Source organism: Streptomyces sp. ID05-39B (assembly GCF_033794725.1).
Classification (GTDB): Bacteria; Actinomycetota; Actinomycetes; order Streptomycetales; family Streptomycetaceae; genus Streptomyces; species Streptomyces bobili.
This window is the reverse complement of the sequence record NZ_JARGEF010000032.1, coordinates 1-49,126: the sequence shown is the minus strand read 5'-3', so window position 1 is coordinate 49,126 and position 49,126 is coordinate 1. Positions and strand designations below refer to the sequence as shown.

At 72.0% G+C, this 49,126-nt stretch carries 43 protein-coding genes and 1 pseudogene; 19 read left to right on the top strand and 25 right to left on the bottom strand.

The annotated features are described in order from the left end of the window. Positions 1 to 783: SpoIIE family protein phosphatase (locus tag P1P75_RS10630; protein WP_319253914.1), on the bottom strand; the 783-nt coding region annotated here is incomplete at its 3' end. 438 nt (positions 784 to 1,221) lie between these two features. On the opposite strand from P1P75_RS10630, the gene P1P75_RS10625 reads away from it, so the two are divergent. Beyond that, positions 1,222 to 1,425 carry a CsbD family protein gene (locus P1P75_RS10625; RefSeq protein ID WP_319253912.1) on the top strand — a complete coding sequence of 68 codons (204 nt, stop codon included), beginning with the start codon at positions 1,222 to 1,224 and terminating at the stop codon, positions 1,423 to 1,425. Between the two features lie 165 nt (positions 1,426 to 1,590). Here the strand turns inward: P1P75_RS10625 and P1P75_RS10620 are convergent, their stop codons facing one another. The 3 genes from P1P75_RS10620 to P1P75_RS10610 all read right to left on the bottom strand — a co-directional run bounded on the left by P1P75_RS10620 (position 1,591) and on the right by P1P75_RS10610 (position 4,466). Then, entirely contained in the window at positions 1,591 to 1,806 is a 216-nt protein-coding gene (locus P1P75_RS10620) for a hypothetical protein (RefSeq protein ID WP_319253910.1), read from the bottom strand. 80 nt (positions 1,807 to 1,886) lie between these two features. After that, positions 1,887 to 3,119: an aminotransferase class V-fold PLP-dependent enzyme gene (locus P1P75_RS10615; protein WP_319253908.1), complete on the bottom strand. Its 1,233-nt coding sequence runs from the start codon at positions 3,117 to 3,119 to the stop codon at positions 1,887 to 1,889. Between the two features lie 111 nt (positions 3,120 to 3,230). Next, positions 3,231 to 4,466 (bottom strand): serine hydrolase domain-containing protein, encoded by a 1,236-nt coding sequence (locus P1P75_RS10610; RefSeq protein WP_319253906.1) that lies wholly within the window; start codon positions 4,464 to 4,466, stop codon positions 3,231 to 3,233. A 381-nt stretch (positions 4,467 to 4,847) separates the two neighbouring features. Between P1P75_RS10610 and P1P75_RS10605 the strand changes: the two genes are divergently transcribed. Then, on the top strand, positions 4,848 to 5,330 hold the full coding sequence (locus P1P75_RS10605) for a hypothetical protein (RefSeq protein ID WP_319253904.1): 483 nt from the start codon (positions 4,848 to 4,850) through the stop codon (positions 5,328 to 5,330). Between the two features lie 95 nt (positions 5,331 to 5,425). On the opposite strand, the gene P1P75_RS10600 is transcribed toward P1P75_RS10605, so the two are convergent. From P1P75_RS10600 to P1P75_RS10585, 4 genes are all read right to left on the bottom strand, one after another. After that, positions 5,426 to 5,983: a pyridoxamine 5'-phosphate oxidase family protein gene (locus P1P75_RS10600; protein ID WP_319253902.1), complete on the bottom strand. Its 558-nt coding sequence runs from the start codon at positions 5,981 to 5,983 to the stop codon at positions 5,426 to 5,428. 294 nt (positions 5,984 to 6,277) lie between these two features. Beyond that, complete coding sequence (locus P1P75_RS10595) at positions 6,278 to 6,418, bottom strand: hypothetical protein (RefSeq protein WP_319253900.1); 141 nt, start codon at positions 6,416 to 6,418, stop codon at positions 6,278 to 6,280. A 137-nt stretch (positions 6,419 to 6,555) separates the two neighbouring features. Continuing rightward, positions 6,556 to 7,305, bottom strand: coding sequence for a ribonuclease BN (locus tag P1P75_RS10590; protein ID WP_319253916.1), 750 nt, complete (start codon positions 7,303 to 7,305; stop codon positions 6,556 to 6,558). Positions 7,306 to 7,579: 274 nt separating this feature from the next. After that, a complete protein-coding gene (locus P1P75_RS10585) occupies positions 7,580 to 9,274 on the bottom strand; it encodes a BCCT family transporter (RefSeq protein WP_319253898.1) in 1,695 nt (564 codons plus the stop codon). Positions 9,275 to 9,519: 245 nt separating this feature from the next. Here P1P75_RS10585 and P1P75_RS10580 point away from each other — a divergent pair, with 245 nt between their 5' ends. Then, positions 9,520 to 10,170 carry a CatB-related O-acetyltransferase gene (locus P1P75_RS10580; RefSeq protein ID WP_319253896.1) on the top strand — a complete coding sequence of 217 codons (651 nt, stop codon included), beginning with the start codon at positions 9,520 to 9,522 and terminating at the stop codon, positions 10,168 to 10,170. 23 nt (positions 10,171 to 10,193) lie between these two features. Here the strand turns inward: P1P75_RS10580 and P1P75_RS10575 are convergent, their stop codons facing one another. Next, positions 10,194 to 11,417 carry a cation:proton antiporter gene (locus P1P75_RS10575; protein WP_319253894.1) on the bottom strand — a complete coding sequence of 408 codons (1,224 nt, stop codon included), beginning with the start codon at positions 11,415 to 11,417 and terminating at the stop codon, positions 10,194 to 10,196. A 1,156-nt stretch (positions 11,418 to 12,573) separates the two neighbouring features. On the opposite strand from P1P75_RS10575, the gene P1P75_RS10570 reads away from it, so the two are divergent. Beyond that, positions 12,574 to 15,018, top strand: coding sequence for a glycoside hydrolase family 2 protein (locus P1P75_RS10570; protein ID WP_319253892.1), 2,445 nt, complete (start codon positions 12,574 to 12,576; stop codon positions 15,016 to 15,018). Beyond that, positions 15,015 to 16,052 carry a LacI family DNA-binding transcriptional regulator gene (locus P1P75_RS10565; protein ID WP_319253890.1) on the top strand — a complete coding sequence of 346 codons (1,038 nt, stop codon included), beginning with the start codon at positions 15,015 to 15,017 and terminating at the stop codon, positions 16,050 to 16,052. The genes P1P75_RS10570 and P1P75_RS10565 overlap by 4 nt, the downstream gene beginning before the upstream one ends. 187 nt (positions 16,053 to 16,239) lie before the next feature. On the opposite strand, the pseudogene P1P75_RS41995 reads toward P1P75_RS10565, so the two are convergent. Beyond that, positions 16,240 to 16,359 (bottom strand): annotated as a pseudogene (locus P1P75_RS41995) (cellulose binding domain-containing protein); the annotation flags it as partial. Between the two features lie 98 nt (positions 16,360 to 16,457). Here P1P75_RS41995 and P1P75_RS10560 point away from each other — a divergent pair. The 3 genes from P1P75_RS10560 to P1P75_RS10550 all read left to right on the top strand — a co-directional run bounded on the left by P1P75_RS10560 (position 16,458) and on the right by P1P75_RS10550 (position 19,575). Further along, positions 16,458 to 16,775: a hypothetical protein gene (locus P1P75_RS10560; protein ID WP_319253888.1), complete on the top strand. Its 318-nt coding sequence runs from the start codon at positions 16,458 to 16,460 to the stop codon at positions 16,773 to 16,775. Positions 16,776 to 17,012: 237 nt separating this feature from the next. Next, on the top strand, positions 17,013 to 18,095 hold the full coding sequence (locus P1P75_RS10555; RefSeq protein WP_319253886.1) for a class I SAM-dependent methyltransferase: 1,083 nt from the start codon (positions 17,013 to 17,015) through the stop codon (positions 18,093 to 18,095). A gap of 175 nt (positions 18,096 to 18,270) precedes the next feature. Next, positions 18,271 to 19,575, top strand: a complete 1,305-nt coding sequence (locus tag P1P75_RS10550) for a cation:proton antiporter (RefSeq protein ID WP_319253884.1) — start codon at positions 18,271 to 18,273, stop codon at positions 19,573 to 19,575. A 244-nt stretch (positions 19,576 to 19,819) separates the two neighbouring features. Here the strand turns inward: P1P75_RS10550 and P1P75_RS10545 are convergent, their stop codons facing one another. Further along, on the bottom strand, positions 19,820 to 22,546 hold the full coding sequence (locus tag P1P75_RS10545) for an AAA family ATPase (RefSeq protein ID WP_319253882.1): 2,727 nt from the start codon (positions 22,544 to 22,546) through the stop codon (positions 19,820 to 19,822). A 213-nt stretch (positions 22,547 to 22,759) separates the two neighbouring features. Between P1P75_RS10545 and P1P75_RS10540 the strand changes: the two genes are divergently transcribed. From P1P75_RS10540 to P1P75_RS10525, 4 genes are all read left to right on the top strand, one after another. Then, positions 22,760 to 23,236, top strand: coding sequence for a nuclear transport factor 2 family protein (locus tag P1P75_RS10540; RefSeq protein WP_319253880.1), 477 nt, complete (start codon positions 22,760 to 22,762; stop codon positions 23,234 to 23,236). Beyond that, positions 23,233 to 23,889 carry a CatB-related O-acetyltransferase gene (locus tag P1P75_RS10535; protein WP_319253878.1) on the top strand — a complete coding sequence of 219 codons (657 nt, stop codon included), beginning with the start codon at positions 23,233 to 23,235 and terminating at the stop codon, positions 23,887 to 23,889. The genes P1P75_RS10540 and P1P75_RS10535 overlap by 4 nt, the downstream gene beginning before the upstream one ends. Continuing rightward, on the top strand, positions 23,886 to 24,785 hold the full coding sequence (locus tag P1P75_RS10530; protein WP_319253876.1) for an SMP-30/gluconolactonase/LRE family protein: 900 nt from the start codon (positions 23,886 to 23,888) through the stop codon (positions 24,783 to 24,785). Before P1P75_RS10535 ends, P1P75_RS10530 begins: the two co-directional genes overlap by 4 nt. 181 nt (positions 24,786 to 24,966) lie before the next feature. Continuing rightward, entirely contained in the window at positions 24,967 to 25,638 is a 672-nt protein-coding gene (locus tag P1P75_RS10525) for a DUF5701 family protein (RefSeq protein WP_319253874.1), read from the top strand. 139 nt (positions 25,639 to 25,777) lie between these two features. Here P1P75_RS10525 and P1P75_RS10520 read toward each other — a convergent pair whose 3' ends face one another. Further along, a complete protein-coding gene (locus tag P1P75_RS10520) occupies positions 25,778 to 26,575 on the bottom strand; it encodes a GNAT family N-acetyltransferase (protein WP_319253872.1) in 798 nt (265 codons plus the stop codon). A 323-nt stretch (positions 26,576 to 26,898) separates the two neighbouring features. Here P1P75_RS10520 and P1P75_RS10515 point away from each other — a divergent pair, with 323 nt between their 5' ends. From P1P75_RS10515 to P1P75_RS10505, 3 genes are all read left to right on the top strand, one after another. Further along, positions 26,899 to 27,549, top strand: a complete 651-nt coding sequence (locus tag P1P75_RS10515; RefSeq protein WP_319253871.1) for a hypothetical protein — start codon at positions 26,899 to 26,901, stop codon at positions 27,547 to 27,549. 107 nt (positions 27,550 to 27,656) lie between these two features. Further along, the gene (locus tag P1P75_RS10510; RefSeq protein WP_319253869.1) at positions 27,657 to 28,196 is read left to right on the top strand and encodes a SigE family RNA polymerase sigma factor; all 540 of its coding nucleotides are present in this window, start codon (positions 27,657 to 27,659) and stop codon (positions 28,194 to 28,196) included. Further along, complete coding sequence (locus P1P75_RS10505; RefSeq protein WP_319253867.1) at positions 28,193 to 28,897, top strand: hypothetical protein; 705 nt, start codon at positions 28,193 to 28,195, stop codon at positions 28,895 to 28,897. The genes P1P75_RS10510 and P1P75_RS10505 overlap by 4 nt, the downstream gene beginning before the upstream one ends. A gap of 34 nt (positions 28,898 to 28,931) precedes the next feature. Here P1P75_RS10505 and P1P75_RS10500 read toward each other — a convergent pair whose 3' ends face one another. Both P1P75_RS10500 and P1P75_RS10495 read right to left on the bottom strand, forming a co-directional pair. Then, positions 28,932 to 29,426 (bottom strand): GNAT family N-acetyltransferase, encoded by a 495-nt coding sequence (locus P1P75_RS10500; protein WP_319253865.1) that lies wholly within the window; start codon positions 29,424 to 29,426, stop codon positions 28,932 to 28,934. A gap of 12 nt (positions 29,427 to 29,438) precedes the next feature. Then, complete coding sequence (locus P1P75_RS10495; RefSeq protein WP_319253863.1) at positions 29,439 to 30,341, bottom strand: LysR family transcriptional regulator; 903 nt, start codon at positions 30,339 to 30,341, stop codon at positions 29,439 to 29,441. Positions 30,342 to 30,437: 96 nt separating this feature from the next. On the opposite strand from P1P75_RS10495, the gene P1P75_RS10490 reads away from it, so the two are divergent. Beyond that, positions 30,438 to 31,601: a nuclear transport factor 2 family protein gene (locus P1P75_RS10490; protein ID WP_319253861.1), complete on the top strand. Its 1,164-nt coding sequence runs from the start codon at positions 30,438 to 30,440 to the stop codon at positions 31,599 to 31,601. Positions 31,602 to 31,705: 104 nt separating this feature from the next. Then, positions 31,706 to 32,482 (top strand): alpha/beta fold hydrolase, encoded by a 777-nt coding sequence (locus P1P75_RS10485; RefSeq protein ID WP_319253859.1) that lies wholly within the window; start codon positions 31,706 to 31,708, stop codon positions 32,480 to 32,482. Positions 32,483 to 32,722: 240 nt separating this feature from the next. On the opposite strand, the gene P1P75_RS10480 is transcribed toward P1P75_RS10485, so the two are convergent. The 6 genes from P1P75_RS10480 to P1P75_RS10455 all read right to left on the bottom strand — a co-directional run bounded on the left by P1P75_RS10480 (position 32,723) and on the right by P1P75_RS10455 (position 40,902). After that, positions 32,723 to 33,169, bottom strand: coding sequence for a hypothetical protein (locus P1P75_RS10480; RefSeq protein WP_319253857.1), 447 nt, complete (start codon positions 33,167 to 33,169; stop codon positions 32,723 to 32,725). Between the two features lie 81 nt (positions 33,170 to 33,250). Further along, positions 33,251 to 34,489, bottom strand: coding sequence for an extracellular solute-binding protein (locus P1P75_RS10475; RefSeq protein WP_319253855.1), 1,239 nt, complete (start codon positions 34,487 to 34,489; stop codon positions 33,251 to 33,253). Continuing rightward, positions 34,486 to 35,391: a hypothetical protein gene (locus P1P75_RS10470; protein WP_319253853.1), complete on the bottom strand. Its 906-nt coding sequence runs from the start codon at positions 35,389 to 35,391 to the stop codon at positions 34,486 to 34,488. The genes P1P75_RS10475 and P1P75_RS10470 overlap by 4 nt, the downstream gene beginning before the upstream one ends. Next, positions 35,388 to 36,893, bottom strand: coding sequence for a VWA domain-containing protein (locus P1P75_RS10465; RefSeq protein ID WP_319253851.1), 1,506 nt, complete (start codon positions 36,891 to 36,893; stop codon positions 35,388 to 35,390). Before P1P75_RS10465 ends, P1P75_RS10470 begins: the two co-directional genes overlap by 4 nt. Before the next feature lie 71 nt (positions 36,894 to 36,964). Beyond that, positions 36,965 to 39,250 carry a tetratricopeptide repeat protein gene (locus P1P75_RS10460; RefSeq protein WP_319253848.1) on the bottom strand — a complete coding sequence of 762 codons (2,286 nt, stop codon included), beginning with the start codon at positions 39,248 to 39,250 and terminating at the stop codon, positions 36,965 to 36,967. Continuing rightward, positions 39,250 to 40,902 (bottom strand): serine protease, encoded by a 1,653-nt coding sequence (locus tag P1P75_RS10455; RefSeq protein ID WP_319253846.1) that lies wholly within the window; start codon positions 40,900 to 40,902, stop codon positions 39,250 to 39,252. Before P1P75_RS10455 ends, P1P75_RS10460 begins: the two co-directional genes overlap by 1 nt. 154 nt (positions 40,903 to 41,056) lie before the next feature. Between P1P75_RS10455 and P1P75_RS10450 the strand changes: the two genes are divergently transcribed. Next, a complete protein-coding gene (locus P1P75_RS10450; protein ID WP_319253844.1) occupies positions 41,057 to 41,374 on the top strand; it encodes a trypco2 family protein in 318 nt (105 codons plus the stop codon). Between the two features lie 202 nt (positions 41,375 to 41,576). Here P1P75_RS10450 and P1P75_RS10445 read toward each other — a convergent pair whose 3' ends face one another. The 5 genes from P1P75_RS10445 to P1P75_RS10425 form a co-directional block, all read right to left on the bottom strand. Then, positions 41,577 to 43,253 carry a phospholipid carrier-dependent glycosyltransferase gene (locus P1P75_RS10445; RefSeq protein WP_319253842.1) on the bottom strand — a complete coding sequence of 559 codons (1,677 nt, stop codon included), beginning with the start codon at positions 43,251 to 43,253 and terminating at the stop codon, positions 41,577 to 41,579. An 87-nt stretch (positions 43,254 to 43,340) separates the two neighbouring features. After that, positions 43,341 to 43,739, bottom strand: coding sequence for a cellulase (locus P1P75_RS10440; RefSeq protein ID WP_319253840.1), 399 nt, complete (start codon positions 43,737 to 43,739; stop codon positions 43,341 to 43,343). A gap of 10 nt (positions 43,740 to 43,749) precedes the next feature. Then, positions 43,750 to 44,265, bottom strand: a complete 516-nt coding sequence (locus P1P75_RS10435) for a SigE family RNA polymerase sigma factor (protein ID WP_319253838.1) — start codon at positions 44,263 to 44,265, stop codon at positions 43,750 to 43,752. Positions 44,266 to 44,479: 214 nt separating this feature from the next. Beyond that, positions 44,480 to 45,019 carry an MOSC domain-containing protein gene (locus P1P75_RS10430; protein ID WP_319253836.1) on the bottom strand — a complete coding sequence of 180 codons (540 nt, stop codon included), beginning with the start codon at positions 45,017 to 45,019 and terminating at the stop codon, positions 44,480 to 44,482. A gap of 96 nt (positions 45,020 to 45,115) precedes the next feature. Further along, on the bottom strand, positions 45,116 to 46,513 hold the full coding sequence (locus P1P75_RS10425; RefSeq protein ID WP_319253834.1) for a M1 family metallopeptidase: 1,398 nt from the start codon (positions 46,511 to 46,513) through the stop codon (positions 45,116 to 45,118). 187 nt (positions 46,514 to 46,700) lie between these two features. On the opposite strand from P1P75_RS10425, the gene P1P75_RS10420 reads away from it, so the two are divergent. Continuing rightward, a complete protein-coding gene (locus tag P1P75_RS10420) occupies positions 46,701 to 48,872 on the top strand; it encodes a hypothetical protein (protein WP_319253832.1) in 2,172 nt (723 codons plus the stop codon). Positions 48,873 to 49,126: the final 254 nt, after the last annotated feature.

The following is a 49,126-nucleotide window of genomic DNA, read 5'->3' as shown; positions in this document are numbered from 1 at the left end:
GTCCTGGACGGCGTCGTCCCGGATGAGCAGGGGCGGGGGGTGGCCGCAGTTGATCCAGGTGAGCCAGCCGCTGGTGATGTCGAGGTTGGCGATGACTGCGGTCAGGAGGCGGCCCGGAATCCACAGGTCCAGGGTTCGGTCGATGGTGGTGGCGATGTCGGTCAGGGTGCCGCCGTCGCGGCGGGTGGCGCGGCAGGCGGCGAGAGCGGCCGCGCTGGAACCGCCCGAGGCCAGGTCGTGGCCCATGGCGTCCAGCAGGGCCAGGTGCAGGACGTTCTCGGTGAGGTTGTGATCGAAGGCGTCCCCGCCGATGTCGTAGGCCGGTTCCAGAGCGGTGCTCGAGGTGACCTGGTCAGTGCCGATGGCCCGCGGAGGCAGATACGACCACAGCAGTTCCGCCTGGATGGTCATGGCCCTGGAACGCTCGCGCGCGACCAACAGGTCGCTGTAGGTCGCTTTGGACGCCACCAACAAGGCGGTCAGCCCCGCCAGCGCCGTACAGGACTCCAGCAGGTGGGGATCGAGGTCGGGTGCTGCGACCATCATGACGCCCAGGCGCTCGATTCCGTCGATCAACGGTAGCCATGCTGTGCCGCCGTCACGCGTGCGCTGAATTCGCTGCGTACGGTAGGCCAGGCCGGCCACCGAGTCGTCGATGTCCAGTGCTGGTGTGTCCTGCCCGGCCGGATACGGCAAGGCGATCAGTTGGACCTGCTGAAGGTCGGGGACGTAGAGGCGTGCGCTGGACAGACCGAGGCGCCGCCCGGCATCGTCGATCAGCAACGGAAGGTCCCGAGGTGACACTCGGTGTGAGCGCGCCAGAAGATCCGACAACACGCCTTCGTCACCCGTCACAACGGCTCCGTTCCTGCTGACGGCACCTGGGCTGCCACCCTCGGGCACCCATACGCCCACTTCCCATACTCGCTAAGGATCCTCCTCTCAGCGAGTCCGCAACCGCGTCGGCTCTCGGGCCCTTGGGCCGGCTCGGCCGAAGCCTGTGCGCTTGTCCCGTGCGGAGTTTCGGGGCAGGAGGGAAGGTCTGTCCCGGGCGGCACAGTGGGCAGGGCGCTGCCGGTCCGGTCAGGTCCGATCCGTTGGATCCTGACGCGGCGACCGCAGTCCGGGCTGCCACCGCACCCCGCCGATGGGCGTGACCAAGCGCGATGACTCTCTCCAACCTAGCGTGGCATGTAAGAACGGTCCGATGGAGGGATCACCATGGTCAGAAGTGGCGCCAGGGATCAGGCCAAGGCCAGGTTCAAAGTGTTCGTCGGGAGGATCACCGGTAGCGAGCGCCTCGAGGCCGAGGGCAGGACGGACGAGGTGAAAGCCACGATCCGTCAGAAGGTGACCATCATCCGGCACCGAGCCCTGGGCATGAAGGACTCGTTGAAGCACTCGTTCAAACGAGGCCGCTCCTGACGTTTCCCTGGATGCACGACGGACCTCTTCCTGCCCGGACCCCGGCGGCGATCGGCGCTGCGTGGATGCGCAGGGACCGGAGTTCTGGCCCGCCCACCGCTCAAGGGCCGGCTGGTCACATGGGGACGGGTAGTGGCCCCGGTCCCGCCCGGAGCCGCACGGGACTCATCGCTGCCACACCTCCGGTCCGCCCCCACGCCACTCGATCTCCGCCATGCCCGCCACGTCGAGGTCGTCGATGCCTTCCAGGCCCGCCAGGCGTAAGAACTCGGCGACGTCGAGGAGGCCGTAGGCCATGCCGAGGAACTGGTTGCCCGCGCGGACGCGCCGGCCGCCGTCCTCGGCGGGCGGGTAGACGACGACGGGCATCGCGTTAGCCATGAGTCCAGAGTGGAACCTGAGCCGTCACCGCGCACGCGGGCCACGGCGCGCGAACCCGGCGCGACGTGCCCCGGGGAGTGTCAGCGTCCGCTGCGGGCTTCCCGAGCCCACCTCTCGACGACGGGTACGCAGGCGTCGGCGAAGTACTCGTAGTCGCCCGGTGTGTTGTAGACGTGGGCGGACAACCGCAGGTAACCGATTCCGCCGAAGCTGGTGAAGGCGGCCTCGACACCCAGTTCCTCGGTCGCCCGGTCGCGCAGGGCGTCGGCCTCGATCCGGGTGGCGCCCAGGCCCTCCGGGAGCCGGACCAGGCGCATTCCCGGCACGGGCATCCCGGCGTCGACCGGTTCCGCCGGGCCGCCCGAGGCCTCGAACGCCTCGGCCACCACGCGAGCGCCGTATGCGGCCAGTTCGTGCATGTAGACGCGGGCCGTGTCCCAGCCCCAGGTGCGGTCGACGAAGTCGAGTGCCGCGGGGGCGGCGAGGCATCCGGTCGCGTCGATCGTGCCCTGCTGGTCGAAGCGGTCCGGGAAGGGCTTTGCGGCGCTCCAGGAGTCGATCAGCGGATGGAGTTCCTCGCGCAGCGCGCCCCGGGCCACGAGCGCGGCGGTGCCACGGGGCGCGCATCCCCACTTGTGGAGGTTGCCGACCCAGGCGTCGCAGGCCAGCCCCTCCATGGGCGCAGGGAGGAGGCCGGGGGCGTGCGCGCCGTCCACGAGCAGCGGGATGCCGTGCCGGGCGGCCTCCGAGCCGACGAGGCCGACCGGCATCAGCCGGGCCGTGGCGGAGGTGATCTGGTCCAGGACGATGAGCGCGACCCGCTCGTCCACCTGCGACATCACCGCCGTACAGGCCTGCCGGGCATCGGCGTCGAGGGGGACGTGGGCGGTGCGTACGCGTGCGCCCCAGCGCCGGGCGAGCCGCTCGGCGCCCATCGTGACGGCGCCGTAGCCGTGGTCGGTGACCACGATGTCGCCGCCCGGACGCGCGCCGAGGGCGGTGTAGACGACGCTCGCGCCGGCGCTCGCGTTGGGGACGAGCGCCAAGTCCCGCGCCGGGACGCGGAGATGGCCGGCGATCTCCGAGCGGGCGGCGGCGATCCGGCCCGGCAGCCGCGGGAACCAGGCGACCGGCGCCCGTTCCATCTCGCCGCGCAGCGCGCTCTGCCGCTCCTGCGCCACCCGGGGCACCGCGCCGAACGAGCCGTGGTTGAGGTGCCGCATCGCGGGATCGAGGGTCCAGGCGGAGGCGGCGTCCCGGCCGTCGGTCAGCAGCAGAGGACGGGGCGCGGCGAGCGCTCGGGTCTCGGTCACGTGAATCCTGACGTGGGCGGCGGGACGGCCCTGCGGCCGGGATGCGCGATCACGATACCCACGCCACGATGCGCGCCGGCGGCCCCCTGGGTCCGCTGCTGCGCCGCCGTCCTAGCGGGGCGGGACGGGGCGGTCGTAGACGTTGTCCGGAGTCACGATCTCGGTGATGGCGCGGGCGACGAGGGAGGAGGGCTCCTTGCCTTCGTACATGCGGTCGGTGTTGAGCATGAGGACGAGCGTGGCCTTTTGCGAGGGAAGGTGGACGGTGACGCTCTCGTAGCCGGGGATGGAGCCGTTGTGCCCGATCCAGCCCCCGGACTCGAAGATGCCGAGGCCGTAGCTCGTTCCGGGGTAGCCGGTCGGCAGGGTCCTGAGCCGCTCCGCCTGGGTCCGCGGGCTCAGCAGCGTGCCGGTGGCGACGATCCTGGCCCAGCGGCGCAGGTCGTGCAGGTCGGAGATCATCGCCCCGGCCGCCCAGGCCCAGCTGGGGTTCCAGTCGGTGGCGTCGGCGACCTCGCCGTCCAGCGTCTGGTCGGTGTAGCCGCGCGGATGAGGCTCGGGGAACTCGGCGTCCTCGGGAAACAGCGTGTGGTGCAGGCCGGCCGGACGGAGCACGCGCCGGTCGATGAAGTCGGCGAGGCGCTGCCCGCTGACCTTCTCGATCACCAGGCCGAGGAGGATGAGGTTGCTGTTGGAGTACTGGAACTCCTGCCCCGGCTCGAAGGTGTTGGGGTGCTTGTAGCCGTAGGCGAGCACCTGCCGCGGGGTGAACGTACGGCTGGGGTCGCTCAGCAGATCGTGCACGAAGTCCGGGTCGGCACTGTAGGGGAACAGGCCGCTGCGCATCTCGGCGAGATGCCGCAGGGTGATGCGGTCACCGCCCGGCACGCCGCGCACGTAGGCGGAGATGGGGTCGTCCAGCCGGATCCGGTGGTCGTCGACGAGCTTGAGCAGCGCGGTGACCGTGAAGGTCTTGGTCTCGCTGCCGATCCGGATGAACTGGTCGGTGGTCATCGGCCGGCGGGTGGCGGTGTCGGCGACACCGGTGGCGCGGACGTAGTTTCCCTTCCCCGGCATCCACAGTCCGACCACGAGGCCGGGAATGCCGGCCTGCCGCCGGACGTCCTCGACGGCTTCGTCCAGCCGGGCGGTCAGTTCGGGGCCGAGGCCGTCCGGCGGACAGTCGTCCTTGTCATGGCGGTCGACGGCCCCGGCTCGGTCGACGGCCGCGGCGTCGACTGCGGATGTGGCGTGGACGGCGGTGGCGGGCATCGCCGTCATGGGGGCCAGAACGGACGCCACGAGCAGCGCTGCGGTGAACAGACGGCGGGACGGGATACGTCTCATACGGGACGCCTCTTCCGGATCGGGGGCTCGGGTGGCTACGTCACCACCCGCGTCCCGGGCCGGGGCCCCCGCCCGGCACGGCCCCCTGCGAGTCCACCCGTTCGGAGCCACGCGGGTCCCCGGGGCGGCGCCGGCCCGCGGCGGGGAGCCGTGGTCGGACCCTGGCCTCGGGCGGCCACGGATCCTTGTGGTGGGACGCGAGCGCTGTGACCGTGGGAGCCGTGCACTCGGCAGTGCGGCGAGCACCCCATCCCGCGCCCGGCTTCTCGGCGGCGGCCCACACGCCGATGCCGCACAGCGAGCACGGGCGACTTACCCCGGTTTGACATGGTTCGAGCGGATGCCATGGTGGTAGCCGGGGACGACGTTGGGAGGCTCGGCATGGCATCGCACTCGGCATGGGGCCGCGCGGCGCGGCAAGTACCGCTCAGGCTCACGGTCGGCGCGTTCTTCCTCAACTCGGGGCTGTCGAAACGTGACGCGGACGAGGCCACCGCTGAAAAGGTCCATCAGTTCGCCACCACCACATACCCCTTCCTGGGCACGCTCGACGCCCAGAAGTTCACCAGGCTGCTGTCGGCGGGCGAGATCGCCATTGCCGCCGCCCTGCTCCTGCCGGTCGTGCCCGCGGCTGTCGCGGGGGCCGCGCTCACCGGGTTCTCGTGCGGCACCCTGGGCCTGTACCTGCGGACGCCGGGCATGCGCCAGGAAGGCAGTCTGCGCCCCACGGAGCAGGGAATCCCGCTGGCCAAGGACGCGTGGATACTGGGCGTCGGCGTATCCCTCCTCGCCGATGGCCTGACCGGACACCGAGGGCCCGCGACCTCCGCCCTCGGTGCCTGCCGCCGCATGCTGCGTCACTGATCGGTTCGGGCGCGACGCCCGCGCGCCCGTGCCGTCCGCGGCGGGCACCACTGAGGTTGCCCTCGCTGCAGGCGGCCGCAGTGGTGCCCGGCAGCTCAGAACGTCCAGCGGGTATGGGTGTAGACCCCGTCGTCCCGGCCGAAGCCGTACGCCACGGTCGGGGCGACCGCGAACACCATGGCGTCCCCCGTCCGAAACGAGTCCCCGATCCCGTGGAAGGTGCCCTCGGCCGAGGTGATGTGGGGCCCGTACTTCGCCTCGTGCGCCGCGATCACCTCCTCCAGCACCGCGGGATCGGTGACCGGCTGCGCCTTTCCCTCGATCACGAGGTCGAGTCCCCGCGTGAGTGAGTTCCCGCCGGTGGTCAGCGCGCAGTGCGCGTCGTGCGCGAGGTTTCTCGCCTTCTGTTCTCCCGGGCCGGTGGAGAAGTACAGCACCCCGTCGTGCCAGGCGGCGATCACGGGGGTGACATGCAGCCGGCCGTCCGGCCGCACGGTGGACACCCAGAAGATCTCGGCTGCCTGGAGTTGCCGCTCGGCCTCGGCCCACTCGGTGGCCGTGACGTCGGCGGCACCCGGCCGCGGATTCAGCGCGGAACTGTAGCGGTCGTCCAGCTCAGCGGTGGGTCGCTCCGCGGATCCCTGTGTCGGCATGGCGGTCCTTCCTCTCTCCTTGTCCCCTTCATAACGACCGGCAGCGCATGTCGACATGACGCGGAGGGCGTACGGCTGTCCGGGACTCTCCGGCAAAAGCGGCCGCTCCCCAGCACGCCCCGGCCCGCAGACAGTTCGGCTCAGTCAGCATCCGGTGACGTCCGTCCAGGCCGAGGTCTGTGCTGCCCCTCGGCGGACGGCTTACTGCGGATTTTGGGCAAGCTGCCCGCAGACCGCCACGAGGCCGGGCGCACCCTCCGGTCCCGCCGTCACGTCCTGCACGCCGGTCTGCATTCAGTCGGCCTGGCTGTCGTCGGCCTCGGCGACCGCGAGCGCGAGGATCCTCACGGCGGCCCCCTTCCCCACCCGGGCCAGGGCCTCCGCCGCCCGTCGGGTCACCGCCGTGTCCGCGGCGTCGAGCAGCAGACCCACCAACGCCGCGCCGCGTTCCTGGGCCGGCCGGTGCCAGGGCAGCGGTGAGCGGGCCCCTCGCGGAGTACTGACCGCAAACCGGTGACAGAGAAAGGGCCCTGAGCCACTGGACGACACCGTGCCGTCGCCGGCACCCGTCCTCATCGTTCCTTGGGCCGCCGCCCGTGGTGATCCAGGAGCCAGCGGCCGACCAGCGCCCCGCCGTAGACGACGAACCCCACACCGATCAGCCAGGACTCGACCACGAGAACGACGCCGACGGTGCCGTAGCTGATCGCGTTGTTCACGATCAGCGGGGTGAAGACGAAGAAGGAGAAGCCCCGCAGGCCGATCAGGCCGAGCATGGTGGCGACCGCCCCGGGCAGCAGCTCCCGCCAGCGGACCTGACCGCCCAGCAGGAAACCCTGGCCCCACCAGAAGAACAGGATGCCGGTCACCGACGAGAGCACGATGCGCTCCGGCCCCTGCAGCGCACTGCGTGTCTGCGCCTCCTGGTAGAGGTACGCGGTCAGCAGGCACAGCCAGGTCGCCTGACGCCAGACCCGGTGCCACGGTCCGGGAGGCAGGTTCCACACCCGCTCGTAGCCGTTCTGGACGCTCGCTCCCAGGGCGACACCGAACACGGCGAGCGCCAGCCCGCCCCACACACTGGTGGTGCCGACCACCGCGCGGGGCGGGCTGATGATGTCCGTGAGCAGGCGCGAGGACCGCCCCGACAGGCCCATGCCGTCCGCCAGCCATGCCGCGAAGCCGCCGCGCCCGAGCGGATCGGCGGCGGCGACCACGATGAGCAGCGGAGCCAGCGTGACCAGGGCCAGAGTCGCGAACCCCATGGCCCGGTGCATCAGCTCCAGGTCACGGCCGCGCCGTAGCAGGGTGTGGGCGCCCATCCGTTCCCATCCGTGCCGGATCACCTGCGCGAATCCCCTCACGGCGCGCTCGTTCGGCGGCTCCCGCACCCGCGGCGGACCAGTCCGCGGCGGCCGGCCCGGAACCTGAGGAACGGCCGCGGCGGGCCGGGCTGCCCGTGCCGTGTCATCCGACGTGTCGTCCGACCACCGCGACGGAGGCGTGCCAGGTCGGCCGGCGGTCCCCCGCCCCCGCGTCGTCGACGCCTTCGGCAGGGCCGCCGATCCCGCCAGAAGCCGGTGTCATGAGGGCTCGTCATGCCTCGTCGTCGGACTCGGTGCGGGACTTGGCCGCCCGCCGGAGCCGGTAGTGACGGGACTGGCTCTGCTCGGTGACGGCGTCGCCGACCATCGTCCGCACGATGTTGCGCAGTCCGTGCATCGAGTGCTGTCGCGAAGGCCCCGCGCCCGGGTCCTCCCGCAGTTCCTTGAGCAACGCCCAGCACAGGAACAGCATGACGACGACGAAGGGCAGCGCCACCAGGATCGTCGCCGTCTGGAGCGAGTTGAGCCCGCCGACCACCAGCAGCACCGCCGCGACCGCGGCCATCAGCACACCCCAGGCCACGACGAGCCACGTCGGCGGGTGCAGTGCGCCACGGCTGGTCAGGGATCCCATCACCAGCGACGCGGAGTCGGCGCTGGTGATGAAGTAGGTCATGACGAGGACCATCGCGATGAACGACGTGACCGTGCCGATCGGCAGCGCGTCCAGCATCGCGAACAGCGACGCCTCGGCGCCGTCCTCCACCGCCCCCGCGAGGTCCGCCTTGCCGGTCGACTCGAGCCGGAGCGCCGTACCGCCCATCACGCAGAACCAGACGACGGTCGCACCGCTGGGTACCAGCAGGACGCCGATGAGGAACTCGCGGATGGTCCGGCCGTGCGAGATGCGGGCGATGAACGTGCCGACGAACGGTGCCCACGACAGCCACCAGGCCCAGTAGAAGATCGTCCAGGTGCCCAGCCAGTCCTGGTCGGAGAAGGCGCCGGTCCGTGTGGCCATCGGCAGCAGGTTCTGCAGGTAGCCGCCCACGGAGGCCGGAATCGTGTCCAGGATGTAGACGGTCGGGCCGAGCAGGAAGACGAACACCATCAGACCCGCCGCCAGCCCGATGTTCAGCGTCGACAGCCACTTGATGCCCCGGTGCAGACCGGAGAAGGCCGAGGCGACGAACGCGGCCGACAGCGCCACGATGATGACGAGTTCGGTGGTGCGGGAGGCGTTGAGCCCCGCGGTGATGTCGAGCCCTTCGGCGACCTGGAGCGCGCCCAGACCCAGGCTCGTCGCCGTACCGAAGACGGTGGCGAAGACGGCGAGCAGATCGATCAGCCGGCCGGGCCAGGATTCTGCCCGCCGCGCCCCGATGAGCGGCACGAACGCGGCGCTCAGCCGGTTGCCGCGGCCCTTGCGGAAGCCGGCGTAGGCCAGGGCGAGCCCCGCGATCCCGTAGATGGCCCATGGGGTCAGCGTCCAGTGGAAGAACGAGTACTCCAGGGCCGTGCGCCCCGCGTCGTCGGACCCGGGCTGCACATCGCTCGCCGGGGGTGGCGCGAGATAGTGCGTGAGCGGCTCACCGACGCCGTAGAACATCAGGCCGATGCCCATGCCCGCGCTGAACATCATCGCGATCCAGGCGAGGTTCCCGAACTCCGGAACGGAGTCGTCGCGGCCGAGCCTGATCCGGCCGAACCTGCTGAACGCGATCACCAGACACAGGACCAGGAACACGTCCGCGGCGACCACGAACAGCCACCCGAAGTTGTCCAGAACCCACGCCAGAGCGGTGGCCGTGGCACTGTCGAACGAATCGTCACCGAGCCAGGCCCACAGCACCACTGCGACGACAGCGGCCATTCCGATCCCCACGAGGGCCCGGTCGGCCGTGCCGGGGTCGGTGGCGGTCGTCGGGGGCCCGGGTTCGGGCAGCTCGATCGGTTCCGTGCTCATGGCGCCCCACTATGGAGCGCGCTCACGCGAGTTCCGTGGTGGCACGCCGCCCGATGGTCCTGATGGGGCCGCCTGCCGCCACAGGCTCGGGAGCGGACGTCCGCGGACCGTGCGCGGCGACGCCGCGGTGCCGGCCGGACGGCCGTGGCGGGGCCGGCGACCCCTGCCGGGACCCGCCACCGGCGTGGCACTGTGATCATGGGAAGGCACGACATCGACACCGAGTCTCCGAGGAAGCGCCCGCCATGCCTGTGCCCGCCGACCCGACCGCGCTCCACCCGATGCCCGCACAGCCCCGCGTGGTGCTGCTCAGGCCGCTGGTCACCTCCCCGCTGATCGAGGTCGGGGAGTACTCCTACTACGACGACCCGGCCGATGCGACCGGGTTCGAGACGCGCAACGTGCTCTACCACTACGGGCCGGAGAAACTGATCATCGGCAGGTTCTGCGCGCTCGGCACCGGGGTCCGGTTCCTCATGAACGGCGCCAACCACCGCATGGACGGCCCCTCGACCTTCCCCTTCCCCACCATGGGCGGCTCGTGGTCGGACCACTTCGACCTGCTCACCGGCCTGCCGAACCGGGGTGACACCGTCGTCGGCCACGACGTCTGGTTCGGCCACGGGGTGACGGTGATGCCCGGCGTACGGATCGGACACGGCGCGATCATCGGCGCCGGCGCCGTGGTCACCGGGGACGTGCCCGACTACGGGATCGTCGGCGGCAACCCGGCCCGCCTCCTGCGCACCCGCCACAGCGAGGAGGACGTCAGCCGGCTGCTGGCCGTGGCCTGGTGGGACTGGCCCGCCGAGCACATCACCGAGCATGTGCGGACGATCATGGCGGGGAGCATCGCGGACCTGGAGGCCGCCGCCAGGGGCCTGCCCGGCACCTGAGCGGCCGACTGCCCGAGCGCCGGTCACCACGTCTCCGCGTCCTTCGCGGTGCCGTGGGCGGCCTGTTCTCGGCTCGCGTCCCCGGCCGTCGACCGCAGCCGCATCGCCAGCAGGGGCAGCACGAGTACGGAGATCATCGCGGCGCCCACCAGCGACGCGGCCTCGTCCGAGGCGAGGAGGTCCTGGTCCATGCCGATGGTCGTGATCGCGACCACGAGCGGAAGACACGTCGAGGCGAACAGGGCCAGCGCGGTGCGGTCCGCACGACCGAGGTCCCTCGGGGCGAGCGCGTACACCGGCGCGCCACGCACCAGCAGGACCAGCAGCAGGAAGACCGGCACGAGCAGCAGGGCTCCCAGGTCGTGCAGCAGCGCGTGCAGATCGAACTCGATGCCGGTGACCACGTAGAACAGCGGCACGAGGAAACCGAATCCCATGGCCTCCACCTTGCCGAGGACCTGCTCGCTGCTCCCGGGCACGGCACGGCGCAGCACGAGGCGGGTGAGGACCCCGGCGGCGAAGGCGCCCAGCAGCACGTCGAGGCCGAACACCTCGGCCAGGCCCAGCATGCAGGCCAGCAGCAGCATCACGAACCGGACCGCGAACTGCCCGCTGCTGTGCAGGGTCCGTTCGGTCAGCCGGGCGAACCAGGGCGGTCTCGGACGCATGGCCCAGAAGACGGCACCGGCCGTCAGCACCCCGAACCCGGCCAGCAGGGCCGCCGACTCGCCCGGGCGACGTCCGCTGAGCAGCAGCGCCACGGCGACCACCGGGCCGAATTCGCCGACGGCGCCGAACGCCGACATCACGGTGCCGAAGCGGCCCCGCAGCTGACCGCTGTCGCGCAGCATCGGCAGGACCGTGCCCAGCGCCGTGCTGGTCAGCGCGGTGCCGATGACGAAGGCCTCGAACACGTCGCCACCGCTGATCAGGAAGGCCACCCCGATGCCGAGGCCCAGGGAGACCAGCCACGCCCACAGGGAGCGGCGCAGGGTGTCGCCGCGTACCGCCGCGAACTCGATCTCGTAACCCGCCAGGAAGATGAGCATCGACAGCCCGAGATCGGCGAGCGTGTCGACGACGTCGTCGGGACGGGCCCAGCCGAGGACGTCGGGACCGATGAGGATGCCGAGCGAGATCTCGAAGATGACCAGGGGAATCCGGATCCGGCGGCCGGTGGCGTACACGAGGAGCGGCGCGAGTACGGCCGCTGCCATGATCAGGATGAGAGTGCCCGGGTGGGTCATGAGCGGCTCGGGTCGGCCGGGTGACCACGGGTCACACGATGACGGGTCTCCGGATGACGACGGGTCTCCGGATGACGACGGGTCACTGGGTTTCGACGTTTCACCGCGTGACGACGGCGAGTTCGGGGTGCGGCACGGCGTGCTCGGCTTCGGCGAGCACCGGCACCGCGGGCTCGGACTCCGTGTTCTGCGGCATCGGCATCTCCCTCGCAGCGGCATGCTGAATCCGCTGACGCGACGACGTGACGGCCATGGCGGCGCGCGCGGCCCTGTGCCACTCTGACCCGCGCCACGGGAACGGACTACCGCATGTACGCCGTAGGAGGAGACCGCGCGGGCGAGGCGGGCCCTCTTCACCCGAGTGGTCTCGGGCGGCTCGCGGCGCGGCCCACGGCGACCGATGCTCGAAGTCTCCCGCCGCGGCGCCGGGGAACGGATGAGACCGGTGAGCTGACAGCAGGACACGTTCCCTCACCTTCGCTGAGACCGGCGATGTGGCCCGGTCCGCGAGCGGACCGCGCCCGACCGTTCCCCTCCGTACCTGACCGGCTCCGTACGGACGCGCCCCGCCCATCGCAGCCGGGGCACACATCGGGCCCGACGGAACCGCAGCCACGCCCTCGCCCTCGCCCTCTTCCTGGTGTCCGCGGGAGCGTTGTTCGGATGGACGCTGCCTCGCCGGGAGCGGCATCTGCCCGAGGCCGGGCTGACCTTCGACGCGTCCACGGCGCAGGCGACCCTCGCCGCGATCGCCGCAGGGATGATCACTCGCTTCTGCACGCCCTGCACGCCCTGCTCGACCGCCTGCTCGTGGCGACGGCCGACGACCGCAGGGCGCCGCTCGCCGAACGCCGCGATGCCCTCCACCGCTTGGCCGCCACCGCGCTTCCCCAGGATGTGCGGCTCAGCTCTGCGGGTGGGATGTGGGCACTGTGGCAGCCGGGGGTTAACCGGTAAAGCTACGGTTTCCAGCGGGCGATACTCAATCGTTACCGTGGCCGTCAGGGTGCTGGCGTTGACGTGCGAGAACTGGTGAAGTGAATCAACAGCGGTTACTAGACCGGTTTATGGACAGCGGCTGATCGGCGGGCTAGGTTGTCGGCCGTTGTGGCCGTTGTCCATCCACGGGCCTGAGTCAGGCGATTGGAGCCGCACCATGAAGGACGTCACCCAGCTCGACGAGGGCTGGAGCCTGCGCCATGGACAGGAACTGCTGGAGGCCACGGTGCCCGGCTGCGTGCACACCGACCTGTTGACCGCCGGCGTCATCCCCGACCCGTTCACCGGACTCCACGAGACCGAGGTCGCCTGGGTGGGCCGTCGCGCCTGGACCTACGTCCGCGAACTCGGGCACGACAGCGCGCACGAGCGCACCGACCTGGTCTTCGACGGACTCGACACGGCCGCGTACCTCACCCTGGACGGCCGCCCGGTCGGCACCACCCGCAACATGCACCGCCGCCACCGGTTCGACGTCACCGGCCGCACCGGCCGACTGGAGGTCCGCTTCGCCTCCGCCTACGACGAGGCCGCGGCCGTCCGTGCCGTCACGGGGGAGCGGCCCAACGTCTACCCGGAGCCGTCGCAGTACATCCGCAAGATGGCCTCCAGCTTCGGCTGGGACTGGGGGCCGACCCTGGTGACCGCCGGCATCTGGCGGCCCGTGCGCCTGGAGCACTGGTCCACCGCCCGCATCGCCCACGTACGCCCGCTGGTCACCGTGGACGAGGGCACCGGCCGGCTGGAGGTACGGCTGGAGGCCGAACGCACCGCGCAGGGGCGGGGCCGCACGCTGCGCGCCGAGGCCCGGGTGGCCGGCGCCCGCGCCGAGGCCGTCCTGACCGGCGACGAGGCGGTGCTCCGCCTGGAGGTGCCCGACCCGCGCCCGTGGTGGCCCCGCGGCTACGGCGAACAGCCCCTCTACGACCTCCACCTCACCCTGAGCGACGACGAGGGCCGCCCCCTGGACACCTGGCACCGCCGGATCGGCTTCCGCACGGTCGAGCTCGACCGCTCGGCCGACGAGCACGGCACCGGCTTCACCCTCGTCGTCAACGGCGTACGGATCTTCGCCCGCGGCGTCAACTGGATCCCCGACGACGCCTTCCCCTCCCGGATCACCCCCGAGCGCTACCGCACCCGGCTCACCCAGGCCGCCGAGGCGAACATCGACCTCGTACGCGTGTGGGGCGGCGGCATCTACGAGGACGACGCCTTCTACGACGCCTGCGACGAACTCGGCCTGATGGTCTGGCAGGACTTCCTCTTCGCCTGTTCCGCCTACCCGGAGGAACAGCCGTTGCGCGGCGAGGTGGAGGCCGAGGCGAGGGACAACGTCGTCCGGCTGATGCCCCATCCCTCCCTGGTCCTGTGGAACGGAAACAACGAGAACCTGTGGGGCTTCCGCGACTGGGGCTGGGAGCCCGCCCTCGCCGGCGACTCCTGGGGCGAGGGGTACTACCTCGGCCTGCTGCCCCGCATCGTCGCCGAACTCGACCCCACCCGCCCGTACACCGCCGGCAGCCCCTGGTCCGGCTCCTGGGACCACCATCCCAACGACCCCGCGCACGGCACCCACCACTCCTGGGAGGTGTGGAACCGCCAGGACTACGCCGAATACCGTGCCAGTGTCCCGCGGTTCGTCGCCGAGTTCGGCTGGCAGGCCCCGCCCGCCCTGGCCACCCTGCGCCGCGCCCTGCCCGGCGAGGAACTCGCCCCCGACTCCCCGGGCATGCTGCACCACCAGAAGGCCGAGGACGGCAACGGCAAGCTGAACCGCGGCGTCGGCCGCCACTTCCCGCTCCCCGAGGGCGACTTCGACCGCTGGCACTACCTGACCCAGCTCGTGCAGGCGCGGGCGGTCGCGGCCGGCATCGAGCACTGGCGCTCGCACTGGCCCGTCTGCGCCGGCACGATCGTCTGGCAGCTCAACGACTGCTGGCCCGTCACCTCCTGGGCCGCCATCGACAGCGACGGCCGCCCCAAGCCCCTCCACCACGAACTGCGCCGCGTCTACGCCGACCGGCTCCTGACCTTGCAGCCCGCCACCGACGGACTGGTCCTCGCCGCGGTCAACCAGGCCGCCGAACCCTGGCGGACCGCGGTGACGCTGCGCAGGTGGGGGGCGGACGCAACCCTGATCCACGAGAGCGTCCTGGACATCGCCGCCGAGCCCCGCTCGGTCGTCCGCCTCCCGGTGCCCCACGGCCTCCTGCCGGACGGGCGGTCCGGGAAGGAGTTCCTGGTCGCAGATGCAGATGCAGATGCAGACGTACGGGTGGGCACAGGCGCAGGCGCCGACGGACTGCGGGCCGTTCACTTCCCGGTCGCCGACAAGGACTTCGCCTACCCGCGGCCCGTCTACGACGTCGGCGTGGAGCCCGTGACCGGGCAGCGGGATAGGGTCGACGTCGTGGTGAGCGCCCGTACCCTTGTCCGAGACCTGCTGCTCCAGACCGACCGGCTCGGCCCGGCCGCCGTCGGCGACCGCGGTCTCCTGACCCTGCTGCCCGGCGAGCAGGTGCGCATCCGGGTCACCGGCTGCGCCACCGTCGACGTGGAGGACGTCAGGGCCGCCCTGTACTGCGTGGACACGGCGTGAGCAGCTCGACGGAACGCGTCACCATCAAGGACGTCGCCGCCCGGGCCGGGGTGTCCAAGGGCGCGGTGTCGCTGGCGTTCAACCACAAGCCCGGCGTCTCGGCGGCCACCCGCGAGCGGATCTTCGAGGCGGCCCGGGACCTCGGCTGGGCCCCCAGCGCCACCGCGCGCAGCCTGTCCAACCAGCGGGTGGACGTCGTCGGCCTCGCCCTCTGCCGGCCCGCCCGGCTGCTCGGTCTCGAACCGTTCTACATGGAGTTCATCTCCGGCATCGAGAGCGTCCTCGCGGAGCGGTCGTGCTCCCTGCTGCTGCGGCTGGTCCGTGACCTGGACGAGGAGATCGCCGTGCACAAGGCGTGGTGGGGCGGCCGGATGATCGCCGGGGCGATCCTGGTGGACTTCCGCGAGGACGATCCTCGGCTGCCGGCCCTGGAGGGCGTCGGGCTGCCCGCCGTGGCCGTCGGCCATCCCTCCCTCACCGGTTCCTTCCCGGCGGTGTGGACCGACGACGCCTGCGCGGTCGGCGAGGCCGTCCGCTACCTGGCCGCCCTGGGCCACCGCAGGATCGCCCGCGTCGGCGGCCCGGCCGACCTGGGCCACAGCGCGATCCGGACGCGCGCGTTCGCGACCACCATGCGCGAACTCGGGCTGGAGGAGGCCCGGCAGATCGCCACGGGCTTCGACGAGAAGGAGGGCGCCCGCGCCACCCGCTCGCTGCTGCTCGCCGCCGAACGGCCCACCGCCATCGTCTACGACAACGACATCATGGCGGTCGCGGGCGCGGGCGTCGCCGCCGAGATGGGCTTCACCGTCCCCGACGACCTGTCGCTGGTCGCCTGGGACGACTCGCAGCTGTGCCGCATCACCCATCCGACCCTGTCGGCGATGAGCCACGACGTGCACCACTTCGGCGCCGAGGTGACCCGTGTCCTGTTCGACGTGGTGAACGGGACGCACAGCGGTCCGCACCAGGCGCCGACGCCCACCCTGACGCCGCGGGGTTCCACGGCTCGGGCGCCCAGGACCGGTCCGTAGGCCGGTGCGTGGGCCGGTGCGTGGTTCGCGTTCGCCGGCGTGACGTGGTGAACGGGCGCAGGACCGCGCCACCGGGGACGCGACCCTGCGCCCGTGGCCGTTGAGGGCGAAGGAGGCGGGAACCCCGTTTGGTTCCCGTGGACGAACCGTTGAAGCCGAAGCTCACCGTGCCGCCGGCCGGGATCGTCTCCGTCCAGTATTCGCTGGCGGCCCGCACCTGGCTGCCCTGCTGGGTGGCCCGCGCGTTCCAGGCCTGGTTGAGCCTCCGGTCGCCGGGGAAGGCGAAGTCGAGCCGCCACCCCGGCACGGCCGTGGCGCCCGCCCGTCCCGTGAGCGGCGGCCCGCGACCGGTAGTGTCGGCCCACTGCCAGGGACTTGGGGGTTCGCATGTGGGCCGGTTGGGCGTTGCTGACACCCGTCGCCGCTCTCACCGTGGTCGTGCTCGGTGCGATCGGCGTGCTGAAGCTGCAGAAGCTCTCGATCGGGCGGAGCGAACGCGAGCCGGCGGCCGCTCCGACAGCCGTGGCTCCGACCGCCGCGGCTCCGACAGGATTCCACCAGTCGTCGCAGGAGAGCCGGGAGCAGTTCGTACGAAGGCACTGGCAGCGCCCTGGCGTGGTCGCCGACGGCGTGACCCTGGTCGATCTCTACGACCGCATCGCGGCCCTCGAGGAACGCCTCGCCAGAGCCGAGCGGCGGTCCGCCTCACCACCAGCCGACTGAGCAAGGCGCCTTTTGGTGACCGCCCTCCGTCTTTGGACGGCACCTCACGGGCGGCTGCCCGACGCCGCCAACTCCGCTTGGCCGACGCCGTCATCGACCTCGCCGGTCACCCGCCCCACGTGGCGCCTGACGCGGGCCTCCCGTCGCCGCCCCCGCGGCCGTCATCGGCTCGTAAGGTCTCCGTCCGCGGTCCCGGCGTAGCGTGGAGGAAGAGCCGTACTCCCTGAAGGAGGGGTCATGGCGAACCCCGCAACCGATCCCGTCGCACCGGACCCCGCGAAGCAGGAGGCGTTCGCCGGGCGCCTGCTCGAGGTCCTCAACGGAGCCTCGCTGGCTCTGCTCACCAGCGTCGGTCATCAGACCGGCCTGTTCGACACCCTGAGCACGCTCCCTCCCGCGACCAGCGAGGACATCGCGAAGGCCGCCGGCCTGGACGCGCGCTACGTACGGGAATGGCTCGGCGGCATGGTCGTGGGCGGATTCGTCGACTACGCCCCCGACACGGCCACGTACACCCTGCCGCCCGAGCACGCCGCCTCCCTCACCAGAGCGGCCGGCCCGGACAACCTGGCCCCGCTCACGGTGTCCCTGGGCCTCATGGCGAGTGTGGACGAGCCGGTCGTCGACGCGTTCCGGCACGGCGGCGGCGTCCCGTACTCGGCATATCCGCGGTTCCAGGAGCTCCAGGCCCAGGAGACCGCGGCCGTGTACGACGCCGCGCTCGTCGACGTCATCGTGCCGCTGGTGCCCGGCCTCACCGAACGGCTCCGCGAGGGCGCCGACGTCCTGGACGTGGGTACCGGGCAGGGACATGCGCCCGTCGTCCTCGCCCGGGCCTTCCCCCACAGCCGCTTCCACGGGCTCGACCGCTCCGAGGAGGGGATCGCCGCGGGACGCGCCGAGGCCGGCCGGCTCGGACTGGACAACGTCCGCTTCACCGTCGGCGACTCCAGCGAGATCACCGGGGCCTACGACGTGATCACCGCCTTCGACGTCATCCACGACCTGGCCCGTCCCGCCGAGACGCTGTCCGCGATCTCCGGCGCGCTCAAGGACGGCGGAACGTTCCTGATGGGTGACATCGCGGCGTCCAGCAACCTGGAGGAGAACATCGGGCACCCCTTCGGGCCCGCGCTCTACGCCTTCTCCGTCTTCTACTGCATGACCACCTCCCTCAGCACCAAAGGCGCCGGCCTCGGCACCGTCTGGGGTGAGCAGACCGCTCGCCGCATGCTGAGCGAGGCGGGCTTCGAGAAGGTCGAGACGCACACGGTCGAGGGAGACCCGGTCAACCTGTACTACGTCGCCTCACGTTCCTGAAGCGATCACGCGCTGCCCAAAACCGGATGGCCACGTCCTCAGTGGGTACGCGGGGCTCGGGCCAAGGTCGCGTCGGTCTTCTGCGGGCTCGTGATCTTCAGCGATAGTTGGCCGCGGTGTCGTGCGGCACGCGCGGGGCCGACCGGTGGCGCGGCGGAAGGACAGGCACAGCGCAGTGACGATCGCCGATGCGGTGTTCGCGGGCTTGGGAGCGGGGGCGCTGCTCGCGGCGGTGCTGCCCCGTGTGGTCGCCGGGCGACCGCTGTCACTTCCCCTGGTGTTCCTGGTCGGTGGCATCTGTGTGTATCTGCTGCCCCTGCCGCTCCCTGAGATCGATCCGGTGGACGATCGGCTGCTGACGGAGCACATCACCGAGATCGGTGTGATCATCGCGCTGATGGGGGCCGGACTGGCGCTCAACCGGCCCGTCGGCCGCCGTCGCTGGGGCACCACCTGGCGGCTGCTGGGCGTCACGATGCCGATGACCGTCGTGGCCACCGCCCTCCTCGCATGGTGGCTGCTGGACTGGCCGCCGGCTGCCGCGCTGCTGCTGGCCGCCGTCCTCTCGCCGACCGATCCGGTGCTCGCCTCGGAGGTGCGGGTGGGGGAGCCCACCGAGGACGAGCACGACGAGGACGAGGTGCGGTTCGCCCTCACCAGCGAGGCGGGCCTCAACGACGGGCTCGCCTTCCCCCTGACCTACGCGGCCCTGGCCCTGGCCGCCGCGGCGGGCAGCGGCTGGTCGGCGGACTGGGCCGGCTCCTGGGTGGCGGAGGACGTCGCGGTCAAGTGCGCGGTAGGAGTGCTGTGCGGGTTACTGGTCGGCCGGCTGCTGGGCTGGCTGTTCTTCATGGCCCGCTCGCCGGTGCTACGGCTGTCCGAGCACCGGGAGGGCTTCGTCGCACTGGGTGCCACCTTCCTGTCGTACGGGGTGACCGAGCTGGTGGGCGGCTACGGCTTCCTCGCCGTGTTCGCCACCGCGTGCACGATCCGGGCGGCCGAGCGCGCCCACGGGTTCCACAACGTCCTGCACGATTTCGTGGAACAGATCGAGCGTCTGTTCACCGCGACGGTGCTGTTTCTGCTGGGCGCGTTCATCGCCCTGGGCGGTCTCGCCCCGCTGACGTGGCAGGGCGCGGTCACCGCGCTGGCGCTCCTGGTCGTGATCCGGCCGCTGTCCGGTTGGGCGGGGCTGCTCGGCGGCCGCCCGGGTCGTCTGGAACGCTGGGTGATCGCGAGCTACGGCATTCGCGGCATCGGGTCGCTCTACTACCTCGCCTACGCCCTGGGACGGCACGACTTCCCGGTGCCGGAGCGGGAGCTGTGGGCCGTGGTGACCTTCACCGTCCTCGCCTCGGTGCTGCTGCACGGGGTCACCGCGGGTCCGGTGGTGACCCGCCTGGACCGGCTGCGTACTGCCATGTCCCCACGCCAGGAGGGCACGGAAGGAGACAACGGACCGGGTCGGCGGGCGCGGTGACGGCCTCAGCCGTCGTAGGAGTGCGACTTCTTCCTCCGCTGTTTCCACCGCCGTTTCCACCGCTGTTTCCACCGCTGCTTCCGCAGCCGTTTCCGCCGCCGTCTCGCCGAGCCGTGACCAGCCGGCCCGGAGCACGGTCGTCTTCGTCCCACGGGCCGTCTCGACCAGGTGGGGCGGCAGGGTCCGTCGTTCCGGCTGGAAGTACGCCGACCGCACGGGCTGGTCGGCCCGGACCCCGGCCCTGTCAGGGGCCCGAGCCGCCCTCGAGCCCTTCGAGGGTGGCGAGTTCGGTGCGCGCGCAGACGCCGAGTTTGGGAAACGCCTTGTAGAGGTGGTAGCCGACAGTGCGCGGGCTCAGGAAGAGCTGCGCGGCGATGTCCCGGTTGGACAGTCCGCGCGCGGCCAGCCGGATGATCTTCCGCTCCTGCGGGGTGAGGACGGCCAGCGCCCCCACGGTCTCCTTCCTCGGCAGGACCTCTCCGGTGGCGTCGAGTTCGGCACGGGCCCGTTCCGCCCACGGGACGGCCCCGTGCCGACGGAACGTCTCGAACGCGTCGCGGAGCTGCGCCCTGGCCTCGGACTTACGGCGCGTGCGGCGCAGCCACTCGCCGTAGAGAAGCGCGGTTCGCGCACGGTCGAACTGCCGGTCGCCGGGGTGCAGTCGGAGCGCCGCCCGGTACAGCTCGTCGGTGTCCGCCTCCGGGGCGAGCAGGGCGCGACAGCGTTGGACATGAGCGTCGATCCATGGCTGCCGGGCGTGTTGGGACCAGTCCGTGAGCCGTGCCAACGGCTCGCGCGCCAGGGCCGGCCTGCCCAGCCGTACCGACGCCTCCACCAGGTCGCAGACGCTGCGTGTTCCGGGCAGCTGATGTCGGACCGGGCCGGTGTGCAGGGCCGTCAGACGGGTGAGTGCGGACTCCCACCGGGCGTTTCCGAGGTCGAGAAGGGCCAGTGCCCACTGGGCCCAGGCCATGCCGGCCGGGGGTGCGCCGGCCTCCGTCGTGGCGAGCGTGTCGTCCCCGAAGGCGTGGCAGCGGGGCTCGTCGCCCGACAACGCCGCCAAATAGGCCAGGACGCCGCTGATGTCGGCGATCCACTGCCGGTGCCCGAGTTCCTGGGCGATGTGGAGTGCCTGCGTCGCCTCGTCCCAGGCGTCGCTGTGCCGGCCGAGGAAGGTCAGGGCGCGGGCGACGCACGCCAGCACCGGCGGAGTGCGGCCGATCCATCCCTGCTCGCGGCATCGGGCGAGGAGTTCGCCCGCCACCTGGTGCGCCTCGGTGTCCTGACCGGCGACCTGAAGGCTGGTGGCGCCGACCAGGATGGTGTCGTGCGGGCCGCCGAACCCGGTCCGCCGGGCGGCCGCGATCCGTCGCGCGAGGACCTCAGGATCGCGGTCACCCTGGCCGGTCGCGGACCGTGTGGCGCACGTCAGTAGCCGGGCGACGTGCGTGAGCGGGTCGTCCGGCTGCAGCGGCAGGGCGTCCAGCCGGTCGGCGCTGTCGGCGAGTTCCGGTTCTCCGAGGTACCAGCCGGTGTGCACCGCGTCGAGCAGCATGTGAGCGGCCAGTGGCGCGTCGTCGGCCCCGGTGAGCGCGGCTGCTTCGGTCAGCAACCCGGCGGCGGTGCGGAGCGAGCCGTGGTGGAAGGCCGCGGCGGCGCGCACCCGGACGGCGCGAACGGTCACCGCCGGGTTGTCGCTGTGCTTCTCGCCGAGGCCCGCGAGTTCCACCATGCGGTCGATGTCACCCTCCTCGGCGGCCGCTTCGGCGGCCAGCACGAGCCTGCGGGCGTGTTCCGGACCGGATGGGGTGAGCTGCGCGGCTCGTTCGTAGGCCGCCACGGCTGCGGCGTAGCCGCTGCGCGCGGCGGCCCGCCGGGCGCTCCGCTCCAGTTCCGCGGCCACCTGCTCGTCGGGGCCGGTCGTCACGACGGCGTGGTGCCAGGCCCGCCGGTCGGCGTCCTGAGGCTGGTCGAGGGCGTCGGCGAGCGCCGTGTGCACCACCAGGCGGAGACTGACCGGGGCCGCCTGGTAGACGGCCGACCGCACGAGGGGATGCCGGAAGCGCACGGTGTCGTGGTTCACCCGGACCAGCCCCGCGGTCTCCGCCGGCACCAGATCGGTGAGCCGGCAGCCGAGGGCGGAGGCCGCGCGCAGGACGACGTGACGGTCACCGGTGTCCTCGGCGGCCGCGACGAGCAGCAGGTGCCGGCTCGGCTCCGGCAGTCGCAGCACCTGGTCGAGGAAGGCCGCCTGGACCGTCTCCGTCATGGGCAGGGCCTGGCCCCCGCCGGCCGGCCGGCCCGCGTCGAGAGCGGTCGGAAGTTCCAGGAGGGCGAGCGGATTGCCCTGCGCTTCGGCGAGCACCCGGTACCGGTCGGCCGGCGACAGCGTGGCGGCGTGCTCGGCCAGCAACCCGGCGGCGGCGGACGCGTCGAGCCCGGTCAGCGGCAGGCGGGGGAGTCCCGGCACGGCGAAGCCGGTGTGGGCGCCGATGATCAACGCGACGCCCTCGGCGTCGAGCCGTCGTGCGGCGAACAGCAGGGCCTCGGCCGACGCCCGGTCCAGCCACTGCGCGTCGTCGACGAGACACAGGACCGGCCCGCCGTCGGCGAACTCGGCGAGCAGGGAAAGGACGGCGAGACCGACGAGCATGCGGTCGCCCGGTTCGGTCGGGGCGAGCCCGAAGGCGCCGCGCAGCGCACGCGCCTGCGGCGCGGGCAGGGCACCGGTCCGGTCGAGAGCGGGGCGCAGCAGCAAGTGCAGGCCGGCGAACGGGAGATGCGCCTCCGACTCGATCCCGGTGCTGCGTACGATCCGCAGTCCGTCGGCCGTCGACGCCGCGTACTCCAGCAGCGCCGTCTTGCCGATCCCCGGGTCCCCGGTGATGAGCAGACACCCGCTGCGACCGGCCCGGCAGCCCGCCAGCAACCGGTCGACGACCGAAATCTCCTCACCCCGTCCGTGCAACACGTGGCAACCCTACTTAAGGCGAGGGCAGTTGCCCGACCGGACTACCGGGCCATGACAGATGCCGGCCCCGCGACGCGACCGTACCTTGATCACCGCACCGCAACCCGCACGGCACCGCAACCCGCACCGCACGCCAACCCGCAGCGCCCCGGCACGACAGCGCATGCCGGCGCGTCGCAGCCGCCCGCTCAGCGAAGGCCGAGGAGAGCCGCCTTGCCCGACATCGACGAACTGGCCAGGAGATTCCTGGCCAGTTGGAACGAGAGCGACCCGGCCGTGCGACGAGCACTCGTCGACGCACTCTGGACCGACGACGCCCGCTACGCCGACCCGATCGTGTCGGCCGAGGGCCGCCACGCCATCGAGGACGTGATGGCCACCGCCCAACGGCGGTTCCCCGGCCTGGTGTACCGCCTGGCCGCAAAGGTCGACGCCCACCCCCACGCGGCTCGCCTCACCTGGGAACTGGCTCCGCCCGGCGGACCAGCGGTGATCATCGGACTCGCCGTCCTGATCACCGAGCGGGACCGCCTGCACCGCGTCTACGGCTTCCTCGACCCGGTTCCGGTTCCGGTTCCCGTTCCCGGTCCCTTTGCCGTAAGCGTTTCCACAGCCGTTTCCACAGCCGTTCCCGCAACGGCTCCCACAACTGATCCTCACCGAAACCCTTCACCAGGAGCTGAACGTTGACCCCTGACCCGTCGACCCTGCACCCCCTGCCGGCCCACGAGCGCGTGGTGTTCCTCAAACCGCTGGTCACCTCGTCCTCGGTCGTTGTGGGCGAGTACACCTACTACGACGACCCCGACGGCGCGACCGAGTTCGAGCACCGCAACGTCCTCTACGCCTACGGCCCCGAGCGGCTGGTCATCGGCAGGTACTGCGCCATCGCGGCGGGTACCCGATTCCTGATGGCCGGCGCCGAGCACCCCACGATGGGCGCGTCCACCTATCCGTTCACGATGTTCGGCGGCGAGTGGGCCGAGAAGACACTCGATGTCGTCACCTCGATGCCCAGCCGGGGCGACACGGTCGTCGGCAACGACGTCTGGTTCGGGCACCGGAGCACCGTCCTGCCCGGCGTGCGGATCGGGGACGGCGCCATCATCGCGGCCGGCGCGGTGGTCACCGCCGACGTGCCGCCCTACACGATCGTCGGCGGCAACCCCGCACGCCCGATCCGGCAACGCTTCGACGACGCCGACATCGCCCGGCTCCTGCGCGCCGCCTGGTGGGACTGGCCTGTCGGCCTGGTCACCGAACACGTCCGCACGATCATGGCCGGCACGCCGGCCGAGGTGGCACGCATCGCCGCCCGGCACGAACGGGGAGGGAACCCGTGACACAGGTGTCCATCGAGGAGTACGCGGTAGCGGGCGGCAGCCCGTACGCGCTGACCACCGGCCCCGACGACGCGCTGTGGTTCACCATGGTCGACACCGGCCGGATCGGCCGGCTGGTCCCCGGGGCCGAGCCCGCCCACCACCAGCTGGAACCGACGTGCGGTCCGACCGTCATCACCACCGGGCCGGACGGCGCGCTCTGGTTCACCGAGTACCGGGCACACCGCATCGGCCGGATCACCTTGGACGGTGCCGTCACGGAATGCACGGTGCCCACGCCGGACTGCGGACCGTTCGGCATCGCCGCCGGACCCGACGGAGCCCTGTGGTTCACCGAGACCGCCGCCGACCGCATCGGCCGGATCACCGTCGACGGCCGGATCACCGAGTTCCCGCTCCCGGTCACCGGCGCCTTCCCTTCCGCGATCACCGCGGGACCCGACGGCGGGATGTGGTTCACCATGAACCAGGCCGACGCGGTGGGCCGCATCGGCATGGACGGCGTGGTTACGGTTCACCCCCTGCCCAGCCCCGCCGCCGCACCCGTCGGGATCACCGCGGGGCCCGACGGCGCCCTGTGGTACGTCGCGATCGCCGCCGGTCAGATCGGGAGGATCACCGTCGACGGGCAGGTCACGGAGTTCCCCCTGCCCGACCGCGCCGGACGCCCTCACGCCATCACCGCGGACTCCGACGGTGCCCTGTGGTTCACCGAGTGGGCCGGCAACCGCGTCGGCTCCATCACCCCCCAGGGAGTGATCGAGGCGTACGACCTGCCCACTCGCGGCGCCGAGCCGCACGGCATCAACCTCGGCCCCGACGGCGCGCTGTGGACGGCACTGGAGATCGGCGCCCTGGCCCGCATAGCCCGCGACCCGCTCGCCCCCTCGAACTGATCACCGACCCTGCCTGTAAGGGGAAACAACCGAAGCAACGGAAACAACCGAAGCCGAAGCAATCCAATCCCGTACGACCGAAGGGCCGAAGCAACCGAAGGGCCGAAGCAACCGAAGCACCGAAGCACCCAAGCACCGAAGCACCCAAGAACCGAAGAGCCGCAACCTCCGAGAGGACCACATGACCCACCAGCCGACGGCCGACGCGGGTAGCGAGTTCGACCGACAGGTCGGCAATCTCGTCGAACGGGACTACCCGACGACAGCAGGCCTGACCCCGCAGGAGTTCGACGCCCTGGTAACGCCGCTGCGGGACCTTGTCACCGACATCGGGCTCGGCGGACACGAGGCCGGTACCGGCCGGGTGCCGTTCCTGCTCGTCGTCACCCGGGATGTCGTGCCCGTCGAGGAGACCATGCCCCGGACCACCCTGCACGGCAAGCCGAAGCCCGGCTTCGTCGACCGCACCTTCGAGCCCGGCGCCCTGGAGCGCTTCGTCGCCGTCCAGGAGACCGGTGTCGCCGGTCGGCGTGCCTATCTGCTGCTGGACGTCGAGCGGGGCGAGGAGTTCTGCGGTGTCGTTCCCAACGATGCCATGGCCACCGTCCACAGCCGGGGCAGAACCCTGCTGACCATCGAGGAAGGGATCGCGTTGATCACCCACTTCCCCGAGATCCTGGTCAAGAACAAGTGTTTCTCCCTCGGAGGTTCCCGCTCCGGCGACCGTCGCGTCCCGGCCATCTGGATCAGCCAGACGGCTCCCAAGCTCGGCTGGTGCTGGGAGGGCAATCCCCATACCTGGCTCGGCATGGCCTCCGCCGGGAGCCGCCGCCCGACACCTGACGCCGCCTGACCCCCTCGCTCGCCGCCTGATTCCCTGAGGCGGCGCGACAACCTGACGTGGCGCGACGCCCCCGACACGGGCCGGGTGACCTCCCGACGTCACCGGGAGGACGCCCGGCCTCAGGCCGGCAGGCGTCGGCGAAGGCCGGCTACCGCAGAGCGTAGAAGTGCAGGGGTGAGTTCGGTTCGAAGCCGATACGCGGGTACACGGGTGCGCCCGCGACGGTCGCGTGCAGGGTGGCGCGCGTCAGGCCGGTGGCACGGGCGCCTTCGTGGAGGGCCTTGCGCGTCACGGCTTCGCCGTAGCCCCTGCGCTCCCAGTGGGGGTCTGTCGCGACGAGTACGACGAACAGGCGGCCGTCGGCTTCCACTGCACCGGCGCACGTCACCGGGACACCGTCCCGCAAACCGAGGTAAGCGTGTACGTCCCGTTTCCACAGCGCGGAACCGGCGAGTCCGTCGCGACCGTGTTCCAGGGGGAAGCCGTAGGCGCGCGAGTTGAGGTCGGCGTAGGCACGCAGGTGTTCGTCGGTGCTGACACGGACGAAGGCGAGGTCCGGATGGGTCGGCTCGGGGACGGGCAGCAGGTCCCCGGCCATGCCGGTGCCGGGGAAGGCGAAGGTGAGACCCGCTCGCTCGGCAGCCGTGGTGAGGCCCGCGCGAGCCTCGGCGTCGACGAGATCCTCGAAGACCCACAGAAACCCCGGGTACTTCTTCGAGCGCATGATGTCCGCCGCCTCGGCCAGGCGCCGCTCCAGCAGCGCCGCGTCCGCTCCGACATCGGTGAGCGTGACGCAGTTCCAGAACGCGAAGCGGCCGTCGGCCCAGCGGACGGAGATCCCCGGAAGGTCGCGCACATCGGCATCCTCGTTCCGGTCCAGCACCATGTGCCGCCAGACCGTCGCGAGTTGCTCCATCGATTCGACAGAGGCCGCAAGAGACGTCACCTCGACTCCTTCGTTCGTCGGTTGTTCCGCACGCAGTGGCAGTGACCACGATCGCAGCCCGGCCGCCCAGATCTTCGACCCTTGCGGCCGGTTCACGCCTGCGAGCACGGTCCGCGACGGCAGGGCCCGCGGCCTCCTCCGGGGTCGGGATCCGGCCCCGTGGGCGTCCAGGGCGCCGCGCCACACGCCGGCCGGGACTTCTCGGCCCCCGACGTGGCCCGCGAGTCGGCAAGAAATTCGGCACGCTGTGACATAGATGCCCGGGTCGCCTGCCGTCTGAGACGTGTAACCGATCACCGATCGGACGGATCACCGGAGGAACCATGAAGACGAAGAGACTTGTCATAGCGGGAGTTGTGGCGATGGCCCTGGCAGGCGGGGCGGGCACGGCTCTCGCCGTGGACGGCTCGACGCCCCAGGCCAAGACCGACGCCAAGGACACCGGAAACAGGCGGGAAGCGGTTGCCGGCGAGAGGGCAGGAAAGAAGGCGGCAGGCGTCCGCCGGCCGGGACGAGTCGCTGCCGCTGCCCCCGGGCCGCGCGTCGTGCGGCCGTACGCGCCGGTGGACATCGGCCAGGGCGCGAAGATGGGGCTCCTGCCCGAGGGCAGGCAGAACTACGTGGTGGCCTGGGACGACTACGAAGAGGCCGTGGAGCAGGCCAAGAGCCTCGCAGGCGACAGCATCCGCCCCAACAGCATCAGCGGTGGGATGGGCGTCGACGGCGATGACGTGCTGTTCACCGGTGCCTTCCGCACGGACACCGTGCCGGCGCGTATCACCCTGCGCATCGGCGCGGGCTCCGAGGTGGAGGCAGGCATGCTGAGGCTGCCCGGCACGCCGGGCTGGGGGACGTACTTCTACGACGCCGCCGGAGCGGGCCGCCCGCAGGAGACGGTCCAGGTCACCGCGTACGACGCGGACGGCTCGGTGCTCGCCGACCTGGCGTACGAGCCCTCGCCCGCAAGCCGCTGACGACCGTTGCGCCCACCCGGTGATGATGTCCCGCTGTCGTGCTCCTCACCCGCGAGCGGCACGACAGCGGGACACGAGCCGTGGGGCGGCAGAACACGAGGACTCGATTGAAGACGAGCACGGAGGCGGACTTCCGGGCGTTCATGGTCAGCCGGTGGCCCCGCATGCTCCGCACCGCCCATTTTCTGACGGGGCATCACCAGGACGCGGAGGACCTGGTCCAGGCCGCCCTGGCCAAGGCCTACGTGAAGTGGGAACGCGTACGGCGCACGGACGACCCGGACGCCTACGTATGGCGGATCATGATCAACACCAATGCGGACCGGCTACGGCGGATGAAGGTCCGGGAATGGCTGACCACCCGGTTCCCGGAGCCCGCGGCTCCGGACCACAACGAGACGTTCGCCGACCGGAGTGCGCTGCTCGACGCGCTGGCCCGGCTGCCGGCCAAGCAACGAGCGGTCGTCGTGCTGCGATACCTGGAGGACCGCAGCGAGAGCGAGGTGGCACGCCTGCTCGGCACCGGCGTCGGAACGGTACGCAGCCATACCGCCCGCGCACTGAAGAAACTCCGCGAACAAGCGGTTACGTCCGAAGCGGCCACCCTCGGGGCGGGCCGCGGCACACAAGGGGGGCAGCGGCCGTGACCGACGACCTGCGACTCGGCGAACTGCTGCGCCATGAGGCGGACATGTTCCCCACCGGTCCGGCTCCCGTTGAGGAGGTGCTGCGCAGAGGCCGCCTCGCGCGCCGCTGCCGTACAGCCGTCACGGCGGGTGGGATCACCGCGGCGATCGGCCTGGTGGCGGCCCTCGGTCTGACGGACCTGGCCCGGACCGGGACCACGTCCCCACCGGCCACGTCACGTCCGTCCACGGCTCTGCCCAGCCCCGCGCCGTCCGAGGAACACCAAGACCCCCGGACCGTGTCGCCCTACGAAGCCGTGGGCATCGGCCACGGCCACAGCATGGCCCTGCTCCCGGACGGCCGCCAGAACTACGTGGTGGGCACCGGCGACATCACCGCGGCGGTGGAGCGGGCGAAGCAGTCCCTGGGGGACAACATCCGTCCCGATTCCTTCAGTTCGGGCAGGAGCGTCGACGGACCGGACATCCTGTACTTCGGAGCGTTCCGCGCGAAAACGCTTCCCGCCAGGATCCAGGTCCGCTTCGACTCCGGACGCACGGAGACCGCCGCGGTGTTGACGCTGCCCGGCCATCCGCCATGGGGGACGTACTACGTCTTCTGTGACGCCTCCACGGCGGACACCGACTACACGGTCACCGCGTACGCGCGCGACGGTGAGGTGCTGTTCCAGCAGCGTTTCGACGATGTCGCCGCTCCCTAGCCTGCCGACAGGCTGCGGTGGCGCCCACCGAACGTCAGGCCTTGATGAGTTCCACGTACGCCGCGAGCCCTTCCCCGTCCCGCACGAGATCCACACCGATACCGGTCATGAGGGCCCGCACCGCGAGGTTGTGCGGCGTCGTGCTCACGTACACGGAGGTGACCCCCGCCGCGCGAGCACGGTCCAGAAGCAACTCCAGCACAGCCCCGCCCACGCCGGCGCCTCGGTGGGACCGCCCGATCCACACCCCGGCCTCCGCCGTCCCGGCCCGCTTCTCCACGGGGCAGAGCCGCGCCGCTCCGACGACCCGCCCCGCAGCGGCGATGGCGAACGTGGTCTCCACCGGATCCGCCGCCAACGAGCGCGACTCGTGAAACCTCAGGAACGCCGACCGGCGCTCCGGCGTCCATCCCTGCGGTCCGTCCACGGGCGGCATCACCTCCAGCGGGTCGGCATCCTCGACCGCGGCGAGCAGCAGATCCGTGAGGAGGGTCCGGTCGAGGGGGTGGAGTGTGACGTCGGATCGCATGGCCGCATGCTGTCACGGCGTCGGCGGGCGCACTGGCGTGAATGCTGTGGCGAGCCGGTCGAGAAGGTGCGCCGTGGCGGGGTGCGGGTCGCGGCGAGGTGTGAGCGTGTAGATGCCGCGGGTCGGGGGATCGACGAGCGGCACGGCGGTGACGTCGTTGCGCAGCGCGCGCGTGAGCACCCCGGGGATCAGCGCGACGGCATGGCCGGTGGCGACCAGAGCCAGCTTGCCGGGAAGGTCGGCCGCAGTGAGGTCGATCCGTGCGCTGACGCCGGCGCGGGCGGCATGCTGACGCAGGAGCGCGGCCGAGCCGTCGTTGTCCTCGACCCAGGTCTGGTCGGCCAGTGCCCGTATGTGGAGCGGGCCGAGTCCGCCCTGCGGATGGCCCACCGGCAGGACGACGACCATGTCGTCGAGGCCGAGGAACCTTCGGTCGACCCGAGGGTCGTGGGGCAGTCCCGGCGGTGCGTCGGTGACGACGGCGATGTCGAGGTCGCCGGCGACCACGCGGTGGTGCAACTGCGTACTGAGACCGGGCAGCAGGCTCCACCGGAGGGGTTCGGTTCGCTCCAGCAGGCCGCGGACGGCCTCCGGGACGATCCCCGCCGCCAAGGACGGTGTCGCACCGATGGCCAGCGGCCGGCCCGCCACGCCGTCATGAGCCTCTCGTACGGCGCGCACGGCGCGGTCGGCCTCGTGGAGCGTGGCCAGCGCGTGGCGCCGGAACACCTCACCGGCGGGTGTGGGACGTACGCCGCGCGCATGGCGCTCCACCAACGGCACACCGAGCTGCCGCTCGAGACCGGCGATCTGCCGGGAGACGGCCGACTGCGTGTGATGCAGCTCGGTGGCCGCCGCCGACAGCGACCCGAGCCGGCACACCGTCACAAAGGTCAGCCACACAGTCAGTTCCATGGGGAGCAGTATGACCGGCTGATATGCGGATCCCGCAGGGCTGACCCGCGACCTTTGCGCTTGTCGCAGGTATGGCGGTGCACCACCGTGGCAGCCATGACCACACCGCACACGATCGCCGTCCTCGGCCTGGGCCGTATGGGCACAGCCGTCGCGACCCGACTCACCGCCCAGAACCGGGACGTCCTTGGCTGGACACGCTCCGGGAGAACTCCAGGGTCCGTGGAGACGACTGGGGATCCGAGGGAGGCCGTGGCGAGGGCCGGCCTCGTGGTCCTGGCCCTGTTCGACGGCCCGGCCTGCCGGCAGGTCCTCGACGCGGTCCAGCACGCGCTTCCAAGGGACACGACGGTGCTCAACATCAGCACCGTCGCCCCCGCCGAAGCGGCGGAGTTCGCCCGGCGGTTCGGCCCGAGCTACGTCCATGCGCCCGTACTCGGTTCCGTTCCGGCCGCCACCGAGGGCACCCTGCACATTCTCGCCGCCGCCGGCCAGGAGGCGCTGGATCGAGCCCGACCGGTCTTGGAAGTCCTGGGAACCGTGCACCGGGTGGACGACGCCCGGACCGCGGCCGCGCTCAAACTGATCGCCAACAACAGCCTCGCCGGCGCTGTCCTCGCGCTGCGTGACGCACTGCGCCAAGCCGACGCCCTCGGCCTGCCCCGCGCCCGGGCACTGGACGTCCTCGAACTCGGCCAGCTCGGCGGGCTGGTGGCCCGCAAACGCGCCCATCTCGAAGGCGAGTCAGCGGCCGGCACAGCCGACTTCACGATCCGTGCCCTGGCCAAGGACATGACGCTTTTGGCCACGGCGTCGGACACGCCGCTGCGCAGCGCCGCCGGACTGGCCGACACCGACACCCCCGCCGATCCCGAGGCCGACATAGCGACCGCCGCGACGGTCCCGGCGGTGGCGGAAGCCGTCCTCCGACCCATCCGCGCCTACGTCCGCGGACACGCCACCGGAGATCCCGTCCACTTCCGCGACGCCTTCCTGCCGACCGCCCACATCGAGGGCATCCGGCGCGGCGCCTTCGTCTCCTGGTCCCTGGCCGAGTACTGCGCTCTCTTCCACGGCGGGCCGGCACCGGACGAGGCGAGCCGTACCCGTCTCATCGACACCGTCGACGTCCACGCCACCGTCGCGACCGCGACCATGAGCCTCCGGCACGGCACGGACACCTTCACCGACGTCTTCCTGCTGATCCGCGTGGACGGCAGCTGGCGCATCGCCAACAAGGCCTACCACCGGCACTCGTGAAGGCGGCGGAGAGGAGCCGCTCGTGGACGGCTTGGACCCTGTTCGCCGACTCGATACCGTTTCGCGCAGTGGGGGAGACCGGTGCAGAGCGAGGGGGAGCGTCGATGACGGGTCAGGACCGTTGGATTCGGGAGCTGCGGCGAGTCGGACGGCCCGCCGCTCATGTGGTGTTCTGTCCGCACGCCGGTGGTGCCGCCAGCTTCTTCGCGCCGTTCACCCGGCACTTCCCTGCCGGATTCGACCTTTCCGGCGTCCAGTACCCGGGGCGCCAGGAGCGTCTGGACGAGCCTCTCGTGCCCACCGTCGAGGGCCTCGCCGACCATCTCGTACCGATTCTGCGGCGGTTCGCCAACCCCGCGGTGCCCCTGGTGCTGTTCGGCCACAGCATGGGAGCGAGCGTGGCCTTCGAGGCGGCACTGCGGCTGACCGCCGAGGAACCCGGGACACCCTGCCTTGTCGTCGTCTCCGGGCGGGCCGCTCCCTCGGTTCCCCGCACCCACCGGTACGCGGGGACGGACCGGGAAATCCTCGACGATCTGGCGCAACTCGGCGGTACCCAGGCCGAGTTCCTGCGCGACCCGGAACTGCGGGACCTGTTCCTGCCAGCGCTGCGCAACGACTACGGCGCGGTCGCCCGGTACCGTCCGACGGGCGAAGCGGTGCTGGACACGCCCCTGTTGTGCCTCACCGGCGAGCGGGACCCACGGGTGTCCGCGGAGGCGGCCGCCGCCTGGAAGAACCACACGTCGGCGGAGTTCCGGCTGGAGTCCTTCCCCGGCGGCCACTTCTACCTGGCCGCCCACCGGGAGGCTGTCGCGCGAGCGGTCGCGGACTGGGCCGAATCCTCGCGCGGCGGCCCGCCTTCCGCCGCCGGCACGTGACGCCGGCCGGGCGTTCCCTCCGTCAAGCCGCAAGCCGCAAGCCCGCTGGCACGTGACGCCGTCCGGGCGTTCCCGTCCGCAAGCCGCAAGCCGCAAGCCGCAAGCCGCAAGCCGCCGGCCCGCGCGCCCGCAAGCCGCGGCCTCCGCGCCCGCAAGCCGCGGTCTCCGCGCCCGCCGGTCGTAAGCCGGCGCGCTCGCCGGCCGGCCGGCTCGCCACCGCGAACCCGTCAGCGCCAGGAGTCAGCAGGCGTCGTACTTCCACCCCCCGTCCTCCAGTGCCCACGGCTGTGACCGCTGGTCGAACTCGGGGAGGCCCTGGACCTTGTAGCTGACGCGGCCGAGCTTGCCTGACACCTCTGCCCGCACGTCGGTCGCCGGGTGGTCCGGACCGTGCTCGGCCTTCGCCTTCTCGACGAGGGCGGCGTAGGCGTCCGCGCCGATCTCCTCCCGGCAGCGTGCGGAGAGCATGCCGTACGCGGTGTCGTGGTCGGCCGCGAAGTAGGCCGAGGTGTAGACCGCCGCGGCCGCCTCCAGGTCGTCGCCCTCGTGCGCCTTCGGGACGGCGACGGTCGGCTCGGCCTCCGCCGGTCCGGAGTCGCTGGCGGACCCGCCGTCGTCCCCGCCGGAGGAGCAGGCGGTGAGTGCGAGCAGTGCAGCGGCGACGATGATCGAGGCGCGAGTGCGCATGATGTCCCCCCACGGTGTGGCTGAGGGGAAATCGTGCCATACGAGGCAAGGGCTCGAGCCGGTCAGCCGTCCGGCCGGTCCTCAGGTCGTCGACCGGCCGGTGCCGCAGACCGGCAGTGTCGGGCGCGGTTCGTCGTTCACGGCTTCGAGGGCCCGCAGTTGGCCGTCCAGTCGGCCGGGTGCCACGAGGAAGTGCAGGACCGCCTGGTGGAAGGCGTTGCGCAGGGCGGGGGGCATGATGTCCGAGGCGTCCCAGCACAGGTGGCGTTCGGAGCCGCGCAGGATCGCGTTGATCTTCCGTTTCAGCGGGTCCTGGTCCTCGGACTCGTCCGGTGCCGCGGCCTTCCTGTTGGCCGAGAAGTCCGGCAGCCCGGCATCGGGGTCGGCCAGGAAGCGGATCAACTGCCGGGCCTCGTCGGTCGCGTTCAGCATGGCCGCGAGGTCGCCGGAGACCTCCCAGTGCCCGGAGTCCGCCAGAGCGCCGGGGATCACGTCGGCGGAGTGCACGAAGTCGCCTGCGACAGGCTCCCATTGGGTGTCCCGGAACGACCCCTGGTGCTCCAGACGCTGCCGGGGGCACCCCTGGGCGAAGTTGTCCCTGAGCAGGTGGTCGACGCGGGTCCTGTCGCCCACGCCCACCATGTCGCCCCAGGTCTGCCAGGCCTTGCGGACCCGGGCGTCCGTCCATGGGATGGCGCCGGTCGCCCACTGCTCGTACACCGCCGGGCCGGCCTGCTGGAGCAGTACGTCCTCCACCCAGTCGGTGCCCGGCCAGCCGGAGGTGGCGCCGGACTCCATGGCCAGGCACCAGCCGTCGGGCCGACCGGCGACCCGGTCGATCTCGTCGCCCGCCAGGCCGCCCGCATGCCAGACCATGCTTTTCAGGCCTGTCTTGACCGGCAGCCAGTAGGTGCGCTCCCGGCCGTCCTCGCCCGCCACCTTCGGCATCCACACCCGGTCGTAGGCGCCCGCCTGGAACAGGCCGTCCAACGGCTCCAGCCGCCCCTGCGCGGCGTAGGCCATCAGCTCCCCCGGGCCCGGCAGCACGGCCACGTCGGGTTGTGTGCCGGCCGCCAGATCGGCGGCGAGTACCTGGCTCAGGGCGGAGCTGCCCTGATAGACGACGTCGATGCCGTACTCGTCCTCGAACCGCCCCATGGCCCGCTCGAACTGCTCCTTCTCCGCGCCGCTCCAGTTGGCGAGCACGGTCACCGATCCCGTCCAGCCCCGCGCCCAGCGCACCCCCGCGGTCACGCCCGCCACGAGCAGGAGCAGACAGACGCAGACGATGCCGAGCGTACGAGGGCGCGGCCGCGTCATCGTGGCGCCTTGAACCGGTACTCCGCGATGCGCGGCCACAGCCCCAGCCAGGTCAGCGCCATCAGCAACGCCCCTCCCACGAGGATCCATTCGGACAGCGACGCCCAGAGCCCGGCGTCCGCCATGTACCGCTGCACGTCCGCACCGGCCCCGGGGATCTCGTCCGCGGACCGCGTGACACGCAGCTCGGCGAGCGAGTCCCGCATCGCCGAACGCGCCCGTACGGTGAACCAGCCGAGGACCGCCACGCCGCCGGCGCACAGCACGGTGGCGGCGAGCAGCGGCGGATGCACGGGGGTACGGAAGCGGTGCCGCGAGAAGCGCTGTGCCTCCACCAGCCCCGCGCACAGCACCGGGCACAGCACCAGGACCGCCCCCCAGCCCAGCCACAGCGGCCAGGGGAACGACGCCTGCTCCCGGGCGACCCGCACCTGTTCGTCGCGCAGGTCGTCGAGCCGGTCGACGATGTCGTCCCGGCCCTGTTGCGCGTAGTGCAGATAGGCCCCGCGCAGAGACGCGTCGCTCTCCTGGCCGGCTCGCTCCACCCAGGCCGAGTAGACGGTGATCAGCCCGGTGACGGTCTGCAGGGTGTGCCGGTCCGCCGGGCCGGTCACGTTCTCCGAGGCCGCGACGGCGATGCTCTGGTGGGCGACCGACAGCTGCGTGTGGAACTCACCGGTCGCGTCGCCCGCCGGGCCGCTCCCGTCGACGGCCGCGTGCGCCCGCAGCAGCGCGCTCCTGGCGGTGTCCACGGCCAGGATGCCCGGAGTGCTCGACGAGGCCAGCGGCACCGTGTCGTCGTGCACGCCCCGGTAGGCGGCGAACAGCGCGAGGGTGGTGACGGCCCCGAGGGCCAGGAGCAGCCGGAGTCTGCGGGTCAGGTCCCGCCCTGTGGTACTCACGGCCGCCCCGCGAGTCCGTGTCCGCACAGCGGGCAGAAGCGGGCCGCCGCGGGCACCCTCCCGTCGCAGGCGGCGCACCGCACGGTGGCCGCGCCAGGACCGCCGGCGACCAGGGAGCCGGGCGTCAGGGCGTCGGCGGCGTCCGAGGCGGGGCCGTACGTGCTGTGGCTGCTGGCGGTGATGAGATGTTCGAAGTCGACGGCCGCCACGCCGGGACGGAGCCGGACCCGCCCCGCGGCGGGGTCGTCGATCTCCACGAGCCGTTCCAGCCGGCCGAGCGACTGGTCGGCGCCGATGGCGTGGGCGAGCCGCACGGCCGTGCCGAGATGCTGCTGCGCCAGGTCACGCTCGCCGTCGCGGTGGGCGTCGGTGGCGGCGGCGACGGCCTCGCCGAGCCGCTGATGCTGCTCGAAGTGTTCGACGTGGATGTCGCTGTACGCGGACAGCGCCTCGTCGTCGGTCCAGTGCACCAGGCACGGCAGGGGCGGTGCCACCTCCACCTCGCCGCCTGGCACGTCGAGGGAGACGACCGCGAGTTGGAGATCCTCACCGCGGGGCCGCCCGGCGGGGTCGGCGGACAGGCACAGCTGGTAGCGGCGGGTCTCGTCGCCCCACGCACGCGTGACGAACCGCCGCGTCGCGTCGCCGCCCGGGTCGAGGGCGTCGAGTTCCACCTCGGTCGGGAAGACCTGCTTGAGGTAGCGCACCCCGGCCCCGGCCATGGGGGTCACCGAGATCACCAGCTCGGGAATGCTCTTGGCGAGCAGCCGGTGCATCAGCTGTTCGTACTCGCGCGCGAGCGCCGCCTCCTCCTGCACGGAGGAGGCCCGGCCGTGCAGACGGCTGGTGACGCGCAGCAGCTCCCGGCCGTCCCAGCCGTCGCCGATGCCCCAGGCGTCGCACACGAAACGCCCCGCGCAGGCCTCCAGGACGTCCGACAACGGCATCAGCTGGTCGTGCTCGTTCCTGCCGTCGGTCAGCAGCAGGACGTGCCCGATGGGCGCGTCCGCCTCCGCCAGCAGCCGGCGCGACAGGTCGAGCCAGCTGCCGATGCACGTACCGCCTCCCGCGATCAGGCGGTGCACGGCCCGTTCCGCCTCGGCGCGATGCCGGGCGTCCGCCCGGACCAGGGTCTCCGTCTCCGGATAGACCACGCTCGCCGAATGGGCGCCCCGGACCACGGCGAAGGGGGTGCCGTCGGGGAGCAGCCGCAGCGCCGCCACGGCGGCCTGGTGGGCCGCACGCAGCTTCTCCTGCGGATAGGCCATCGAACTGGAGCAGTCCACCGCCAGCACCTGCGCCAGCACCGGGCCGGCCGCGCCGCCGTTCGCGGTGCCGTCCGCCCGGACGGTCACGATGGCGTGCATCTGCGGTTCACGCGCCTCGCCGGACAGGTACTTCCACTGGCTGAGGTCGAGGCCTGCCGAGGCGCGCCTCGCCGGCCCGCCGCCCGTGGCGGGCATGCCCTGTGCGTCTGTGTTCGCGGATGCGCCTGTGTTCACGGTCTCCGTGCTCCTCGCCGTCGTCGGGCCGTCGGCCCGTTCCCGGCCCGTCGCCCGCGGGCCCTTCCCCTTCACGCCGTCCGCCGCCATCCGTGGAGCAGCTCCCGCAGACCGACGGCCCGCGGGAGAGCCGCGTACGCCCGGTCGAGCAGGTCACCGCGCTCGGCGGCGTCACCCGCCTGGTCCGCGAGCCGCTTCAGCGAGCGGGACAGCAGCGCGCTCGCGTCCCGCGGTGTGTCCGCCCGCCCGAATCGCTCACCGGCGGGGAAGCGCGGCCCCCACCCGCCGGGCGGCCGGCAGGCGACGGCGTTCTCGCGGACCTCGGCGAGCAGCCGGTCCCATGTCCCGCCGCCGGACAGGTGCCCTTCGAGCAGGGTCAGCCGCCGGTCCGCGTCGGCCAGTTGGTCCACGGCGGGCCCGGATTTGTCCAGCAGGCCGGCCAGCACGCGGATCGCCGCGACGCGTGCGGCGTCGTAGTGCCGTGAGGTCGTCGGTACCTCGTCGAGGACCGCGACGGCCGCCGCCCGGTCCCCGCGGCGCAGATGGACCCGGGCGAGCCCGAAGGCCGCGCTGCCCTGCGTCCGGTCCCGCCGCCATACGGCCTCGTAGTAGGCCTCGGTCTGGCGGTCCGCGGCGGAGAGGTTCTCCGCGCAGAAGCCGAGGGCCAGTTTCGGCGCCGACTCGCCGGGCAGCGAGCCGTAGACGGCGGCGAACTCGCCCTCGGCGGCCTGTACCTGGCCGTCCGTCAGCCACCGCAGGCCCCGGTGCCAGTAGATCCGCCAGTCGTAGGCGCCGCTCTGCCGGCCGGCCCTGTCCAGCCACCGCCCGGCCCGGTCCGTGTCCCCCGTGTCGAGATAGGCACGGCACAGCCACAACGAGGTCTCGACCGTGTCGAGCCGCGGGTCGCTCTCGGCGCGTTCCGCGATGCGTTCGGGGCTGCCGGACACCAGACCGCCGAGCAGTACGGCGGCCGCGTCGTGCGGGTCGGGGATCGGCACGGGCAGGGCCCGCGCGGTGTCCCCGGGATCCGGCGCCCCGACCGGCAGCTCGGGCACCCCGGGGCCCGGACGTCCGGTCCAGTGCTCCAGCGACGGCACCGTGCCGAGCGCCGCGCCGAAGAGGGCCGCCGTCGGCTCGAACCGGGTGGAGCGCTCCGGGTACGGCTCGTGCCCGCTGAGCGCCTGGTGCTCGCGCAGTACCTCCCACAGCTGGCGGGACATCTCGGCCGCGGAGGTGAACCGGGCCTCCCATTCGGCATGGGTGGCGCGTCTGATCAGTGCGTCGAACGAGCGGGCGGCGAGCCCGGCGGCCGGCTCGGCGCGGGCGGCGAGGGTTTCCAGGGTCTTGCCGACGGTGTGGAGGTCGGTGTCGAGGTGGAAGCCGCGCTCGTCGCGTTCCGGCTTCGGCGGCGCGTAACCCGAGGTGTAGACGAGGCTGGACGTGCGGTCGTCGGTGCGCCGTATGGCTCCGAGGTCGATGACCTTGATGTCGCGCCCGTAGTGGATGACGTTGTCGGGCTTCATGTCGCAGTACAGCAGCCCCTGGGCGTGCAGGTACTCCAGGGCGCCGAGGATCTTGCAGCCGTAGGTGATCACATGGCCGATGCCGAAGGAGCCGCCGAACAGGTGGGCCAGCTCCTCCTCGGAGGCGCGCCGGATCCAGTCGAGCGAGCGGCCGCCCACGTACTCCATCACGATGTACCCGGTGGGTTCGGCCTCGCCGGGCTCCTGGTGCTGGACGTACGTCACGATGCGCACGATGTCCCGGTGGTGGAGCGTGGTGAGCGAGCGGCGCTCCTCGACGGCCGACCGCCGGGCGACGGCGTCACCGGTGTTGATCAGCCCTTTGAGGACGACGTGCAGGTCCGGCACCCTGGTGTCCTCCGCCAGGTAGACCCAGCCGAGGCCGCCCACCGCGAGGTAGCCGAGCACCCGGTAGTGACCGCCGACGCGGTCGCCGGGGTTCAGCCGCGGTTCGAAGGAGTACTCCCGGCCGCACTGGGGGCAGTAGCCGTGGGTGAGGGCGGGCCCGCCGGCGTAGGTGACGCCGATGGTGCCGGCGCAGTTGTCGACGCCGCAGCGTCGGCCGCCGGTGGGCGGGCTGGCGGTGAGGGGCGCGGCCTCGGACGGTTCGGGGGAGGGGATGTGCGGCAGGATCAGCAGGCCGTCGTTGTCGAGCGCGTCGGCGGCCGGCTCGGCGGGCCGGCGCGCGGGAGCCTCGGGTGCGGCGGCGGGCCGCGCCGGGGACGTGCGGCCCTTCTCGGGCGGCCGGCGGTGGCAGGTGTCGCAGAAGCCGGTCACCATGACGGCGCCGCCCGCGCAGTCGGCTCTCGGGCACGGCGCCGGTGGGGACGTCATCACGCGGAGGCACCTCCCTGTCCCTGTCGCGGAGGGGCCCCGCGGTCGACATGGCGGGTGTAGGCCTCCACGGCGGCCTCGGCGGCTTTCACGTCGCACGGCCGGGCCTGCAACAGCTCGTGCGCGCGGAGCCGGAGTGCGTCCAGGGCCAGGTCCGCCTCCTTGCCCTGGACGGAGTCGAGGTGCAGGACGTGGTAGCCGCGCAGCCTGCCGTCCAGTTCCTCCCGCCGCTCGCGGAGCCGGTCGAGTGTGCCGATGGCCGTGGTCATGCGGGCGGCCACCCGTTCGGCGAGCCGCTCGTAACGGACCAGGTCCCGGACCGGGACGCCGTCGCCGTCCCCCACGCGCGTGAGCGTCGCCAGTGCGACATGGGCCCTCACCAGGTCCGCGTCGGCGGGCCGGACGCCCTCGGCCCGTACGGCGGCCAGGCGCCGGTGCAGTGTCTGGGCGAGGGGCCCGGTGATCCGTTCCAGCCGCTCGACGAGGCGTGCGCGGCGTTCCCGTTCCGGCTCGACGACCAGTTCGCGGCGGGCTCGCCGGTACGTGGCGTCGGCGTTGCGGAAGACCAGCAGCAGGCGGTTGCCCCTGGCGCGCAGGGTGTCGAGGAGGTCCAGCAGGGCGGGCGGGTCGGCGGCCTCGTCGACGCCGACGACGATCAGCGTGAGGGTGACGTCCGCGGCCCCGATGCGTTCGGCCACCGGGTCGGCCGGATGCTGCCACAGCCCCATGCGTTCGGCGATCCGCTCCCCGATCAGGGTGGAGGTGAGCCCCGCCGCGTCCACGGCCAGGTCATGGCCGCCGGCCGACGGGACGGTGCCGGGCGGATCGAGGGAGGCCCGGTCGACGGAGGCCGCGGTGCGTAACTCCCGGTCGGCCAGGGTGATGGCGCGGCGCAGGGTGGCGGCCCGCACCGCGTCGCCCGCGGGCACGAGGCTGATCTTCACCTGCTGTCCGTCGTCCTGGAGCCAGTGGGTGAGTCGCTGGGCGAACGGCTCGTCGAGCAGGGCCTCGGCCGCGTCCTCGCGCGTGGATCTGAGCCGGTCGTCGACGGCCGTCCTTCCCCGCGTCCACCGGCCGACCTCGGGGAGGTGCCGGACGATGGTCTCGGCGGGGCTCATGAAGGAGAACAGGTTCCCGTGCCGGTCCCCGATCCCGCTGAGGACCATCCCGATGACCTTGCCGGTCACCGTGTCCATCACGCCCGAACCGCTGCATCCCGCGCTGGCGAGTTCGCCGGGGCTGGTCGGGCTCAGCTGGACCTGCCCGTCGCGACCGCAGCCGCCGACGATGACTGCCCGGAACCAGATGCCGCCGTTGTGGTCGTAGGGGAAGCCGTACATCTGCACAGCGCGGTCGGGTGCGGAGAGCCGGTGCAGCAGTGTCGTTTCACCGGCAGGCCTGGCACGGTCGAGCCGCAGCAGTGCCACATCACCGCTGGGATCGCCGTCGGCGTCGCGCGTGTTCGGCACGTACGCGTCCCCGTCGACCCGTGCCGTCACCGAGGGCACCGCGAGACCGGGCGCCGCGCCGACGAACTCGGCGGTGAACTCCGCGTCCCTGTCCTCGACCACGTGCGCACAGGTGAGCACCCGGTCCGGGCTCAGCAGAATGCCGGCGCCCGCGATCTTCCCGTCCGCCCGCCGGATACGCACCGCCCAGCAAGGTGTTCCCAGTGACGAACCATCATCGACACCCCCGTCGGCCCCCATACCAGAACTATACGAGCGCCTGGTCCTGCCGCATACTGTGGCGACACGGGATCAACGAGCTTGTGGGGGATGCGAGTTGACGGATGGACCGGGGTTCGTGGGATTGACCGAGGTGATCCGCCAGATCCGGGGCGAACTGGAGCGGGCCCGCGACGAGGCGCAGGGCCGCGCCCTGGGGTTCACCGTGGAGAAGGTGAGCCTGACGTTCACGGTGCAGGTCCACCAGTCCGGAACGGCCCGCGGCGGAGTACGCATCGGTGTGGTCACGGCCGAACTCGGTGGATCGGTCGACCGCCAGACGACCCATCAGGTGCAGGTCGAACTGAAGCCGGAGACCAGCACGGGAGGCCGGGTCTCGGTCAGCCGTGACGAGGACCGTGTGCTTCCGGAACCGGACGACGGGAACAGCCGGTAGGACGGTGTCCTGTGTGGGGTGACGTCGTTGCCGGTGCGTGAGTGCGTGAGTGCGTGAGTGCGTGAGTGCGTGAGTGCGTGAGTGCGTGAGTGCGTGAGTGCGTGAGTGCGTGAGTGCGTGAGTCGCGGGAGCGGACGGCACCCGCGTGGAGCGACGACGGCCAGGTCTGCGACGGCCTTCGGCCCGCGCACCCGCGGCCGTCTCAGATCCAGGTGTCCAGCCACATCCTGGCGCGCCAGTCACCCTGCGGGATCGTGTACCCCGAGTAGACCGGGAAGAAATAGATGAAGTTCCACGCGATGAGCAGGACAAGTACGCCCGCTGCCACCACACCTCGTGTGCGGCGCTTGTCGGCCGCCCCCGGCGGACCCGCCAGCGCGCCCAGCGTCATGGCCACGGCCAGGCTCAGGTACGGCACGAAGACGACCGCGTAGAAGGAGAAGACCGTCCGGTCCTGGTACAGGAACCAGGGCAGATAACCGGCCCCCACCGCGCACAGGATGGCGCCGGCACGCCAGTCGCGGCGCAGCGCCCACCGGTGGAGCAAATACACGAGTGCACAGCACGCCGACCACCACAGCAGGGGCGTGCCGAGGGCGAGGATGGCCTGTGAGCAGTCGGCGGTCGCGTGGCAGCCGTCCCTCCCCGGTCTCGGCGACTCGTAGTGGAACAGCACAGGGCGGCCGAGGATCAGCCAACTCCACGGATTCGACTCGTATTTGTGTGGCGAGTGCAGCCCCACATTGAACGCGTACACCCCGTGCTCGTAGTGCCACAGGCTGCGGAGCGGGGCCGGTATCCACGACCAGGTGCCGCCGCGGCCGTCGGCCCAGTGGCGTCCGTAGCCGTTGTCCGACAGGAACCAGCCGCTCCAGGTCGCCAGATAGGTCACGGTGGCGACCGGCAGGAGGGACAGCGCCGACCAGCCGAGGTCCTTGCGCAGCACCGCGCGGTAGGGGCGGTACGCCCCCGCCACCCTGCGCGAGCCGACGTCCCACAGCAGGGTGAGGATCGCGAAGAAGGCGAGGAAGTACAGGCCGTTCCACTTGGTCGAGGCCGCCAGTCCCAGGAACAGGCCCGCCGCGAGCCGCCAGGGACGCAGGCCCGTCCCGGCACGGTCACCTGTGGGTCCGTCCGGGCGTACCCGGCCGTCGCCGTCGACCGGCAGGGCTGCCGCGAGCCGGGCCCGCGCACCGTCCCGGTCGATGAGCAGGCAGCCGAACGCCGCCAGGACGAAGAACATGACGACGAGGTCGAGCAGCGCGGTCCGGCTCATCACGTAGTGCAGGCCGTCCACGGCCATCAGCGCTCCGGCCAGGCAGCCCAGGAACGTCGAACGGAACAGGCGGCGTCCCGCGCGGCACAGCATCAGCACCGACAGCGTGCCGAGGGCCGCCGTCATGAAGCGCCACCCGAACGGCGTGAGGCCGAACATCCACTCACCGAGCCCGATCACCCACTTGCCCGTCGGCGGGTGAGCGACGAAGACTCCGGCGTCGGAGAGCTGGATCACCGGCGGATCGGCCAGGATCCGCGGGTCGGCGATCTTGCGGTCGGGCCAGGTGCCCTCGTAGCCGAACCGCAGCAGGGACCAGGCGTCCTTGGCGTAGTACGTCTCGTCGAACACGACCGCCCGCGGGCTCCCGAGACGCCAGAAGCGCAGCACCCCGGCGAGGAGGGCCACCAGCAGCGGCCCGCCCCACGCCGACCGGCCCGCGAGCCGGTGCGCCGCCGCCGGGGACAGCCCGAGCGCGGACCACAGGCGTGTCCCGTGTTCGGGAAACGGCGGAACCAGGCGGTCCCGCACGGACGTACGCGGGATCTCCCCGTATCCGAAGCGGCGCAGCCGCCGCTCCCAGCGCGCGTTCTCGTCGCTCACGTGATGACTTGTCTCTCCGCGGAGTCCAGGACGGCGGACGTCCGCCGTCGGGCGGTGGGTGGCGGGCCCTCGGTTCGGTCCCGGACGTCACTCATCGGCATCGCCGGCAGCCGGCCGCGGGGCGGCTCGAGTCGCCGAGGTCCGCGTCGGCACCGGCTCGGGCGTCGAGGTGCGGTACGGCACCAGCACCCCCGTGGCGGCGGGCGCGGTGCGGGGCGTCGACGGCAGCGAGGCCGACGCGGCAGAAGTGGCGGGGCGTGGCCGTGGACCGGTGGGCCCGCCCGGGAAGAGCACGCCCGGCAGGACCGTCAGCGCGAGGCCGACTCCGGCGAGGGTCAGTACGGACGCGGTGGCCAGCCAGGCCGTCCGCACCCGTTGCCGGGCGCGAATGCCGGCCCGCAGCCGGTACCGGTGCCCGTCCTCGTAGGGCGTGTCCTGCCGGCTGTCACGCAGCATGCGTGCCAGCTCCCGCTCGAAGCGGTCCATGGCTCCTCCTTCACCCGACCGGCTCGACCGGTTCGGCTCTGTCGGCCAGGAGCTGCCGCAGCCGTGCGACGCCGCGTGCCGTGAGCGAGCGGGCGGTGCCCACCGGACACCCCAGCGCCTGCGCGACCTGTCGCTCGGGCAGGTCCTGGTAATAACGCAGCACCACGGCGGCCCGCTGCCGCGCCGGCAACAACGCCAGCACGGCCTCCAACCGGTTCCGCTCCTCCACGGCGGCCATCTCGTCCGCCACCCCGGGCGGATCGGGCAGCCGGTCCACCGGGTGCTCGCCCCACCAGCGGCGCCGTGCCGACCGAGCCGCCGCACGGACCAGCACCTTGCGCACATACGCCTCGGGCGCCTGACCGGCCACTCTCGGCCAGGCGAACCACAGCTTGACCAGGGCCTCTTGGAGCAGATCCTCAGCCCGGTGCCGGTCTCCGCCGGTGAGCAGCCGCGCCAGGTGAAGCAACGCCGGCCACCGAGCCGCCACGAACCGGTCGAACTCCTCGGCCCGCAACTGCCCCATCGGCGTAGACCCCTTAGCTCCCTGCCGAGTACGTCGGCCTCTGCCGCGGCCTCGTCGGGCCGCAGGGCGGCACCACCCATGTCATCGACCGCGGACGGCGCCCCTTCACCCATGACAAAGGCGCTGGCCCCCGCACGGCTATGCACCCGGGCGGTGTGGCGTGGACCACACGCGCCTCAACTGCCGTTGCCGCCCGAGGAGTCGCCCGCCTCGCTCAGACCCGTTCCAGGGGCCGGTGCGGCCCGCTGGGAAGCTCCGCCTCGACGGCGTCGCCCGGACGCACCACGCCGCCTTCCCTCACGATGCTCATGACTCCGGCCCTGCGCACGATGTTCCCGGCCTCGTCGCGGCCGACCACCTGCTTGAGCAGCCCTTGCTGGAAGTTGTCGATCTGCAGGCAGGGATTGCGCAGCCCGGTCACCTCCAGCACCGCTGCGCCGATGCGCAGCAGCGTGCCGGCCGGCAGGCCGAGGAGATCGATGCCACGGGTCGTGATGTTCTCGCCGAGGTCACCGGGCGCCACCGCGAACCCCGCCGCACCGACCTCGGCGAAGAGTTCCTCCTGGACGAGATGGACCTGGCGCAGGTTCGGCTGCGTGGGGTCCTGAGCGACCCGTGAGCGGTGCTTGACGGTCACTCCGGCGTGGACGTCACCCTCCACACCGAGCCCGGCGAGCAGCGTGATGCTGTCCCGGTTCGGCTTGGTGAACGAGTACTCCCCGTTGCTGCTGACCGCCGTGACCGTCCCGCTCATTCCCGGAGCCCCTCCCCGTTTGACGATGATCGGTCACGACCCTAACCGTTCGGCCCGGCCGGCGTCCGGTCCCCCCGGCGGCCAGGCACGTGACCGTCACCGGATGCGGTGGGTCTCCCAGAAGGGGCCGAGGTCCTGGTCCGTCACGGACCGCGCGGCCTTCTTGAAGGCGGCGGTGCTGGAGACGCCGTACCAGTGGTCCCCTGCGTACCCCTTGAGGAGGCGGGCCATGGTGTCGGCACCGAGGGTGCGTTCCAGGTCGGCCAGGGCGCAGGGCCCGGCCGTGTAGAGGAGGTGGTACTCGCCGGGGTGTTGCGACCAGTACGCCATCGAGCCGGTCAGCGCGCTCTCGTCGTCCGGCCAGGAGACGTCCGACCAGCAGTCGCGGGTGTCCCAGCCGTAGAAGCGGGCGTTGGCGTACTGGGCGAAGCTCTCGTCCAGCCACGGTGAGGAGTACTCGTCGTTGCCGACGATGCCGTACCACCACTGGTGTGCCACCTCGTGGACGACGGCGCTGCCCTCCTCGGTGGTGCCGAGGAGGACGAGGCCGGGGTACTCCATGCCACCGCCGAACCCGCTGGTCATCACGAGGTCGATCTCGCCGTACGGATAGCGGCCGAACTCCCGGCCGAACCGGTCGATCGCGGCGACGGCATCCGTGCGGTTGAGACGCACGCCCTCGGCAGGGGTGCCGGGCGCCCAGTACGACCGCACGCGTACGCCCCCGGGGGTGGTCTGCGTCGCCGTGCGGAACGGACCCGCGGCCCAGGCGAAGTCCCGCACCCGGTCCGCGACGCTGAGCGTGACCGTACGGCCGGGGCCGCCGGGGAGGGTCCGGGTGTGGCCGGTGGCGGGCACCTTCAGGGCCGACGGGTGGTCGAGGCGGACCCGGAAGTCGCCCGTCAGGGCGTAGAAGCTCTCACCGAGCGCCACGTACGGATCGAGGTGCCACCCCTTCGCGTCCCGCACGGCGAGGACCGGCAGCGCGTTGCCGAGGAAGCGGAAGGCACCTTCGCGGCCGAACCGGGCATTGCGGTCGGGCACCGCGATGGAGACGTCGAAGGCGAGGGAGGTCCGCGCTCCGCGCGCGAGGGGCTTCGGCAGGGCGATACGCAGAGCCGTGCAGTTCACGGCGGGACGGTCCGGTGTGCCACCGCGTACGTGCGACACCCTGACGGCGGCGGGAGCGGTCGCAGTGCCGCACCCGTCCGTGCCGTTGCCCCACAGACGCAGGTACACCTCCCGCAGAGGCCGGTCGGAGGCGTTGCGCAACGAGACCCGCTGTCGTCCGGTCCAGTGGCTGCCGTCCGCGTCGGAACGCAGCGCCACGTCGTACCGGGCGCGATCCGGCGTCGCGGCGGCCCCGGCCTCCCGCGGCCCGGCCACCGCACCGGCATCACTGACCTGGGCGGCGACCGCCATGAGCAGCACGAGCAGCACGACGAACAGACGACGAGCGGACAGGGGCGCGGACCACACGGCCAACGGCGACATGGCAGCGGATACTGCCACATCACACCGTCGGCCGACCCGCCTCGGGCGCACTCTTCGAGAACGGGACCGCCAGAACCCGGGGCGGACAGGGGACCGGCCCGAGGAGCGCGTCCAGGGCCCCGGCCACCCGGTGACGCCCGCCGAAATCCCTGTGCGCCGGTTCGCACACCTCTGCGATCATCCCCGAATGGCGCACAGTCTCGAATCGCTGGTCATCCGGCACACCCACCGCCTTCCCATCCCCAAGGGCTCCGCCGGGGACGGGGTCACCGCCGCACGGCAGTTCGACGCGGCCCTGACCTCCGTGGGATTCAAGCTCTCGGCGGAGCTGCTGCAGAGGCTGTCGGGACTGTCCGGGGCCGCGGTCGTGCACACCGCCAGGCGGACCCTGCGCACCGTGAGCGAAATGGTGGGCGACCACGTCCGGCACAACGCGTACTTCATCGACTTCCCGGCGAACGTGCCGGACACCGAAGAGTTCTGGATGCGGTGTGTGACGAAGGCGCTCGCCGACGACACGTCGCGCCAGAACGTGCTGACGCAACTGGCACACGGGGTGCTGGACCTGCTCAGTCTCCCCGCCTACGGCCGCTACCAGCACACCTACGAGGAGATGCTCGCGGCCCAGGACGAGCTGATCGCCTCCGCGGGCGACCGGGTGACCGTCCTGCACCTCGGACGCGACCTCGACGACGAACTCACGGGCCTCTACCTGGCTTTGGCGGGCAGCACGACGCCCCTGGGCGAGGACCACCTGCGCGACCTCAGGACCCTCGCCGAACGGTGCGCGCCCGGCCCCCAGCCGGAGGCGATCCCGGTCCGGGAGAACCGGGCCGTCGTCAACGAAGCCCGTCTCGCGGCCGGCGCCGACCTCCTGCTCGACACCGTCACCGATGTGCTGCGGCTGGCCTGTGCGCTGTCGGGCGGGGACGTGACACTGCAGGAGCCGACCCGGTTTCGCGCCCTCTCGCGGCCGGCCCGCCGCGCGCTCCTCGCGGGCCTCGACGCCGTGGTCGAGGCGAACCCCGCCAAGTTGTCCGACGTGCACGCGCACCGCGAGCCGTTCAAGCGCCTCGGCGAGCGACTCCACCCGCACGAGTACCCGCGCTGGCCGCACGCCGCCGACGTGTTCGCCGTGGCACGAGGCGAGAAGGAGGCCCGGTCCTTCGACAGCCGGGTGGAGAAACTGCTCGACGAGTACGACGTCCTCGGCGCGGTACGCCTGCTGACGTCCGCTCCCGGCAAACTGTTCCGCGCCCTCGACCTCCTGCTGCGCATCGCCGCCGACCAGGAGGTACGGGACGAGGTGCTGGCCGCCGCGGTGCGGGTCGCGCCCGACGTCTCGGGCCGGGTCGTGCTGTCGGTCCGCGAGCACTTCCAGAACCGGGAGCGGGAGACCGCCGAACCCCGGATCTTCGTCAACCGCCGGGGCCGCGGCTGGGTCACCCCCGACGCCCGGCGGCCCGTCCCCGTCGCCGACCGCGATCGCCTGATCGCCGCCCTCGACACCGAACTGCGCCGCAGGCTCCCGGCCCCGGACCGGCTGCTGCTCGGCCCCGACGTCCTCGACGTCGCGCTCCCGCTGAGCGGCAGGGCCACCGCGGCCGGGCTCGGCGTACTGCCACGGGGCTCCGTCTCGGCCGTCGACGGCGAACGGCTGCGCTTCTTCGTGTACTGGAAGGAGACCGAGGACCGGACCGACTACGACCTCTCGGCGCTGCTCCTGCACTCCGACTACAGCACCGACTCCTGGCTCTCCTACACCTCCCTCAAAGCGGTCGGGGGAGTGCACTCGGGCGATGTCACCGCGGCGCCCGACGGAGCCTCGGAATTCATCGACCTGTCCCTGGACCGCGTACGCGCCACCTTCATCGTTCCGCAGGTCAACATCTTCGCCGGCGAGAGCTTCGAGGAGGTCGAGGAGTCGTTCTTCGGCTTCATGCTGCGCGACGGCGAGCAGAAGGGGCGCCCCTTCGAGCCGCGCACGGTGCGGATGAAGTCGGAGCTTCGCGGGGCGGGCCGGGTGGCACTGCCGCTGGTGTTCCGGCGCGAGGACGACGGCCGGTGGCGCGCGAAGTGGCTGCACCTGTATCTGAAGGGCATCTCGGCGGCCAACCGGGTCGAGGAGAACCAGGTGTCGGTGTCCAAGGTCGTGCGCGCCCTCGTGGAGCGCGAGCATCTGACGGTGCGCTACCTGATCGGCCTGATGTCCGACGACACGACGGCCGTGGACCTGTGGGACGGCGGGCCCGTCCCGGACGAGCCCGTGCTGTACATCGGTCTCGAACGCCCCGAGGGACTCCACCCGGACTCCCGGGTCATCACCCTCGAAAACCTGCGCGACCTGATCCCCGGCTGAGTGCTAGCGTTGCCCACGGCGAGGCCATGAAGGGGCTTCCTTCTCCATTCCTTTCCCGAAACAAGTTCCTTCGCTTTCCTCGCCGACCACGTCGCTCCGGGCGGCGCCCGCGCTCACCGCGCGAGCGCCGCCCGAGCCGTTTTCTGACGGACCCGCCCGCGCACCGGGGAGGACAGCACGATCGACGTCGTGGTCCGGCCCAGCGCCGAGGTCTGTTCCAGGACCTCCTCCAGTTGGACCGGGTCCGTGACGGC

Bases quoted from the DNA above. Each gene is read 5' to 3' on its own strand.
- P1P75_RS10625 (WP_319253912.1), top strand. From the start codon at position 1,222: ATGGTCAGAAGTGGCGCCAGGGATCAGGCCAAGGCCAGGTTCAAAGTG.
- P1P75_RS10620 (WP_319253910.1), bottom strand. From the start codon at position 1,806: ATGGCTAACGCGATGCCCGTCGTCGTCTACCCGCCCGCCGAGGACGGC.
- P1P75_RS10610 (WP_319253906.1), bottom strand. From the start codon at position 4,466: ATGAGACGTATCCCGTCCCGCCGTCTGTTCACCGCAGCGCTGCTCGTG.
- P1P75_RS10605 (WP_319253904.1), top strand. From the start codon at position 4,848: ATGGCATCGCACTCGGCATGGGGCCGCGCGGCGCGGCAAGTACCGCTC.
- P1P75_RS10600 (WP_319253902.1), bottom strand. From the start codon at position 5,983: ATGCCGACACAGGGATCCGCGGAGCGACCCACCGCTGAGCTGGACGAC.
- P1P75_RS10590 (WP_319253916.1), bottom strand. From the start codon at position 7,305: ATGGGCGCCCACACCCTGCTACGGCGCGGCCGTGACCTGGAGCTGATG.
- P1P75_RS10585 (WP_319253898.1), bottom strand. From the start codon at position 9,274: ATGAGCACGGAACCGATCGAGCTGCCCGAACCCGGGCCCCCGACGACC.
- P1P75_RS10580 (WP_319253896.1), top strand. From the start codon at position 9,520: ATGCCTGTGCCCGCCGACCCGACCGCGCTCCACCCGATGCCCGCACAG.
- P1P75_RS10575 (WP_319253894.1), bottom strand. From the start codon at position 11,417: ATGACCCACCCGGGCACTCTCATCCTGATCATGGCAGCGGCCGTACTC.
- P1P75_RS10570 (WP_319253892.1), top strand. From the start codon at position 12,574: ATGAAGGACGTCACCCAGCTCGACGAGGGCTGGAGCCTGCGCCATGGA.
- P1P75_RS10555 (WP_319253886.1), top strand. From the start codon at position 17,013: ATGGCGAACCCCGCAACCGATCCCGTCGCACCGGACCCCGCGAAGCAG.
- P1P75_RS10525 (WP_319253874.1), top strand. From the start codon at position 24,967: ATGACCCACCAGCCGACGGCCGACGCGGGTAGCGAGTTCGACCGACAG.
- P1P75_RS10515 (WP_319253871.1), top strand. From the start codon at position 26,899: ATGAAGACGAAGAGACTTGTCATAGCGGGAGTTGTGGCGATGGCCCTG.
- P1P75_RS10500 (WP_319253865.1), bottom strand. From the start codon at position 29,426: ATGCGATCCGACGTCACACTCCACCCCCTCGACCGGACCCTCCTCACG.
- P1P75_RS10495 (WP_319253863.1), bottom strand. From the start codon at position 30,341: ATGGAACTGACTGTGTGGCTGACCTTTGTGACGGTGTGCCGGCTCGGG.
- P1P75_RS10490 (WP_319253861.1), top strand. From the start codon at position 30,438: ATGACCACACCGCACACGATCGCCGTCCTCGGCCTGGGCCGTATGGGC.
- P1P75_RS10485 (WP_319253859.1), top strand. From the start codon at position 31,706: ATGACGGGTCAGGACCGTTGGATTCGGGAGCTGCGGCGAGTCGGACGG.
- P1P75_RS10480 (WP_319253857.1), bottom strand. From the start codon at position 33,169: ATGCGCACTCGCGCCTCGATCATCGTCGCCGCTGCACTGCTCGCACTC.
- P1P75_RS10475 (WP_319253855.1), bottom strand. From the start codon at position 34,489: ATGACGCGGCCGCGCCCTCGTACGCTCGGCATCGTCTGCGTCTGTCTG.
- P1P75_RS10460 (WP_319253848.1), bottom strand. From the start codon at position 39,250: ATGACGTCCCCACCGGCGCCGTGCCCGAGAGCCGACTGCGCGGGCGGC.
- P1P75_RS10440 (WP_319253840.1), bottom strand. From the start codon at position 43,739: ATGGACCGCTTCGAGCGGGAGCTGGCACGCATGCTGCGTGACAGCCGG.
- P1P75_RS10435 (WP_319253838.1), bottom strand. From the start codon at position 44,265: ATGGGGCAGTTGCGGGCCGAGGAGTTCGACCGGTTCGTGGCGGCTCGG.
- P1P75_RS10430 (WP_319253836.1), bottom strand. From the start codon at position 45,019: ATGAGCGGGACGGTCACGGCGGTCAGCAGCAACGGGGAGTACTCGTTC.
- P1P75_RS10425 (WP_319253834.1), bottom strand. From the start codon at position 46,513: ATGTCGCCGTTGGCCGTGTGGTCCGCGCCCCTGTCCGCTCGTCGTCTG.
- P1P75_RS10420 (WP_319253832.1), top strand. From the start codon at position 46,701: ATGGCGCACAGTCTCGAATCGCTGGTCATCCGGCACACCCACCGCCTT.